Source organism: Polynucleobacter sp. JS-Safj-400b-B2 (genome assembly GCF_018881975.1).
Taxonomy (GTDB): Bacteria; Pseudomonadota; Gammaproteobacteria; order Burkholderiales; family Burkholderiaceae; genus Polynucleobacter.
Window position 1 is genome coordinate 1 of record NZ_JACVPJ010000001.1, and the last position, 55,261, is coordinate 55,261.

Below are 55,261 nucleotides of genomic sequence, written 5' to 3' on the forward strand. Positions count from 1 at the left end.
ACCCGCTTAAGACCACCTGACTTTAGAAACTCTTTAACTACCTTTAGCTTGAACTGCTTGCTGTACTTGCTCATAAAACAAAACCCCCTTGGTTGGACATAATGTCCAACTTTTGGGGGTCAGCTCAGAGGGTGGCTTTTGCTTTACTGCCATAGTTGAATGTACCTAAATGCTTAGTTCACACCGTGTAATTCAACATCGAATACCAAGGTGGCATTCGGAGGAATCACACCGCCAGCACCGCGAGGACCATAGCCCATTTCAGATGGAATAATCAGGGTGCGTTTACCGCCGATTTTCATACCGGCTACGCCTTCATCCCAACCCTTAATCACATGTCCAGCACCCAAAGGGAAGCTAAACAATTGACCGCGATCCAATGAGCTATCAAACTTTTGGCCTTTATGATCGGGTGCTTTCTCATCAAAGAGCCAACCGGTGTAATGCACATCCACATGGTTACCTGCGGCAGCTTCTTTGCCCTCTCCAACAACAGTGTCTATTTTTTTGAGTTCACTCATGATGTTTTCCTATTTCACACAAATTGAGCGGCTAGTATATTCTGAGCTCTATAAATTCTTACGGTAAGCTTGATTTAACTAAAACGCATGACAAATTATTGGCCAAATTCTGCATATAGCACCCTGACAATCAGTTCCGATGATCAGTTGTTGGTGACAGACGACTTTTTGCGTACTTATATGGAGAGGCCGGAGCTCAAGCTGGTTCCAGAATCTTGCCCTATCGAACTCTCACTTCATCAGCGGCTGACCGAAAACCCTCGAGCTGAAGTGCTCGAAAGTGACATTGCTGGAATGGCTGACGAGGATATTCAGGAGAACTATCGCGTTTGGTTGCGTTATCGGTCGCGTTTATTGGCTTCAAGCTCATTAGAAAGCTTTTATATGAGTTTATTTAAGGGTGAAGGGGTAGATGTCCCACCTTTATTTATTGCGCAGCTCGCACAGATTTTTATAAGACATATTCTGGGGGATCAAGCCCATCCATTAGAAGTGCGTATGAGCGAACTTTTTTTTAGAACTCAGAAAATCAGCGTTATCGAAGACGGTATTGTGATGGGCGCAGATGAAGAGGCTATTGCACGCAATGCACAGGCCAGTGATACGGGCAACATCATGGATTTACTGAAAGGTAAATCCATGACCATGCGCTCAGCTGATTTAGATGTCCTCCATGAGGACAACGCCGAAACCTACTGGACTCGAAATGAAGATTTTGATCTAGCGGTTCAGTTGAACTTCGGACATGAGCCTATTAATTATTTTTGCCGTGCTTTAGAGAAGTGGATAAAGCATTTTCTAGGTGTTAGCGTACGCATTACACCAATGCAGCAAATTACTGATCCTAAGTGGTCATGGCATGTCGGCTTGGATGCAGCTGCTACTGAAATACTGAATAAGCTATATAACAAAGAGCTGGTTGAAGCTGACGAGCTGCAAAAAGTGATTTGTTTATTCCGTTTGGACTTTATTGATGAGGCCGCTATTGCCAAGACTCAGGCCGGCAAGCCGGTGTATATGGCTATTGCCATGAACGATCAACAGCAGTTGAAGTTAAAGCCCCAAAATCTATTATTTAACTTGCCACTTGCAAAAACTTCTTAAGCTTTAACCCGCAACAGTTTGCGCTGTTGGGCGAGCCAGTAAATGGCTAGTCCGCTAACGACCACGGGAATGAGTGATCCCCAATTAAGGATGCTCCAGCCGTGAGAGGTGATCAGGGCTCCTGAACCAAAAGAAGTGAAGGCCATTGTGCCAAAGACGCAGAAGTTAATGGCAGCTTGCGCTTTGTCACGTTCATTGGGTTGATAAGCCGTCATTGCCAAAGATGTGGCGCCTGTAAATAAAAAGTTCCAGCCCACACCAAGTAAAAATAAAGCGATGAAGAATTGATGAAGATCGGTGCCGGTTAGGGCAATAGCAATACAGATAAAGTTCAGCGCTACTCCGACCCCCATAATTTTTAATACTCCAAATCTCTGGATGAGGGAGCCTGTAAAAAATCCAGGGGCAAACATGCCAATCACATGCCACTCCAAAACTAGTGCAGTGTCTGAAAATGGTAGCCCGCAAATTTGCATTGCCAAAGGGGTGGCAGCCATGAGTAGATTCATAACGCCGTAGCCCAATGCCGCACCGATGATGGCAACCATGAAAGCGGGTTGCTGGAGAATAATTTTTAGGGGGCGCCCATCAGTCAGCGCATGCTGGGTCTTAAATTCTTGAGGAAAGTGAATGAACTGCATCACGAAGATGCCAATAAATCCGGCGATGGATAGTGTTAGGTAAGCACCAAGAAAAGCAGTGTCAAACAGGTCCCTAGTCCAAGATGCCAGATTGGGCCCAATAACAGCCCCAAGAATACCGCCGGCTAACACCCATGAGACTGCTTTATCTCTTTGGCTGACATCAGTTAGCTCTGCAGCAGCAAAGCGATAGAGTTGGCCGTTAGCGCTGTAATAACCGGCAATAAAGGTGCCCAAGACCAAGAGCCAGAAGTTCTTGCTTAAGGCGGCATAAGCACATAGCAGGGCGGACAACATTGCCACCAGTAAGCCAAATTGGAATGAAAGCTTGCGCCCAAAGTAGTTTTGGGATTTAGCCACAATGGAGGTAGAAAATGCTCCGCCCACTACATATCCCATAACGGGCAGGGTGGCCATCCAGCTTACTGGCGCTAGGCTGAGACCCACCAAGCCATTAATAGCGATAAAAGTGACGTTATTTGTTAAGAATAGACCCTGACAAATAATCAGCAGCACCAAGTTTTTATTGAGTAAAGGATGTTTGCTGGTCATGGCTTGCAGTTTACGGTGAATTAACGGATCAGGTTGCCTTGGTGGATTCCCTTAAATTGCCCCATATCGGGGGTTTTCAGGTGCAAAACCGTCATTTATGCCAAGTCCGATGATTTAAAATGGAAGACTCGCCTCATTGGCAATAGGTGCGCTAAAAGCGACTTACTCGATGTGGATTTGAGGGCGACAGGGTAAAAACCTGACTCTGTAATTTTTTTCAATATTGAGGAAACATTCATGGCTTCAGAGAAATCAAAGATTATTTATACGCTGACAGATGAGGCGCCACTTTTGGCTACTTGTGCATTTCTGCCAATTATTCGTACTTTTACGGCACCTGCTGGCGTAGAGATTGTGACGAGCGACATTTCTGTTGCCGCCCGTATCTTGGCTGAGTTTTCTGATTGCCTTACCCCCGAACAACAAGTACCTGACAACTTAGGTGCGCTCGGTAAAATGACTTTATTGCCTGACACTAACATCATTAAGTTGCCAAACATTAGTGCATCTGTTCCTCAGTTGTTAGCAGCTATTAAAGAGTTGCAAACTAAGGGCTACAAGATCCCTAATTTCCCTGAAGATCCAAAAACAGACGAAGAGAAATCTATCCGCACCCGTTACTCCAAATGTTTGGGTAGCTCGGTTAATCCAGTATTGCGTGAAGGTAACTCTGACCGCCGTGCGCCTCCTGCAGTAAAACGTTACGCTCGTAAAAATCCACACTCCATGGGCGAGTGGAGCCAGGCTTCCCGTACACACGTATCTCATATGCACGGCGGCGACTTCTACTCAAGCGAGAAGTCAATGACGATGACTAAGGCATGTGATGTCAAGATGGACTTGGTTACCAAGAGTGGTAAGACCATTGTGCTTAAACCAAAAGTCTCTTTATTGGCCGGCGAAATTATCGACAGCATGAATATGAGCAAGAAAGCGCTCTGCGAGTTTTACGAAAAAGAAATCGAAGATGCTTATAAGACTGGCATGATGTTGTCATTGCACGTTAAGGCAACGATGATGAAAGTCTCTCATCCAATCGTATTCGGTCATGCGGTAAAGATTTTCTACAAAGACGCTTTTGAAAAGCATGCCAAGCTGTTTGAAGAGCTAGGCGTCAATGCCAACAATGGTATGAGTAGCCTGTATGAAAAGATCAAAACTTTGCCAGAGTCTAAGCGTGAAGAAATCATTCAAGATTTGCATGCTTGCCATGAACATCGCCCAGCATTAGCGATGGTGGACTCTGCTAAGGGTATTACTAACCTTCATTCTCCAAGCGACGTGATCGTGGATGCTTCTATGCCTGCGATGATTCGTGTTGGTGGCAAGATGTGGGGTGCGGATGGTCGCCTGCATGACACCAAGGCCGTGATTCCAGAAAGTACCTTTGCCCGTATCTATCAAGAAATGATTAATTTCTGTAAGACGCACGGTAACTTTGATCCAACGACGATGGGTACAGTGCCTAACGTGGGTTTGATGGCTCAACAGGCTGAAGAGTATGGTTCACACGACAAGACTTTTGAGATTCCTGAAGCCGGTGTAGCGCGTATTGTTGCTGACGATGGCACAGTGTTGCTTGAGCAAAATGTTGAAGAGGGTGACATCTGGCGTATGTGTCAGTGTAAAGATGCGCCAATTCGCGACTGGGTCAAGTTGGCTGTAAATCGTGCGCGCCTCTCAAATACTCCTGCCGTGTTTTGGCTCGATGAGTACCGCCCACACGAAGCCGAGTTGATCAAGAAGGTCAATACCTACCTCAAGGACTATGACCTCAAGGGTGTAGATATTCAGATCATGTCTCAGACTCGTGCAATGCGTTACACCTTAGAGCGCGTGATTCGTGGGAAGGACACTATTTCTGTGACTGGTAATATTTTGCGTGACTACCTCACTGACTTATTCCCAATTATGGAATTAGGTACTAGTGCGAAGATGTTGTCTATCGTGCCTTTAATGGCTGGTGGCGGCTTGTTTGAAACTGGTGCAGGCGGTTCTGCCCCTAAGCACGTTCAGCAGTTGGTTGAAGAGAACCACTTGCGCTGGGATTCACTGGGTGAGTTCTTGGCTTTGGCCGTTTCTCTCGAGGATATCGGCGATAAGACAGGTAATAACAAGGTAAAAATCTTGGCACGTACTTTGGATGAAGCGACTGGAAAGTTGTTAGACAACAATAAGTCACCTTCACCACGCACTGGTGAGTTGGATAACCGGGGCAGCCAGTTCTATTTATCAATGTATTGGGCCGAGGCATTGGCAGCTCAATCTGAAGATAAAGAATTGCAAGCTTACTTTGTGCCTTTAGCAAAATCGTTGATTGAAAATGAGAAAAAGATTGCCGACGAGTTTAAAGCAGTGCAGGGCAAGCCAGCAGATATCGGCGGTTACTTTGTTGCTGATTCGGAGAAGTGCAAAGCGATAATGCGTCCGAGCGCTACTTTCAACGCAGCTTTGAAGGCAGCAACAGCGTAATAGGTATAAGCGATAAGTACCTAATTTTATCAATTAGGTTTAGCATCAAAAGGCAAACTTTCGAGTTTGCCTTTTTTATTCATAACATCCCATTTACATTGTTTGAGCGATGCCAAAAGCAAAAGACCTGGTTGAATTGAGTTATCTGAGCGAAGCAGTCTCGGATATGTCTTTTTTGGGTCTGATGCGATTGTTAGAATCTGCGCGTGCCTTCAATCTAAAAAATGGGATTACTGGCATTCTCTTGTATGACAACCAGCAGTTTGGTCAAATCATAGAAGGTGAGCGTTCTAGTGTGATGAAGGCCTGGAAGCGAATTCAGGAAGATAAGCGCCATCACCGAGTTGAGCTCTTAGAAATTCGCGAGATTACTGAGCGTAACTTTCCAGATTGGTTATTGCGCTTTTATGGCGGTGAAACGCTTACTAGAGACTATCCAGATTTCTCTGAAATAGTGGGTGGTATGGATAAGCATAGCTTAACTCTGATGAATACAATGCGGGCGAGTCAGATTTAAGCAAGAAATTCTCATCGGTAGCAAAATAGGTCTATTACTTTTCTCAGGGGGCGCGGTATGCGTTTTATAGACAAAACAATTCTTGCAAGCGATATCACTCCAAAAGAGATTTTTGAAAACCGACGCACTATCATCAAGACGGCAGCTGCGGGGGGCTTCGGAATGGCTTTGGCCCCTTGGTTCTCTCGAGAGGCGCTTGCTTCTACTCCCGAAAAATTAGCTGCAGCGCTTAATCCCGCCTTTGCGGATAAAGATGGCCTAACCCCGTATAAATTCGTCACTAGCTACAATAACTTTTACGAATTCGGCACAGATAAGGCAGATCCAGCTGCGTATGCTGAGAGCTTACAAACTCGGCCCTGGACAATATCCATTGAAGGCTTAGTCAAAAAACCAATGACGCTGGATATTGATGCTCTGCTGAAGTTAGCCCCAATGGAAGAGCGCATTTATCGAATGCGTTGTGTTGAAGGTTGGTCTATGGTCATTCCTTGGGACGGTTATTCACTCTCTAAGTTGATTGCCAAAGTTGAGCCACTGGGATCAGCAAAGTATGTGGAATTTATTTCTCTTGCAGATCGTAAACAAATGCCAGGAGTCAAAAGCACCATCATCGATTGGCCTTATCGCGAGGGTCTGCGCATGGATGAGGCAATGAATCCATTGACCTTACTCACCTTTGGTTTGTATGGTGAAGTCTTGCCTAAGCAAAATGGAGCTCCAGTTCGCGTTGTGGTGCCTTGGAAGTATGGCTTTAAGAGCGCCAAGTCCATTGTCAAAATTCGCTTTACAGAAGAAATGCCTAAGACTAGCTGGAATCAATTTGATGCACGTGAATATGGGTTTTATTCCAATGTGAACCCTCAGGTAGATCACCCGCGCTGGAGTCAGGCGGTTGAACGTCGTATTGGCGATCCCAAAGGAATGTTTGCACCTAAGATCAAAACCCAAATGTTTAATGGTTATGGTGAGCAAGTAGCTAGTATGTACACGGGGATGGATCTGAAGAAGTACTATTAAGAATGAGCAAAATTTATTCTGTAGTTTTTAGCGCCTTCATTTTGTTATTTGGCTTTTCTGCTTACGGGCAGGGAAGTGATGTGCCGGTAAAGACAATTCCATCGTTAGATGTACAGCGTTACCTAGGAACTTGGTATGAGATTGCCAAATACCCAAACTGGTTTCAAAAGAAATGCGCTAGTAATACCAAGGCAGTTTATTCGGCTAGGGCCGATGGAACTTTGAAAGTATTAAATAGCTGCAAAACAGCTGATGGAGAGGTTTCGGAAGCAGAGGGAACGGCTCGTCAGATCGGGTCAAAGGACTCTCCAAAGCTAGAAGTTCGCTTTGCACCTGCTTGGCTAGCCTTTATCCCAATGGTATGGGGTGATTATTGGGTGATTGATTTGGATCCTCAGTATCAAGTGGCGGTTGTAAGTGACCCACGTCGTGAATACCTTTGGATTCTGTCTAGAACTCCGCAATTAGATAAAAAAGTTTACGAAGATACGTTACAGCGCTTGCAGGCACAGCAATTTGATACGCGTAAGCTAGAGATCACTTCTCAAGCAAAGTAAATTAGGCATGACAGCGCATTTATTACCACCTGGCATTGAAGTGTTTGAAAGGGGTTGGCTCTCAGCCAATAATATCCTGCACTTTAGTGATAATGATGTTTCCTTGGTGGACTCTGGATACTGTGCTCACAAAAACCTCACCGTAGATTTGGTTTGCAATGCCCTAAAAAAACATCAATTACCAAAGCTTAATAAGCTTGTGAATACTCATCTGCATTCGGATCATTGCGGTGGTAACGCGGCTTTAGCAACAGCATTCAATTGCGAAATATATATTCCTGCTGCTGAAGAGATTGCTGTCAAAAACTGGGATAGCACCTTATTAAGCTATGACAACCTGGGGCAAGAGTGTCCGCAGTTTGCTCATCACGCAGTATTAATTCCGGGCGAGGAGATCTTGCTGGGGAAATATGTTTGGAAGATATTGGCTGCACCGGGACACGATCCCCATTCGATCATGCTTTATGAGGCTGATCATCGCATCTTAATTTCTGCAGACGCTTTGTGGGAAGAAGGCTTTGGAGTCATTTTTCCTGAGTTATGGGGTGAAGCTGGGTTTGAAGAGGTGGCACAAACTTTGGATTTGATTGAAACAATCCCCGTGGACCTGGTAATTCCGGGGCATGGCGCACCATTTACTGATGTTGCAAGATCACTGAGTATTGCACGCTCAAGATTAGATTATTTAGCATCCGATCCAGGTCGCAATGCACGCCATGGCGCTAAAGTATTGCTGAAATATCGCTTATTGGAATGGCGTAGTCGTGACATTGCGCAAGTGAATGATTGGATCGCCAATACGCCCGCACTCATCAGTGCCGCAAAATTGCTTAACATGGATATTGATGAGTTTATTCAGTGGCTACCTAAAGCACTTGTGAAATCTGGCGCTGCAAAGCTAGAGGGTGAGACTTTAGTTGATCTTGCTTGATAGCTTGCCTTAAAAGCTTAGCGAAATCTTTCCGTAGACAGTCCAGTTATAGAGTTGATACGTTTGAATAACTTGCTTAGCACCACCAATTGCAATTAAAAGATTTTTATTGATGCGTTGGGTCACCATGGCATCAATTGGTACAAACCAGCCTCCACCCGCAGAGTTATAAACAGCGCCATTCTCATCCCAAAAGCGAAGCTGGGTACTTGGGCCTAGATTTAGGCCTACCGTTGGATAAAGCTCGAGGTGATTATCAAGCGGAGGTAGGCTTGAGCTAGTAGGCGCTTTTCGATTAAAGCCCATCATGTATCTGGCTAGAGGCGAAATATCCGAAAGAATATTTTGTCCGTCGTCTGCTGGCCTAAAGGATGTACTTACTTGAGGCCCTGCTAGCCACTGACCTGTATTACCTAGTGGCACAAAAACTCTCGCTCCAACATTTGCAAACCAGTCTGCTTGACCGCCCCAAATTGTGAGCATTGCATTGTTGGGTGAGAAGGTGCCGGTCGATTGTGCTGGTAGCTGCGGTCCATAGGTGGCGGTATAGGCTGTATCAAGTCTTATCATTCCATGCCAATTCCCAATATTTAAAGGGTTGTAATAGCGAAGCTTGAGAGTATCGGCATAGTTTTGTGAGCTATCTGACTCATGGTAGCCCCAGAACTCTAGTGTGTAATCCTGAGATCTTTCTTGAGATGCATTAATGAGACCTAAAATAGGCATAGCAGTATTCTGCTCTGTAGCGTCCACCAAAGCAGAGGAAATACATAACAAAGAAAATGTCAGAGTGCGCACAAATACCATATAGGTATTAATATTAGATTACAAACCACCGTTCACTAAAGATTTGAAGAGGAAGTATGAAACATACCGTATTAGTTACAGGCGCTACTGCAGGATTTGGTGAGGCAACTGCCCGCCGTTTTTTGGCTAATGGTCATCAAGTTGTTGCTGTTGGTAGAAGGGCGGAGCGTCTAGAGGCTTTGAAAAACTCCTTACCAGCTGAGCAGCAGATAAAACTATGCACCATGGTAGTGGATGTTTGCGATAGTGCTCTGGTTGATGCCTTGGCGAGTGCTCTGCCAGCAGACTTTTCTAAGGTGACTGTATTGGTGAACAATGCTGGCCTGGCTTTAGGGTTAGAGCCGGCTCATAAAGCCTTTCTGAGTGATTGGGATCAAATGATTGATACCAACATTAAAGGGCTTGTTCATATGAGCCGTGCATTTTTACCAGGCATGGTGGAGCGCAAGTGTGGTCATGTTATTAATTTAGGTTCTGTGGCTGCAAACTATCCTTACCCAGGCGGTAATGTCTATGGTGGTACCAAGGCATTTGTTAAGCAATTTAGTTTAAATTTGCGCGCCGATCTTATTGGGACTCCGGTGCGTGTAACTTGCATTGAGCCTGGTATGTGTGCGGGAACTGAGTTCTCGAATGTTCGCTTTAAAGGCGATGATGAGAAGGCGGAGAAGGTCTATACCGGCGTTCAGGCTTTAAGTGCTGATGACGTAGCTGAGACTATCTATTGGTCGGCTACATTACCAAGTCATATTAATATCAATGTCTTAGAGGTAATGCCAGTACAGCAAGCCTTTAATGCATTTAATGTGCACCGTGGAGAGTTTTAAGTTTTAGATTTATTCCACTGATAGAACTTGGGATACACACGCATAACTACGGGACCATCAAAGTCCCAGGATTTACAGGTACCTAAGTACAGCGGTGGTTTATCACTATCTGGATCAAAGAAGGCGCCTGGAACAGATTGATAAGCTGCCGTAGCAAGGCTGACGAGAAGCTCGCGCAAATGAGTGCAGCCCTTGATGCCGCCAAGGTGGGTATCTATTGTTTTGCGCCAGCCTTTGCCTATCTGTGACCCAATTAAAGCATCCATTGGTGGAATAGCGCTTGTGCATTCTGCATGAGGTTGGCCATCCATCACAGCTTCAATAGCTTTGATGACAAACTCTTTATCAAGTGTGACTCGCACCCACATGTCATGAAAAGCTTCACCCGGCTGCCAAGTTTTTGCACTCGTTTTAAAGGGATTCGTCTTGAAGTCTTTAAGGTGCCCCTCGATATCCCAAAGGCTATCGTCTCTTGCATACCCGTGAAAAGTAATTTCTCTAGTATGTAAAAGGGATCGGGGCTTTGGGGTAGAGAGCATCGTAATGGCATCTATAAATGGCTGGAATACCCAATCATAATGAATTGTAAGAAATGAACATTCAACTCATCGTAAACAGCCTCTGTAGTATCCTTTCCTGCATATGGCAAAACCGATCTCCCTAGAAAAAATACTCTTTAGCCAAGGCTTTGGTACACGTCGCTACTGCAGTGATTTGGTCTATGCTGAGCTCGTAAAGGTAAATGGCGTATTAGCTGAGGATCCAGAGGAAAGAATTTCAACTGAAAATCTGATGCTCAATATAGAGGGTAAAGACTGGGAGTATCACGAGAAGGCTTACCTTGCTTTTAATAAGCCAGCCAATTACGAGTGCTCACATAAAACAACGCATCACCCCAGTGTTTATAGTTTATTGCCAAGCCCATTTGTAGAAAGAGGTTTGCAATGCGTAGGTCGTCTTGACTATGACACTACTGGCTTACTTTTGATTTCGGATGATGGTCAGTTTATTCATAAAATGACTACTCCCAAGAAGAATATTGGCAAGGTTTATGAGATCACTACTCCCGAGCCCATTACTCAAAAACAAATCGATCACTTAATGAATGGCGTTGTGCTTGATGATGATCCTAAGCCTTGCTTTGCTTCGGCATGCAAGCAAATTTCTGATCATGTGCTAGCTATGACAATAGTCGAAGGTCGATATCATCAGGTGAAGCGAATGATGGCCGCTGTTGGCAATCATGTTGCCAAGTTGCATCGTACTAAGATTGGTGCTTATCAAATGCCTACTGATTTAGCTGAAGGTGAATGGCGTTGGCTCTATGTGGAAGATTTAAAACAACTCTCACAAAGCGTTTCTACTTAAAGGTAATTTGTCTTAATGGTTAATAACTTCAATTTAGAACAAGAAGTACCCCTCTGGTCATTAGATACGAGTGGCAAAAAGATTGCGCGTGAGTTTGTTTTTGCCGACTTCAAGCAAGCTTTTGGATTTATGACGCTCTGCGCACAATATGCTGAAGAGATTGGTCATCATCCCGATTGGTCAAACTCTTGGAATAGGGTGATGGTGGAATTGAGCACCCATTCGGCTGGGGCTTTGACTAAATTAGATATTCAGTTAGCAAAGGCAATGGATGCCTTTGCTTCTCAAGTGAAGCGCGACTAATTAGTGTTCTTCACCTTCGTGTTCTTCCTCATTCATACTCATGAGAATGGTAGCTAGCAGGCCATAAACTACTTCGGTGGAGATCATTCCATCTTCATCCAAATCATCAATTAAGTCGTTTAGACGGTCCTCAGTCGGATCGTTGAGCAAGGTCATTGCACACTCGCACCCATAGTCAAAATCTTCATCATTCTGGGTTTGGTTTTCTTCGGTCATATTTATCCTTAATTAAGTGCTCAGAATAACAAATTACAGCGCAATTCGATAGGGTTTTGCCTTAGGCCAAGACAATTATGTGCAAGCGCAAAAAATCCAGAATGATTTATAGTCTTTTGAAAAGAAAGCCATGGGAGACGGTATGCAATTAGATATTAATGGTCAGGTTCAGAATATTGATGTGGAGCCGAATATGCCCTTGTTGTGGGCTATTCGAGAGGTGGTAGGGCTCACTGGTACCAAGTATGGTTGTGGAGTGGCGCAATGTGGCGCTTGTACTGTCTACCTCAATGGTGAGCCAGTACGTTCTTGCTCTATTCCAGTATCCGCAGTTGGCAAAGCCAAAATTACAACTATTGAAGCCTTATCGAAAAATAATACCCATCCAGTGCAGCAGGCCTGGATTGCACTAGATGTGCCGCAATGTGGGTATTGCCAATCTGGTCAAGTAATGGCTGCGGCTGCCCTCTTAAAAAGAAATCCAAAACCAACTGATGCCGATATTGACAATGCAATGGGTAACCTTTGTCGTTGTGGAACCTATCAAAAGATCCGGGATGGAATTCATGTGGCTTCCGGTCAAAAGAAATTAGTAGATGTTTTGGCGGAGTACAACGCTACTCCTGCGACTCGAGGTTAAGGAGAAAAACATGACAACAAAAAAACTAAGCCCTCATTTAGAAAATTCTTCACGCCGTGATTTCATTATTAAGGGCACCTTGCTAGGTGGTGGGCTTATGCTGGGAATAGGGGCATTGCCCGATGTAGCATTTGCTCAGGCTGGCGCTAAATACGACCCAAACACGCCGCTACAAGTCGGTGAAGCTGAGGTAAATGCCTGGGTCAGCATTAAGCCAGACGATACCGTCTATATCAGAATTGCCCGATCAGAGATGGGCCAGGGTACACGTACTGGTCTTGCCCAATTGGTTACTGAAGAGCTCGAGTGCGATTGGAAAAAAGTCAAAACACAGTCAGCTACTCCGGGCCAAAGTTTAGCGCGTAAGCGCGTTTGGGGTGAGCATGGTACAGGCGGTAGTCGAGGTATTCGGATTTCTGAAGACTATGTGCGTCGAGGCGCAGCAGCAGCGCGCATTATGCTCATGCAGGCAGCCGCCAATCAATGGAATGTACCTGTTTCAGAATTGACTGTAGACAAGGGTGTGATCACCCATACACAAACCGGACGTAAAACAACTTACGGCAAGGTGGCTGAGTTAGCTTCAACCTTAACTCCACCGGATCCGAAATCAATCACCTTGAGAGACCCAAGAAATTGGAAAGTGGCTGGACAACCATACGCACGTATAGATACCGCCAATAAGGTCAATGGCTCAAAAGTCTATGGCGTTGATTTACAGCTTCCAGGGATGCTTTGTGCTTCTGTAAAAGCTTGCCCAGTCTTTGGTGGCAAATTGGTGAGCTATGACGAAGGCAAGATCAAAGATATGCGTGGGGTGAAGGGCGTAGTCAAGATTGATGACAGCACCCTTGCAGTAGTAGCTGATACTTGGTGGCATGCAAACACCGCACTGAATGCGTTACCAATCGTTTGGGATGAGGGTAAGGCTGCTAGCGTCTCACAAGAGGGTATTAACAAAATGCTGCGGGATGGTCTAGATGAGCAGGGAGACTTCTGGCAGCGTAAAGAAGGTGATGCACCTGCTGCTATCAATAGTGCCTCTAAAAAAGTTGAAGCTATTTATTACACGCCTTATCGTGCGCACGTCACGATGGAGCCTATGAATGCTACCGTCAAAATCACAGGTGATCGCGCGGAGGCTTGGGTACCAACACAAAATGGTGAAGGCTCACACGCAGCTTTATCTGAGGCGACTGGATTTCCACTTGCGAATTGCGAAGTATATAAATTGGATTCTGGTTGCGGTCTAGGCCGTCGTGGTTCTACACAAGACTTCACTACTTTTGCAGCAAAAGTGGCGCAAAAATTTCCAGGTGTGCCCGTGAAAGTCATTTGGAGTCGTGAAGAGGACATGACTCACGACTACTACCATCCAATAGCCATGGCAAAGATGACTGCCGGTGTAGACGGCTCTGGTAATTTGACAGGTATGCATATCAAGGTTGCGGGCCAATCAATTAATGCCACCTTAGCACCACAGGCTATTAAAAATGGCAAAGATGAACGTCAACTCCAGGGCTTCTATGAGAATGGTCCGGATGCCCAACTAGGCTATACCTTCCCAACGCTCCTAACGGAGTATGTGATGAAGAATACCCATGTGCCTGTTGGCCCATGGCGTGGTGTGAATACCAATCAAAATGGTATCTTCATGGAATGCTTTATGGATGAGTGCGCTAAGGCAGCTGGCAAGGATCCAGTCAAATTTAGACAAGCGCTCATGCAAAGCCATCCAAAGCATTTGGGTGTTTTGAATGCTGCCGCCAAGAAAGCAGATTGGGATAAGCCATTGCCAGCAGGAACGTATCGAGGTGTTGCTCAGTTCATGGGTTATGCCAGTTACTCTGCATGCGTAGCGGAAGTCACTGTGGAAAACAACGTGGTGAAAGTTACACGCTTGGTATTTGCCTTAAATTCTGGGCATGTTGTTAATCCCTATTTAACGCGTGAGCAAATTGAAGGTTCAGTAGCAATGGCATTAGGAGCAATCTTCTTGCCAGAGATCTCTGTAGAAAACGGCCGTATCAAACAACAGAATTTGGATACCTATCCGCTTCTGAAGCTGTCTGCAACTCCAAGAATTGAAACAGTCTTAGTCCCGAGTTTTGATTTTTGGGGTGGGGTAGGTGAGCCCACAATCTGCGTAGTGGGCCCAGCAGTTGCAAATGCAATCTCTGCTGCAATCGGCAGACCGGTGCGGAACTTCCCATTGAGCAAGGAAGGTTTGAGCTTGGCCTAAGTTTTAACCCGATTGAAAGCGATTAACGACCCTATTCATTTTGAATGAACAGGGTCGTTTAATATGTCTTATGAAGTCTATTAAGGCAACGGTCTTTCTCTTGTCCCTCGCTCCCTTAGCCCGCTTAATTTGGCTGGGCGCTCATGAGGGCTTGGGTGCCAATCCCATTGAATTCATCACCCGCTCAACGGGCACTTGGGCGCTGGTCTTTCTATGCATTACGCTTGCGATGACCCCATTGCGCTTGATTACGCGTTTAACTGCTTGGATCAAGCTGCGTCGAATGTTGGGGCTGTTTTGCTACTTCTATGCCGCCATTCATTTTTCAATCTGGTTTTGGTTGGATCAAAACCTAGATATTCAATCGATGTGGAGTGATGTTATCAAGCGACCCTTTATTACAATGGGATTTTTGAGTTTGGTGCTACTGACACCCTTAGCATTAACATCGAATCAGTGGGCAGTGCGTCAGCTCGGTCGGCGTTGGGCTTTATTGCATAAGCTTATTTACATAATCGCGTGCACTGTAATAGTTCACTATTGGTGGCACAAAGCCGGCAAGAATGATTTAGGTACAGTCTCTATTTATGGAGCCGTTATTTTCCTATTGCTGATTTTCCGCATTCCTGTAATCAGAAATTTTCTCCAGAGTTATCGAAGTAAGTTGAATTAGAGTTCGACGGTATAGCGCACAATAAAGCGGCGTGTTTCGACAAAGCCATTCTTGATTTCCATGTCGCGTCCATATTGAAGACTGATTCGTCCAAATGGGTAATACGCCAATGCGCTTAATAAGAAGCGTTGAGTATTCATGACATTATTTTGATAAGTATTGCCAATCGTGGTGGCGCCACCTGCTACATAAAAGTATGAGGCGCCTAGGGTATAAGTCTGATTGATCTTGTAGATTGGACCAAGTTGTGTAGTCGTTAGTGGCTTTTGATTGAGGGAGGTATTATTTGCAGAGAAGCACGCTGCAGCGCACTGACTATTACCCCCGAACCACATTGTATCGACAGCAATCATGCCATCCAGATTTTCAACAATGGGTTGTTGATAGCCCATCTGAACATCAGATCGATAACGGTTCTCGCTCACGTTAAATACTTGCTGGCTGTTGTAGCTACCAGTTGGTGCTGTGAAATAACCCGCTACGCCAAAATATCGCCTTTTTTCTCTATCGGCATATGGCCAGAATGCCGTTGCTAAAGTGAGATCTCCAATGCCAGAGCTTGAAGGGTAGGAGGCTAATGATCCTTCAGGCTTAATGGAGCCGTAAGGTAGCTGAAGATAAGAGATTGCCGGTAAATCTTTTACTGCGTAACTAGTGCTAACGCGAAGAATAGCGCTTTGAGTGCCAATATCTGGACTGCCAAATGGTTTAGTAGAAACGACTGCTCCATTCTTATAAAAAGTACCACTCTCTGTATTGAGATAGCTGATCATCGCGTGGCTCTTGCCTGGTAGTGGCGCGACAATATCGTTGGGCTGCAAATCAACTGCGAATGCGGCCGACGGTAGAGTCCATAAAGTAAATGCGATGAAACGACGTAAATTCATGCAAGTATTGTAATTAATATAAAAGGAAGTGGCATTGCGTACTAACCTACAATAGGCCTTATGAAAACATTCTTTTCAAAATTAAGTCCACTTCTCATATTGGTGGGTATTTCGGCTTGCACGCAAGCCCCTCCCCAGCCCCCTGGATCGACAACATATTCCCCGTATTCCCCTCAGCAGATCAAGGAGTTCAACAGTCAGACTATTTCCCCGGTTGAGGGACCATTTGGTCCAGTGGACCCAAGGGCAGAAGATCTTCGTATATCCAAAGCGCGCGCATCGGATTCAAAATTTTATAATCAACCACAGGGTGAAGAAGAGGCAGAGGCAATAGAGACTCAATCTGCCGACCCTTATCAAGCCACGAAACCTATTATTACATTCTAGGCGGGTGTTTAACCGATCCTTAGTTCTGGAATAGATCCCAGTTGTAGTAATGCTTGCGCTTCTTCTGGTGTGGCATTAAGCCATGCGTCAAAGAGTTCAGGGCGCAGTGGAACTACCGTACGTTTTTCATCCTCAGGTTTATGCATGCGTTGCATTACTGGATGATCGTTGGCATTGATGGTGAGCATAGAAAAAGAAACAATGAGTTCACCGGTTTCAGGTTCGGTCCAGGTATCCCATATTGATGCAATCGCCATAGGTTCTTGATTGGCTTGTTTGATAGCGGTACGTACTGCTTTGCCTGACTCATAACAAGGCTCATAAAAAGCATCAGCTAAAGCGAGGGCGTAATGCCGACTTTTCCAGGCGTGCTTATAAGAAGGTTTCTTGGCAACTGTCTCTACTCTGGCGTTATACGTTTTTCTGCCAAAGGTTTCCTCTTTGGCCCAAGATGGCAATAATCCAAAGCGAGCCAAACCAATGGCGGTACGTTCAGTATTGTGACTTTTGAGAACAATAGGCCCTGGGTAGGTCGGAAAGACATCATGGACATTGGATGCTGGTAAATCTAGATCAAAATGGGTTTTAACCCAATCAGGATTGACGGTAGTGAGGTATTGAACACACATGGCTAAATTTTACTGCTGGTTATCACTGTTTAGCCTTACCCTGCTGGTAACATTGAGGCTAAATTTTAGAAAGATACCTTCCTTATGAAACCTTTTGCTTCTGTATTCAATCCAATGGTGGTTCGCTTTATTGCTGCTGGCTTATTGGCGGGTGCGCTTGTAGGCGGCGCCTATGCGCAACAAAGTGGTTTACCAATTAATGCTGCAGCATCAGTTAATGGCGTCATCATTACTAATGACATGGTAGAGCAGGGTATTAAGGTTGCCATCTCTCAAGGGCAAAAAGATTCTCCAGAACTGCGCAAAGTAGTTATTGAAAAGTTCATTGAAGTGTTATTACTTTCACAGCAGGCCGAGAAAGATGGCTTGGCTAATTCTGAAAAAGCGAACACTCAACTCATGATGATTCGTCAAAACTATTTGGCAGACCTTGAGTTGTCTACTTATATGGCTAAAAACCCAATCACCGATGCAGATATTCAGGCTGAATACAACAAAGAGATTGCATCTTTGGGGCCGCAGGGCATGATTACAGAATATAAGGTGAGTGATATTGCAGTTGCTAGTGAGGCTGATGCTCAAGCAGCTTTAGCCCGCATCAAGAAAGGTGAGCCGTTTGATAAAGTTGCCAAGAGCGTATCTTTGGCTCCAAATAAGGTTCAGGGTGGCGCTGTTGGATGGGTTCAGGCTGCACAGGTAGGCCCTCAATTAGCCTCAGCATTGACTTCACTATCTAAGGGCCAAGTTACAGCCCCAATCCAGATGCAGCAAGGCTGGTACCTAATGAAGCTGGAAGATAAAAAATCGAGCAAGCCACCATCATTCGAACAAGCAAAGGCTGCCATTCGTGCTGGCATGACCCAAAGAAAACAATATGAGTTCGTAGGTCAAATTGCAAAAGATGCAAAGATTGTGGTTCAGTAAACAGTAACAGCAAAACTACGCATTAGAAAAAAAGGACTCCTTGGAGTCCTTTTTAGTTGCGCTCTAAAGTAATAAAGCTAAAAGTGATATCACCTTCGGAACCGGGGGTGCGCTCAATCTCTTTCCAAGAGGCTGCATTAGGCACCTCAAAGAAAGTATCGCCGCCTTCAATATCTAAATCGATTTCGGTGATGTAGAGACGATCCGCTTTTTCAAAGGCTTGCTTAAATAGTTGTTCGCCACCGATAACAAAAACACTTGGGAACTCGCTTAAGCTCTTCAATGCTTCATCTAAAGATCCTACCAATTCACCGCCTTTAGCCTCATAGCCTGGATTACGGCTTACTACGATATTGCGACGTCCAGGCAAGGGGCGCCCAATGGATTCCCAGGTCTTGCGACCCATGATGACGGGGAATCCCATGGTGACGCGCTTGAAAAACTGTAAATCAGCCGAAATTTTCCAGGGCATTTGGTTATCGCGACCGATAACGTGATTGCGCGAGCGCGCAACAATCATGGAAATAGCAGGTTGTGTCATAAGGGCTGAGATTCTTAAATAGCTACAGGAGCTTTAATGTGGGGGTGAGACTCGTAACCAACGATTTCGAAGTCTTCAAACTCGTAATCAAATATTGAATCCGGTTTGCGCAAAATATTGAGCTTTGGCAGTGGGAAAAAATCGCGCGACAACTGAAGCTCTACTTGTTCAAGATGATTGCTATATAAATGGCAGTCACCGCCAGTCCAAATAAAGTCGCCCACTTCTAAATTGCATTGTTGCGCCATCATATGCGTTAATAACGCATAGCTTGCAATATTGAATGGGACACCCAAGAAAATATCCGCGCTGCGTTGATAGAGTTGGCATGACAACTTGCCATCAGCAACGTAAAACTGGAAGAAGGCATGGCAAGGCGCTAAAGCCATGCGTGGAATATCTGCTACGTTCCATGCGGAAACAATGATGCGACGAGAGTCGGGATTCTTCTTGATGGTCTCGACTACTTCCGAGATTTGGTCGATGTGCTGACCATTGGGAGCGGGCCATGAGCGCCACTGATAGCCATAGATCGGCCCTAAATCACCATCTGGTGCAGCCCATTCATTCCAAATGGATACACCGCGCTCTTTAAGCCAGTTATTGTTGGTGCTCCCTTTGAGGAACCAGAGAAGTTCGTAAATAATCGACTTGAGATGCAGCTTTTTTGTAGTCACCATCGGAAAACCATCTGCCAAGTTAAAGCGCATCTGATGTCCAAATACGGATACCGTGCCAGTTCCAGTCCTATCGGACTTTTGAACTCCCTTGGCGAGGACTTCTTTCATGAGATCGTGATATTGATGCATATATATTGGCTAAAGGTGGTTATGTATTAACGAATTAGAGATAGCTTACTCGAATGTGGGCGACTTCACTCCCAAGACCTTGTGCAGCTTGGGGGAGGTAGTTGTATATTGCAGTTGAATCTGCTTTTCAGGGCTTAAGTACTCTGCGGCTGCAAAGGCGGCGAGGGCGGCCTCATGAAATCCAGACAAGATGAGTTTTTTCTTGCCTGGATAAACATTGATGTCACCAACTGCATAAATTCCGGAGATGCTAGTTTGGAATTTAGCGGTATCAACACAAATTTGTTTGCGATCGATATTCAGACCCCATTCGGCAATTGGCCCTAGCTTAGGGGAGAGTCCATAAAACACTAAAAGGTCATCCAAAGGAATTAGTTTGGATTGACCATCAATATTGGTGAAGACTATATCGCTCATTTGTTCATCTTTTACCTCGTAACCGGTAACTTGTCCGATCAGAAGTTCCATTTGATGATTAGTGCAAAGTTCGCGCATTCTGGCAATAGACTTTGGCGCTGCTTTGAATTCATCGCGACGATGAATCAAGGTAACGCTAGCTGCAATTTCAGAAAAATGAATCGCCCAATCCAGGGCTGCATCACCGCCACCGCAAATCACAATTCTTTTATTGGCAAATTGCTCTGGATTTTTTACATGGTAAAAGACTTGTTTGTTGACGAACGCATCAATGCCTTCAAGGTTGATAGTGCGCGGCTGAAATGCCCCAACACCACCAGCAATAAAGACGGCTCTACTTAAAAAGTGATTGTCTTGTGAGGTGCTAATCAGAAAGCGGCCATCGGCTTGTGACTCAAGCCTGCTAACCTCTTGACCAAGATGAAATTGAGCGCCAAAAGGCTCAATTTGCTTTAATAAGTTATTGGTGAGTTCACGCCCAGTACATACTGGGATCGCAGGAATATCGTAGATAGGTTTATCTGGATAAAGCTCAATGCATTGCCCGCCAACCTCTGGGAGTGAGTCGATCACATGCGCTTTGATTTCTAATAAGCCTAATTCAAAAATCTGAAAGAGGCCCACAGGACCGGCGCCAATAATTACGGCATCGGTTTCTATGGGTGAGTGCGACACAAATTTACTTAGCTAGAAATTACTTTACTAGCTGATCGAGTTTATTTTTAACGTCTTTCCACTCTTCAGCATCTGGAAGCGCTTCTTTAGACTTGGTAATTGAAGTCCATGAGGGGGATAGATCGGCATTCAATTTAATGAACGCTTGTTGGTCACCAGGTACGTCGTCTTCAGCATAAATTGCATTTACTGGGCACTCGGGTACGCAAACCGCACAGTCAATACACTCGTCTGGATCGATCACTAAAAAATTGGGGCCTTCGCGAAAGCAGTCAACTGGGCAAACATCAACGCAGTCGGTGTATTTGCAACGGATACAGGCTTCGGTAACAACGTAAGTCATGGTGGTTTTGTTTCATGAGCCCCAAAAAACCGGGTGCTTAGTTATAAAAGTTCAATTTTAGCCGAAATAGCCTATTTTTCAGGCAAAACCCTCTATTTACTTAAGGTAAAGTTCCCACTATGAATACACAGTCTAATACCCGGCTAGGGATGCAAAAACCCAGAATTTTGGTGGCGAGAGCCATTTTTCCAGAGGCTTTAGTCAAACTGGAGGAATCCTTTGATGTTCGATCCAATCAAGAGGATCGGATTTTTAGCCCCGAAGAGTTGCAAAAAGAACTCTCTGGCGTTGTAGGGGCCTTAGTTGCAGGGAGCGAAAGAATCGATGCCAATGCCTTAGCTCATGCCAAGGATTTGAAGGTAGTAGCCAATATCTCTGTTGGATACAACAATTTTGATGTGCCCACAATCACTGCTGCCGGTGTGATGGCAACCAATACGCCAGATGTTTTGACGGATACAACAGCGGACTTTGGCTTTGCCTTGCTCATGGCTACAGCAAGACGGATTACTGAATCTGAACATTGGGTGCGTGCGGGCCATTGGGATAAATGGTCGATTGTGAATAATCCCCTTGGGATGGATTTGCATCACAGCACTGTAGGCATTATTGGCATGGGACGTATCGGGCAAGGCATTGCTAAACGTGCTTTAGGTTTTGGTATGAGTGTGATTTATCACAACAGAAGTCGCTTATCTGATGCTGATGAAAAAGCGTGCGGTGCAAAGTATGTTTCTAAAGAAGAATTACTACGCACAGCTGATCATGTTGTCTTAGTGCTACCGTATAGTGCTGAGAGTCATCATACGATTGGCGCCAAAGAAATTGCCCTCATGAAACCGACGGCAACCCTGATAAACATTGCCCGCGGCGGCATTGTGGATGATGCAGCACTAGCGCAAGCTCTCAAAGATAAAAAGATCTTTGCTGCTGGCTTAGATGTCTTTGAGGGTGAGCCTAAGGTGCATCCTGAATTATTGAAATTGAGTAACGTAGTGCTTGCCCCGCACATTGCTAGCGCCACAGAAAAAACACGCAGAGCAATGGTAGATTTAGCAGTAGATAATTTACGTGCAGCACTTGATGGCAAAAAACCACCTAGTCTTATTAACGTAGAAGTTTATAAGGGTTAGTGGGTTACTGAATTCATTAAGCAATAAAAAATAAAGCCGAGGAATACTCGGCTTTATTACGTGGGGTAATACTGCGAACCAATAACGATTACTGATTTATCTATTCAGTATCAATTTCTTCTGGAAGTTCGCGTAAGGCTAACTCAATACCACCGAATTTACCTGCAACCCAGTTATACACTTTGCAGGCAATCCACAGCAATCCAAAGCCGAGTAGAGCATTGAGAACAAGCGCCGACAAAACTGTAAATCCGGGGATGGCGCCATCACGAATGAAGGCTACAAATAGCGCCAATAAAACGATCGGAAAGGAGAAGCAGAGGTAAACCAAAACTAAGGTTTTGGCGGTATGCATTGGGTCGAGAAAGACGAGTTCTTTTTTGCTAAGTTTCATGATGACGCAATCTTAAAGCAGTCCATCAAAAAGTGCTATATCTACCCAATCCCCTGCAGCAACATTTCCTTGTTCGTGACCCAGGATGACAAAGCAATTGGCCTCACTCATTGAGCGCAAAATTCCCGCGCCTTGGCTTCCAGTGAGTCTGACCGTTGGTTTGCCATCAGGTCTGCGTCCCAAGATAGCGCGTTGAAATTCTGTGCGACCTGGCTTTTTCCGGATAGGTGCTGCGGCAATAGCCTGGGTAAGAGGCGGTTCAGTTTGGTTGGCGCCATTCAGCTGCAGAAGGGCTGCTCGGACAAATTGGTAAAAAGTCACCATGACTGCCACTGGGTTTCCTGGTAAACCAAAGAAAAGGGTTTTGCGATTGGATGACTTTCCGGCAACAGGCTTAAGAACTCCAAAGGCCATGGGGCGACCTGGACGCATGGCAATTTTCCAAAAGCCGACATCGCCTAACTCTTGCATGATCTGTTTTGTGAAATCCGCTTCACCAACAGATACACCTCCAGAAGAAATTAATACATCCGCCTTATTTGCTGCTTCAATAAATGCCTGCTTCAACGAGGTGGGATTATCGCGCACAATGCCGCAGTCAATGATGTCCAGATTTAAGCGATTCAGTAAACCAGTCAGGCTATAGCGATTACTGTCATAAATGCTACCTGCATCCAAAGTTTGGCCTAACGCACGCAACTCATCGCCTGAGGACAGAATAGCAACCTTGAGCTTGCGTTTGACGGGTAATAAGGCAATACCAAGTGAAGCAGCTAAACCGAGATCAGAGGGGCGCAGTAAACGACCAGCCGCTATTGCGGGTCTGCTATTTTGTAGATCTTCGCCACGTAAACGTCTATTCTCACCAGGCTTTAATTGGTCCTGCTTGAATGCAATGGTGAATTCATCTTTTGCAGTTGTAAATTCTTGCGGGATAACGGTATCGCAGCCAGCAGGCATCAGTGCGCCAGTCATGATTTTGAGGCATTCTCCTGCACCAACACTGCCTTCATAAGGTTTGCCAGCGAGCGCAGTACCGGTAACTCGTAATTCAATTGTTGCGCTCTTGGTATTGAGACATTCGCCGTTAAATGCAAAGCCATCCATTGCAGAATTGTCTGCAGCTGGGACATCGATTGGTGAAAGTAGATCTGCTGCCAGAATTCGATTGATCGCCTGATCTAGCGCAACAGTTTCAAAATCAGCAGGATCATTGACAGCAGTCGCTTCTGCAATGAGATCATTCACTAATACAGCAATTGCCTTACGCGCATCATCCACGTGAAGCGATGAGGTCAATAGAATGGGTTGATTTGGGGAATGACTCATGCTGATACTTCTTCTAAAGATTTTAATTCTTCAGGAGTGTTTACATTGGCGAAAGCTTGCGGGTCTTCAAAAATCACAGTGCTGCTGCGTAACTCTTTAAACCAGCGATCAATTTTGAGGTCACCCTTCAGTAAAAAATTAGTGAGAGAGTCTTGCATGTTAGTGCGCATTAAGCAAAACACCGGTTGCGCCCATACCTTGCCATCGGCTTCTCTGCTGGAGGCATAAACCAATTCAAAATCACCTCGCTCCATCTCCGCGCCCAATACTTCAGCAAGATTATTGGGCAGTAAAGGCGAGTCACATGGTGAGGTAAGGAGGTAAGGAGTTTTACATGCCTTTAGGCCTACAGAGAATCCAGCTAAGGGACCTGAAAAATCTGGCGTCTCATCCATGATGACGGGGTATCCATAGCCCGCATACTTTGTAATGTTGCGGTTGGCATTAATGATGATGGTTTGTGTCTGGGTCTTTAGCTTGGCAATTGCCGATTCAATCAGGGGCTTGTTATGAAAAGGAATTAAGCCTTTATCGATGCCACCCATACGCTGGGCGCGACCGCCAGCAAGTATTAGTCCAGTAATGTCTTTAGTCAAAATCATTAGCCACCAATATAGGACATTTCAACCTTGCGATTGCCGGAAGAAAGGTTGGCGGTATGAGAGCCGCGAATTTCTGAATAGTGATCATCGCGGATTGACCAAGTATTCATGACGGCATTGGCAATTTCTAAATCACTTTTCCCTGAACGCAACAAAGTTTTGAAATCAAAACCTTCATTTGCAAAAAGGCAGAGATACATTTGCCCATCAGTCGATATACGTGCTCTAGAGCATTCGTGACAGAAGGTTTGGGTAACGCTGGAGATCACGCCAATCTCACCTGAGCCATCGACATAACGCCAGCGCTGGGCAACTTCGCCAGCATAGTTAGCCTCAACTGGCTCCAGTGGACATACTTCATTAATGCGGGCAATGACTTCTTTGGAAGGTAGGACTTGCTCCATATTCCAGCCATTCGAACTGCCGACATCCATAAATTCAATAAAACGAAGAATGATGCCGCTACCTTTGAAGTGTTTGGCCATCGAAACAATCTCATGATCGTTGGTGCCTTTTTTAACCACCATATTGACTTTAATATTCTCAAAGCCAACCTCTTGCGCTGCTTTAATTCCATCGAGCACATCGACTACTGGGAAGTCGACATCATTCATTTTTTTAAAGATAGCGTCGTCTAGGCCATCAAGGCTGACTGTTAAGCGATTCAGGCCAGCGGCTTTTAATGCAGAAGCTTTTTTCCGTAAGATGCTGCCGTTGGTAGTTAGCGTGAGGTCTAGTGGTTTGCCTGCAGCCGTCTTAATTTTTGCCAACATCTCAATCAGCACTTCTAAGTTCTTGCGCAGCAAAGGCTCGCCACCAGTGAGTCTAATTTTTTCAACGCCTAATGTAGCGAAGATTGAAGTGAGACGAGTAATTTCTTCAAAGCTCAATAATTCTTTGTGAGCCAAGTAAGGATAGTTTTGGTCGAATACTTCCTTAGGCATGCAATAGTTGCAGCGGAAGTTGCAGCGATCCGTTACGGAGATGCGAAGATCTCTTAGAGTGCGTCCGCGGGTATCTTTGGTATGACCATGAGGCGTAGTTAGCTGCGCGCCAATAGAAGGCGACAGGCCTTTGCCTTCGTCAATACGGATGGGGATTACCTTAGACACTATAGGGATTGCTTTTTCAACCATGATCGCAATTATGGCTGTGAAACGGGGTTTCTGCCAAACCGCCAAATATCCTTTTGAGATAAATGGCGGTCTGGAGAAAAAGCTTAAATAAGTGTTAAACCGTTTTTTCTTGGCCGCCGGTTTCAACTAAAACCATTGGACCATCATGAAGGCTAGCGGCCGGTTTAGGTGCTCTACCCAATTTATGGGTAATAGGCTCTGCCTGAATTTGGCTTTGCGCTTCAGCATGCTTTGAAGAGTCGGTAGCGACCCAGATCATGCCGGCTGATTGCACAACGCTATGCAAAGGGGTTTCCTCAAGCGCCTGGAAGGCAACCTTAGGAAGCTCTGGTGCAGGCTTAGCAATCACTTCTAACTTCGGGGCCGCTACAGCAACAGGTGCTGGAGTGGTTGAAGATGCAGAAGTTGATGCAGGAGCAGAATTTTGCGCAGGGCGATTTGATTGACGTGGAGGGCGTGGAGTACGTGGAGCATGCTCTTGCTTTTCTTGTTTCTCTGCAACAGGCTTTGCATTGCCAAAACTATTGACGATGTTCTGAATTGGCATTGAAGAAGATGCGCCACCCATTCCAACTGGAGGGCCTGCAAATGGACTTGCAGACACTGCAGTTGCTGGTGCATTGGTTGATGTACCAGCTGCGTCATTGCCGCCTTCGGTACGCTCGCCACGTTGACCACGACCACGACGGTTGCGACCACGACCACGACCACGCTCTTCACCATCCGCTGCTGGAGTAGCTTCACTACCAGGAGCTGCTTCAGTTGCAGGTGTTACTGCTGCCGGGTTAGCTTGGCGCTCTGGTTTAGGGCCGTTTTGATTGCCCTGATTGCGATTGCCGTTACGGTTGTTGCGGCTGCGATTATTGCCATTAGCTTCTGCTGGAGTTCCTTCAGCTGCAGCTGCTGCTGGGCGCTCGGTGCGCTCAGTACGCTCACCACGACGGTTGCGGCCACGATTGCGGTCGTTGCTGCCACCGTTGCGGCCTTGATTGCGTCCACGGGGATTGCTTGGCGCAGGCTTCTCTTCAACTGCTGGTGCTGAACCAAAGAGGCTCTTAATAAACCCAAAGAAACCACCAGTACTTTCTACTTTCGCAACTTTTTCAGTGCGTGCAGGGCGTGGTTGGCTAATTGGCGCCGGTTGTGTTGGCGTAATTCCTTTAACCGCTGCCTCTGGACGTACTTTTACGTCAGCATCTTTTTTGCTAACTGTTGTGTCTGTTTCAAGTTCACGAGCAGCCTCTTCGGCCATCACGTAGCTAGCTTTTTGGTCATCAAGACGGGGGTCGTCATGACGCAAGCGCTCTAGTTTGTAATGTGGAGTTTCTAAATGCTTGTTTGGAACCATCAAGACATTTACTTTGAAGCGAGTTTCAATCTTAATCACTTCAGCACGTTTTTCATTCAAAAGGAATGCAGCCACTTCGACCGGTACCTGAGTATGAATCGCCGCTGTGTTTTCCTTCATTGCCTCTTCTTGGATGATGCGCAGAACTTGCAATGCAGAAGATTCGGTGTCACGAATGTGGCCTGTGCCGTTACAACGTGGGCAGGTTACATGACTACCTTCAGATAATGCAGGGCGTAAGCGCTGACGAGACATTTCCATCAAGCCAAACTTAGAGATCTTGCCCATCTGAACACGAGCGCGGTCATGACGCAGAGCGTCACGTAAGCGATTCTCAACATCTTTTTGCGCTTTGCTCGATTCCATATCAATGAAGTCGATCACAATCAAGCCACCCAAGTCACGTAAACGTGCTTGACGGGCGATTTCATCAGCGGCTTCTAAGTTAGTACGAGTAGCCGTCTCTTCAATATCAGAGCCACGGGTTGCACGTGCTGAGTTGACGTCTACAGAAACCAAAGCTTCAGTGTGGTCGATCACGATTGCGCCGCCAGATGGCAATGGCACAGTACGTGAGTAAGCAGTTTCGATTTGATGCTCAATTTGGAAACGAGAGAACAAAGGCACATCGTCTTGATAGCGCTTTACTCTTGGCAAATTGTCGGGCATCACTACGGACATAAATGCTGCAGCTTGTTCGTAGATGTCATCGGTATCAATGAGAATCTCGCCAATATCAGGCTGGAAGTAATCACGGATCGCGCGAATCACTAAGCTGGACTCAAGGTAAATCAGTAAAGGAGCAGAGTTGCCTTTAGCAGCTTCATCAATCGCTTTCCATAACTGCATGAGGTAACTTAAGTCCCACTGCAATTCAGTAGCATCACGACCAATACCAGCGGTACGAGCAATGATGCTCATGCCATCTGCTACTTCTAATTGAGACATGGCTTCGCGGAGCTCTTGACGGTCTTCACCTTCAATACGGCGGGAAATGCCGCCTCCACGTGGGTTATTTGGCATCAAAACCAAATAACGGCCTGCCAAGGAGATAAAGGATGTGAGGGCAGCGCCTTTTTGGCCGCGCTCTTCTTTTTCTACTTGAACAATGATTTCTTGACCTTCACGCAAAGCATCCTTGATGGAAGCATTGCGAACGTCTGTACCCTCTTTAAAGTAGCTACGGGCAACTTCCTTAAATGGCAAGAAGCCATGACGCTCTTCGCCGTAATTGACAAAGCAGGCCTCGAGGGAAGGTTCAATACGGGTAATGACACCTTTGTAGATATTGCCTTTGCGTTGTTCACGACCGGCAGCTTCGATATCGATATCAATGAGTTTTTGACCATCAACGATGGCAACTCGCAACTCTTCTTGTTGAGTTGCATTAAACAACATGCGTTTCATAACACTCTCCTATGGGGGAGGGCGTCGTTGCGCGCTGCGTTAGGGGACAAGTTAGATACCGCTAGGGACTAAGCCCAAGGCGGTATATGAGTGTGGATCATGCAAATCTAAGCATTTTTTGCCTAGTTCACCCAGTTAACGGTTGGTTAAATCGGTGCCACACTTGACGATCGCCGCAGAGACCTCCTTTAGGTCATCAATGCAGGCGCGCGCCTGAAAACTGTCTTCTAATCGCGGGTCGCGGCATACGGCACACCAACCCTGCGCCTCATTACAACGGGGGAGGGGCAACCCCGAGAGTCTTTTAAAGGGCGACTCCAAGCTCCACGATTCAAACCTGACTTCAGGTCAGTCTCGGGCCAATAAATTGGCTAGAGCGTTGATTATACGGCACAAGTTGCGTGACAATGGGGTATTGTTGAGTCCCTTGTCATCCCTCGCCGGGGTCGCAAGAGAGATAAATCATGAAATCCGAACCTATTTCTATGCCTTTGCAGGTAAAAACGCCCAATACTTCAGCCCCTGCTGCAGTGCATCTTCAGACCATTGGTCCGGAAGAGGCTGGCCAACGCTTGGATAACTACTTGTTACGCTGGGCCAAAGGGGTTCCTAAGAGCCACGTTTACCGAATCATTCGGTCTGGCGAAGTCCGGGTAAATAAAAAGCGGGCAGAGCCAACCACACGCCTCATCGAGGGTGATGTGGTGCGCCTTCCCCCAGTCCGAATTGCCGAGCCCGCCCAAATGGCAGCAGTTAATTCCGCTCAAACCAAATCCCGAGCTCACGGCTATTCAGACAAGATGCCTATTCTTTTTGAGGATGAAGCACTCTTAATCGTAAATAAGCCAGCAGGTTTGGCTGTCCATGGTGGATCAGGTATTGCTCTTGGGGTAATTGAAGCTTTGCGCATTACTCGTCCCGAACTCAAGTTTCTGGAGTTAGTACATCGCCTGGACCGAGATACCTCAGGAGTTTTGCTTTTGGCTAAAAAGCGTAGCGCTTTGGTGGAGTTGCATCGTCAAATCCGTGAAGGTCAAACCGATAAGCGCTATTTCTTGCTTGCACATGGTGAAATTATCCAGGGCGCGCAAACTATGCAGCTTAAATATCCGCTGCATAAGTATCTTCTTCCGAATGGTGAACGTCGTGTGAAAGTGGATCCAGATGGGTTACCAAGTCATACTGCATTAAGAGTAATCAAAACACTTAAGCGTGAAGATGTCACTATTACCTTGGCTGAAGCGCAACTGAAGACGGGGCGCACTCATCAGATTCGAGTGCATTTACTAAAGTTGGGTCACGCAATTTTGGGCGACGATAAGTATGGCTTTGAAGATTTGGATAAGCAGATTAAATCCAAACGCTTATATCTACACGCTCATCTGGCTGGCTTTACCCATCCACGCACTGGTGAAAAGATGCGGATTGAGTCGCCAATGCCGCCAGAATTTACCGCCATGATGAAAAACTTTGAACATTAAAAAGAAGAATGCCGCAAACAAATAAATCAAATCGACCATACGACATGATTGTTTGGGATTGGGATGGAACCATCCTGGATTCCACGCCAACCATCGTGCATTGCATTCAGCAAGCATGCCGTGATTTAGGCTTTAAAGCGCCGGACGATACTCTGGCGAGCTCGGTCATTGGCTTGGGGATTCAGGATTCATTGCGTAGGGCGGTACCTTGGGTTGAGCCAATTCATTTTCAAAAACTCACCGAGCGCTTTCGTTATCACTACTTAGCCAAAGATCATGAACTCGATTTATTTGTCGGGATAAGAGAGCTCTTGCAAGAACTACATGATCAACAATTTTTATTAGGTGTTGCTACAGGTAAATCTCGCGTGGGCTTGGATCGTTCACTCAAGCATCATCAAATTGGCCATCTCTTTCATGAGACTCGTACGGCAGATGAGTCTTTCTCCAAGCCGCATCCCGGTATGTTGCTGGAGTTATCGGATGTGACCCAAGTGCCAACTCGCCGCATGCTCATGATTGGCGATACAACACACGATTTAGATATGGCCGCAAATGCTGGTGTGGATGCAGTAGCGGTAACTTATGGTGCCCATCCCCCGAGCACCCTGAAGGAGTCGCCATCATTGGTCCATGTGGATGATGTTGCGCAACTTTCGCAATGGCTTAAGAGTAATTTGTAATCTGATTAGTAACGCTAAGGAATTGATAGATGGAAAATAATCCAAACTCCAATTGGGAGCGCCAAGCTCTTGAGCATCTTCTCTTGGAGAATTTGAAAGAGACTCGCAAAGCGCGTCGCTGGAAAGCCATATTACGCGTACTTACCCTGCTGGTATTGGTAGGCGCTCTGTTATCGATATTTGATTTTCATTTGCCAGGTAAAGGCATGGGAGTTGAAAAACATACTGCCTTGGTAACTCTCGAGGGAGAAATTTCTTCAAGCTCGATGGCTAATGCGATGGATATCAATTCTTCTTTGCTCTCTGCATTTGAGAATGAGAATAGTGCTGGCGTTGTATTGCGCATCAACAGCCCTGGAGGATCTCCTGTGCAGGCTGGCATGATTAATGATGAGATTCATCGCTTGCGTACGCTCTATCCAAAAAAACCCTTCTATGTCGTAGTAGAAGATATTTGTGCCTCAGGCGGTTACTACGTTGCGGTGGCTGCGGATCAAATCTTGGTTGATAAAGCCAGCTTAGTGGGATCCATTGGCGTGATCATGGAAGGCTTTGGTTTTACGGGCTTAATGGATAAGCTAGGGGTTACGCGTCGCATGATTACCTCAGGCTCTAACAAGGGCATGATGGATCCGTTCAGCAAAGAAAACCCAAAGCAAGTAGAAATGGTCAAGACCATGATCGATGAGATACATCAGCAATTTATTGCTGTGGTGAAAGAGGGTCGTGGCGATCGCTTAAAAGATGTGCCGGATTTATTTTCTGGGCGTATCTGGAATGGCGAGCAAGCCGTCAAGATTGGTTTGGCTGATGGTTATGGAACGGTTGACACTGTCGCGCGCGATATCTTTAAGGCACCCGATATTCTGGATTACACCATGAAGGAAAACTTTGCCGAGCGGGTCGCTAAGCGCTTTGGTGCAGAGGCTGGTGCTGCTGCTGGTAAAGCTTTAGTGAAGACGCCTGATCTCAAGTAAATAAAAAACAAAACTAGAGCGGTAACAAATTTAGGCCAATAGTAGAAATACTGTTGGCCTATTTTGTAATGGGGCACAAGCAGATTCATTCGGGTAACGTTTGCGCCAATCCCCAATCGAAAGGGTAGCAATCATTTCTGACGGCAGACTAAGGTCTACTCCAAGACACAACAGGCTTTGCGGTGCTAGCGAATTCATGCAGGCCATGAGCATGGCGGTATTGCGATAGGGTGTCTCAATCCAAATTTGAGTCTGTTGTAATTTTCTGGACTCTACCTCTAACTGTTTTAGTCTTACCGTACGCTCATGAGTGTCATGAGGAAGGTAGCCCTGAAATGCAAAGCGTTGACCATTCAGTCCACTTGCCATCAAGCCCAGCAAAATGGAGCTGGGGCCAACCAGCGGCTTTACTTTGGCGCCTAGCTTATGTGCTGCTAATACCAACTCTGCACCAGGATCCGCAACTCCGGGTACACCTGCCTCAGACATTAAGCCCATATCATTTCCAGCAAGCAAAGGCTTAAGTAAATCAGCGGGTTTCACGGCATCGCCGTATTTGGCATTACGCGCTGCGCCACGCCATTCGCCCATCTGCATTTCTTGAATGGTGCATGCTAATGGCGAAACAGAATCGATGGCTTTTAATAGTGCCCGCGCCGTCTTGGCATCTTCAACAATCCAGTGTTTTAACTTGGCTGTTTGCTTAATCGTTTCTGATGGAAGCACCCAAGGTAATTGCTCAACACGAGCATCATCACCCAAAGTATTGGGAACTAAATATAGAGTGCCGAGTTTGCTCATGGAGAACTTTTTTTATTTTTTATTGCTTAGTTTTTAATGGGATTGCAAACCCGGCATCACGTAGTAAGCCAGTTAATGCAATCAGCGGTAAACCAATTAAAGCTGTTGGGTCATCACTCTTGATTGACTCTAGTAGACTGATGCCAAGCCCTTCTGACTTAGCGCTGCCGGCACAATCATAAGGCTCTTCAGCAAGTAGATAAGCCTCTAGCACGCTATCTGGAAGTTTGCGAAAAGCTACTTCAGTCGGAATGCAAACAGTCGTTTGGATTTCGCCCTTCATCAAACACAGCGCTGTTTGAAAAGTCACTATTTGACCGCGCATGAGTTGTAGCTGAGCTAATGCTCTTTCAAAATTTCCAGGTTTACCAATCGCTGCGCCACACAAATCGGCAACTTGATCGGAGCCAATCACCCAGGCATCTGGAAACTGTTTGGCAACCGCAGCTGCTTTTGCATGTGCAAGTCGCAGGGCTAAATCAAGAGTACTTTCACCGGTGAGTGGCGTCTCATCTACTTTTGGTGAAACGACTTCAAAAGGAATGCGTAGACGCTCCAAAAGCTCGCGGCGATATTTGGATGTAGACCCCAGGATAAGGGTTGGATTTTGAAAACTACTCATCGTGTTCTGTGCTTTCTTCTGTGCTTACTGCCGCGGCTTCATTTAGACTGATGCCATGAATCGTAATCAAGTTTTACCTCAAGTCGAGCTATCTGCGGAGCCTAGTGCCTTAAAGAGGGTGGATTTTTGTGCACCCCAGTCTTACAGGGGTGCTGGTTTTTTAAGTATTTCAGATATGCCAAGGCTGGCCGAAGAGGCTTCAATCATCAATTCTGGTGATGGCTTTGATTGGGTTGTTCAGACTCATTTTGAAGACTCGCCGGGAAGTGAGCCCCACCAAATTCTGGAATTGGGTCTAAAAGGCCGCCTACACCTGGTCTGCCAGCGTTGTTTGCAGGATTGCGCAGTAGATTTGGACGAAAAGCGTCGATTTATTCTGGTTTTGACAGATTCTGAAGCTGATGAGTACCCTGTTGAGGATGAGGAACAGGAACCCCTGGTTGTAAATCAGCATTTCAACCTCCTGGAGACCATTGAGGATGAGGTTTTACTGTCATTGCCCTTGATTCCAAAGCATCCAGATGGGTTTTGTGAGCCCCATGCCTCCACCTTTGGGGAGGGGAGTGAGAAAGAGACGTCAAATGAGCGTGAAAATCCCTTTAACATATTGAAAAATATGAAGAAAAACTGAATTGAGGGGTCTTGTATCAGGTGTTGTTTTGAGTATCATTTGTCAATAAATCAAGCATTTAGACGCTTTTCCATGTTAGAATATCGCCTTGCTTAGGAGTTCAATATGGCCGTTCAACAAAACAAAAAATCACCTTCCAAACGTGGCATGCATCGTGCGCACGACTTCTTGACCGCACCTGCTACGGCTGTTGAAGCCACAACTGGTGAGGCTCATTTGCGCCACCACATCTCACCTAACGGCTACTATCGTGGCCGTAAAGTTGTTAAAACTAAAAACGACTAATTTTTTAGTCTAAACAGATAGAAGCGGCTCCAGTAAAAGCCGCTTTTTTCTTGGATAAATCACTTGCAGCAATCAATGAGCTTATGAGCGTTACTCTTGCTATTGATGCCATGGGCGGAGATCATGGAGTCGTCGTGACGGTTCCTGCTGCCTGCGATTTTTTAGAAAAACACGCAGATGTGAAGATTACCCTTGTGGGTGATCCCGATTTAATCAAGCAAGTCTTGAGTAAATCTCCCAAAGCGCCGATGGACCGCATTCAAATTATTTCTGCTAGTGAAGTTGTCTTGATGGATGACCCCATTGAGATTGCTCTGCGTCGCAAAAAAGATTCTTCTATGCGCGTTGCCATCATGCAAGTGAAGGAGGGCGCTGCCGATGCGGTGATTTCTTCAGGCAACACTGGCGCACTCATGGCGATCTCTCGTTACATTCTAAAGACGCTCGATGGTGTTGATCGTCCCGCAATAGCTACCGCAATCCCCAATGAATTAGGGCGCGGTACAACGATGCTCGATCTAGGCGCGAACGCTGACTGCGAACCAATGCACTTAGTACAGTTTGCCCAGATGGCAAATGTGATGGTGCAAGTGGTAGATGGCAAACAAAATCCTTCAATTGGTCTTCTCAATATTGGCGAGGAAGTGATTAAAGGTAATGAAGTAGTTAAACAAACTAGTGAACTACTTCGTCAAACTTCTTTAAACTTTTATGGCAACGTAGAAGGTAACGATATTTTTAAAGGCACAACCGATATTGTGGTCTGCGATGGTTTTGTGGGCAACGTCGTTCTCAAAGCGAGCGAAGGTTTAGCCAAAATGATGAGTGGTTTGATTCGCCAAGAATTTAATCGCTCGTTGCTTACAAAATTAATGGCAATCTGCGCGATGGTGCCATTGCTAAGAGTGCGTAAGCGCGTTGATCATCGTCGTTATAACGGTGCAGTATTGTTAGGTTTACGTGGTTGTGTGATTAAAAGCCATGGATCCGCTGATCGCTTTGCATTTGGCTTTGCCTTGGATCGCGCCTATGAAGCAGCTAAGAACCGCATGGTGGAGCGCATTGCTGCAGCCTTTGTGGTGGAGGCAAATGTATGAGTATTTTTGCAAGAGTAGCTGGTACTGGAAGTTATCTTCCAGAGTTGCGCTTAACCAATCAAGATTTAGTCGAGCGTCTCGCCAAAACTGGCTTAGAGACTAGTGATGAATGGATTAAAACGCGTAGCGGTATTTCTGCACGCCATTTTGCGGCTGAGAATGAACTTACCAGCGATCTAGCGGTGAAGGCAGCACAAGCTGCACTTGCTAGCGCGGGCATAACCTCTGAAGATTTAGACCTCATTATTTTGGCTACTTCTACACCCGACCATTTAGGCGGCTTTCCAAGTACGGCTTGTGTAGTGCAAGATAAATTGGGCGCACATACTTCCTGCGCAGCCTTTGATGTACAGGCAGTTTGCGCTGGCTTTACTTATGCACTTGCCATTGCGGATGCGTTTATTCGTTCTGCCACTTACAAAAAAGTATTGGTGATTGGTGCTGAGACCTTCTCACGCATTCTCAATTTCGAAGACCGTGGAACTTGCGTCTTGTTTGGTGATGGCGCTGGAGCTGTTGTACTCGAGGCTTCTAAAGAGGCGGGTATTTTGTCTACAGCGCTGCATGCCGATGGTAGTCAACGCGATATTTTGTGTGTGCCTGGGCGTGCTGGTAATGGCGAAGTACACGGCTCTCCATTTATGACAATGGATGGTCCGGCAGTATTTAAGTTGGCCGTAAAGGTCTTGGAACAAGTTGCTCACGAAGCGCTTGATAAAGCCAATCTCAAGGCCGAACAAATTGATTGGCTAGTGCCTCATCAAGCAAACATTCGCATCATGGAAGGTACCGCCAAGAAGATGGGTATGTCGATGGATAAGGTGATTGTTACCGTGCATGAGCATGGCAATACCTCGGCTGCATCCATTCCATTGGCATTAGATTTTGGTGTACGCTCAGGGCAGATTAAGCGTGGCCAACATCTTTTATTAGAGGGTGTTGGTGGCGGCTTTGCTTGGGGCGCGGTTGCCATTAAATACTAAGAACAGTTCACTTTTTATTTATCTCTTTAATTTCTTTTGCTAGCGAATTAATCACATGACATTTGCATTCGTATTCCCAGGCCAAGGTTCTCAATCTGTAGGCATGCTCAATTCTATTGCGCAGCGTCCAGAAGTACGCTTAACATTGCAAGAGGCTTCTGAAGCCTTGGGTGAGGATGTTGCAAAGTTAATTGCCGAAGGTCCCGCTGAGGCATTGTCATTAACAACCAATACACAGCCTGTGATGTTGACGGCTGGTGTGGCCCTTTACCGCGCCTGGTTGGCTGCTGGAGGCCCCGCTTCTCAGGTGATGGCCGGCCATAGTCTTGGTGAATACTCCGCCCTAGTGGCGTCAGGCGTCATTTCATTTAAAGATGCTGTTCCATTGGTGCGTTTTCGTGCTGAAGCAATGCAAAGTGCAGTACCTGTTGGTACTGGTGGCATGGCCGCTATTTTGGGTTTAGATGATGCAACAGTAATTCAGGTTTGTGCTGAAGCGAGTGCAGCATCTGGTGGTGTTGTCGAGGCTGTTAATTTCAATGCCCCTGGTCAGGTAGTGATTGCGGGCGCAAGTGACGCTGTTACTAAAGCATGTGAGTTGTTGAAGGCGGCCGGCGCAAAGCGTGCTTTGCCATTGCCAGTATCTGCACCATTCCACTCTTCTTTATTGCAGCCTGCTTCTGAAAAACTCAAAGCTTACTTGGCGAATATTGAATTTAAAGTCCCCACCATTTCTGTTATCAATAACGTAGATGTTGAAATCTTGAATGACCCAGCGGCTATTAAAGACGCATTGGTGCGTCAAGCTGCTAAACCTGTGCGTTGGCAGGAAACGATTCAGGCTATGGCCTCTCAGGGTATTACTCAAGTGGTGGAGTGTGGACCTGGCAAAGTATTAGCAGGCCTTACTAAGCGTATTAATGATCAAGTCACTGGTGTGCCAGTATTTGATGAAGCCAGCTTAAATGAAGTTTTGGCTAGCTTCAAATAAAATCAAGATGCATAAATATAGAAAATAGCGGAAGACAAATATGAATCTCGACTTAAGCGGACAAATTGCCTTAGTGACTGGTGCCTCGCGCGGCATCGGTCAAGCGATTGCGGATGAATTGGTGAAGTGTGGTGCCAAGGTGATTGGTACTGCCACCTCAGAGAGTGGCGCAAAAGCCATTGATGAGCGTTTGAAAGCTTCTGGTGGTGCGGGCAAAGTATTAAATGTCACCGCACCAAATGCTTGTGAAGAAATCATTGACTTGATTGTGAAAGAATATGGCGGCATCAATATTTTGGTGAATAACGCTGGGATTACTCGCGACAACTTGTCTATACGCATGAAGTCTGAAGAGTGGACTGATGTGATTGATACCAACTTAAGCTCTGTATTCCGTCTTTCTCAAGCGGTAATGCGTCCAATGATGAAGACTCGCTGTGGCCGGATTATCAATATCACTTCTATTGTTGGTCATATGGGTAATCCTGGCCAAGCAAATTACGCTGCTGCTAAAGCAGGCGTTTCAGGGATGACTCGTGCCTTGGCCCGTGAAATCGGTAGCCGTAATATCACCGTGAATTGCGTTGCTCCTGGATTTATTGATACTGATATGACCCGCGCTTTGAGCGAAGAGCAGCAAAATGCCCTAAAAGTGAACATTCCTTTGGCTCGTCTAGGTAGTCCTGAGGATGTAGCCCAGGCGGTGGCATTTTTGGCCTCTCCAGCAGCTGGTTACATTACGGGTAATACCCTACATGTCAATGGCGGACTCTATTTAGTCTAACGGCAAAGCAAGGATTTAGTCATTTTTAGGCGAATTTGCTGATTCGGTCCGCCGAACTGATAAAATCCTCTCATCGTTTTTTACAACCCCTGGGGAAATTAATGGACAACATCGAACAACGCGTTAAGAAAATCGTCGCTGAGCAATTGGGCGTCGCAGAAGGAGATATCAAAAATGAATCTTCTTTCGTGAACGACCTGGGCGCTGACTCTCTTGACACTGTTGAACTGGTTATGGCTTTGGAAGATGAATTCGGCATCGAAATTTCTGATGAGGAAGCTGAAAAGATCACTACAGTTCAGCTCGCAATCGACTTCGCTACATCAAAAGCTCAGGGTTAATTCCCTAGCCTAGGCATTACTGTGTCAGCATCAAATGGCCGACGCCGGGTTGTAGTCACCGGCCTTGGCCTCATCTCACCTGTTGGTAATTCAGTTGATTTAGCTTGGTCTAATTTGCTCGCGGGCAAATCAGGCATCGCTACCATCACGAAGTTTGACCACACTCCGCTTAGCGTTCATTTCGCTGGAGAGGTGAAAGATTTCAATGTCGAGGAATATGTTTCTGCCAAAGAGGCTCGCCATATGGATACGTTTATCCATTACGGTATTGCTGCTGGTTCCCAGGCTATTCGAGACAGCGGTTTAGAGATCACAGAGCAAAACGCTGAGCGCGTTGGTGTCATGGTTGGCTCCGGTATTGGCGGCTTGCCCATGATTGAGGAAACAGGCGCTGAACTATTGGCTCGCGGTCCTCGTCGTATCTCACCTTTCTTTGTTCCAGGATCAATCATCAATATGATTTCTGGTCACCTCAGCATCTTGTTTGGTCTTAAAGGTCCAAACGTTGCTGCAGTAACTGCCTGCACTACTGGTTTGCATAGCATCGGTTTAGCTGCGCGCTTAATCCAGTATGGCGATGCTGATGTCATGGTTGCCGGTGGTGCTGAGTCAACTATTTCTGCCTTAGGTGTTGGCGGCTTTGCGTCAGCGAGAGCGCTTTCTACTCGCAATGATGATCCTGCAACTGCATCACGTCCATGGGACAGAGACCGCGATGGTTTTGTCCTTGGCGAGGGAGCTGGCGTCATAGTGATTGAAGAATATGAGCACGCCAAAGCTCGCGGCGCAAAAATCTACTGCGAATTACTTGGCTTTGGTATGAGTGGTGATGCGTATCACATGACCGCTCCAAGTATGGATGGCCCACGTCGTTGCATGGTCAATGCAATGCGCGATGCAGGTCTCAATGCTGACCAGATTCAATATATCAATGCTCACGGCACTTCTACACCGTTGGGTGACAAGAACGAAACTGGTGCTATCAAGGCTGCTCTTGGCGACCACGCTAAGAAGACTTTGATTAATTCCACCAAGTCCATGACTGGCCACCTTTTGGGCGGTGCCGGTGGTCTAGAGTCTGTTTTCACGATTTTGGCTCTTCATAACCAAAAATCGCCACCTACTATCAATATCTTCAATCAAGATCCTGAGTGTGACTTGGACTACTGCGCCAATACCGCTAGGGATGTGAAGATCGACCATGCAGTCAAAAACAATTTTGGCTTTGGGGGTACTAACGGTACCTTGATTTTTGGCAAACTGACCTAATATTCTTAATATCTTTATTGTTGGTTTTCACCAAGTAGGTCTATAGCATTATGAAAAAGTATTTAATTACGCTCCTGGCTATTTTTAGTTTGGGTCAACTTGCGTTCACTTCTTCTGCATTAGCACAAGCTCCTCGAGTCACTATTCCTGACTTCGCAGATTTGGTTGAACGTGCGAGTCCAGCTGTTGTAAATATTCGAATTACTGAAAAGGTACCGGTGCAGCAAACTCAAGGCGGCATTCCTGGAATGCCTGAAGATCAGGCTGAATTCTTCCGCCGTTTCTTTGGTGTACCTATTCCTGGAATGCCAAGTGGTCCTAAGCAGCCACAACCAAATCCGAGTAAGCCACAAGAGGCGGATCGTGGTGTGGGCTCTGGTTTCATAATTGAATCCAATGGATTAATTTTGACCAATGCTCACGTTGTTGAAGGTGCTACCACTATCTACGTGACTCTGACTGATAAGCGCGAGTTCAAGGCAAAGTTACTCGGTATGGATAAGCGTACCGATGTTGCGGTCGTCAAAATTGAAGCACGTGATTTACCAAAGCTGCCTTTGGGTGATTCATCCAGGGTGCGAGTAGGTGAATGGGTGCTTGCGATTGGCTCCCCGTTCGGCCTTGAGAACACGGTGACTGCCGGTATTGTGTCGGCGAAGAGCCGCGATACGGGCGACTACTTACCTTTCATTCAGACTGATGTTGCAGTAAACCCAGGTAACTCTGGAGGGCCGCTCTTAAATACTGCTGGTCAAGTGATCGGCATTAATTCGCAAATCTTTAGTCGCTCTGGCGGCTACATGGGAATTTCATTTGCAATTCCGATCGACGAAGCAATGCGTGTTGCCGATCAATTGCGTACCAATGGCAAGATGACTCGTGGTCGTATTGGTGTTGCTTTGGGTGACATGACAAAAGAAGTGGCTGAGAGTTTAGGTTTAGGAAAGCCTCGTGGCGCATATGTGCGTAATGTTGAACCAGGCGGTCCTGCAGCGGCTGGCGGTATTGAAGCGGGTGATGTGATTCTCAGTTTCAATGGCCGCGATATTTCTAAATCAACCGACTTACCAAGGGTGGTTGGGGAAACTAAGCCAGGCAGCTCAGTGCCAGTGCAAGTTTGGCGTAAGGGTGGTACCCGTGACTTAACTGTTGCTGTCATTGATGCGGAATCTACTCAAACAGCCAATAAGAAGTCAGAGGCACCTGCAGCAAACGGTAACGGTGCAAATGCCTTGGGAGTTGCTATTGGTGAGCTCTCAGATGCCAAAAAGAGGGATTTAAACATCAAGGGCGGGGTTGAGGTTACCGGTTTAGGGGATGGCCCCCTGGCTAAAGCTGGAATTAGACCTGGAGACGTCATTATTCGAGTTGCAGACGCTGATATTACAAGTGTTAAGCAGTTTGAGGCCTTGGTGAAGGGCTTGGACGCTAATAAGGCTGTCCCGGTCTTTATTCGCCGTGCTGACAGCACTTTGGTAGTCCCTGTAAGGCCTAAATAACCCTATTTTGGCCCTGAAAGTGGGGTTTGGCGCCATTTAGGCGCCATCCCATTACAATCACTTTAAGACGACTTTTTGCAGCGCATCATCGTGGTGCGTTCTGACAAGGCGTTTTTTGAATGACCTATTAAGACGCTATGGATTTAATCCGCAATTTTTCTATCATCGCCCATATTGATCACGGCAAATCGACGCTTGCTGATCGCATTATTCAGCTGTGCGGTGGACTCTCCGATCGCGAAATGGAAGCCCAAGTTCTCGACTCAATGGATATTGAGCGTGAGCGCGGCATTACCATTAAGGCTCAAACCGCAGCTTTAAATTACAAAGCTAAAGATGGCAAGATTTACAACATCAATCTCATTGATACCCCGGGGCACGTTGACTTCTCTTATGAGGTAAGTCGTTCCTTGTCTGCCTGTGAAGGTGCACTCTTAGTGGTGGATGCTAGTCAAGGTGTTGAGGCGCAAACGGTTGCTAACTGTTACATGGCCTTGGAGTTGGGTGTTGAGGTTGTGCCTGTACTCAATAAGATAGATTTACCTCAAGCCGACCCTGAGCGCGCTAAAAAAGAAATTGAAGATGTTATTGGCATTGATGCATCTGAATCCGTAACCTGTTCTGCTAAAACAGGTTTGGGTGTCACGGATGTAATTGAGGAGATGATTGCAAGGGTGCCTCCGCCAAAGGGTAATGCGACAGACCCGTTACAAGCCTTGATTATTGACTCCTGGTTTGATAACTACGTTGGCGTTGTTATGCTGGTTCGCGTTGTGAACGGCACCTTGAAGCCAAAAGAAAAAATTACTTTAATGGCCAATGGCTCAAGCCATTTAGTCGAGCATGTAGGCGTCTTTAGTCCGAAGTCAGTAGATCGCCCAGAGTTATCTGCTGGTCAGGTGGGCTTTGTGATTGCTGGTATTAAAGAGTTAAAGGCTGCCAAGGTGGGTGACACCGTCACACACACCCCTGGACAGCAAGGCAGAGTTCCCGCCTCTGAACCACTTCCTGGTTTCAAAGAGGTCAAACCTCAGGTTTTTGCTGGCTTATATCCAGTTGAAGCTAGTGAATATGATCAATTACGTGAGTCCCTTGAGAAGCTCAAGCTAAATGATGCTTCGCTCTTGTATGAGCCAGAGGTATCTCAGGCTCTTGGATTTGGATTCCGTTGTGGCTTCTTAGGTTTACTCCATATGGAGATCGTGCAAGAGCGTTTAGAACGCCAGTACGGCATGAATCTCATCACGACTGCTCCAACTGTGGTGTATCAAGTGGAGCAGTCTGACGGCACGCTCATGATGGTCGATAACCCATCCAAGATGCCTGAGGCCAGCAAGATCAATACCATTCTTGAGCCGATTGTGACGGTCAATTTATACATGCCACAAGAGTATGTAGGAGCGATGATTACCTTGTGCGTTGGTAAGCGCGGTATTCAGATGGATATGAACTATCTAGGCCGTCAAGTTAAGCTGACTTATGAGTTGCCGATGGCTGAGATTGTTTTGGACTTCTTCGACAAAATGAAATCGATCTCACGCGGTTATGCCTCCATGGACTACGAGTTCAAAGAATATCGCCCAGCAGACGTAGTTAAGGTCGACATCCTCATTAATAGTGAGCGGGTTGACGCTCTCTCAGTAATTGTTCATAGAAGTAATAGTCAGCATCGTGGGCGCGAAGTGGTTGCCAAGATGCGCGGCATTATTCCCCGTCAAATGTTTGATGTAGCTATTCAGGCGGCGATTGGTAGCAATATCGTTGCGCGTGAAAACGTCAAAGCTTTGCGTAAAAACGTTTTGGCTAAATGCTATGGCGGCGACATTTCTCGTAAGCGTAAGTTATTAGAGAAGCAAAAAGAAGGTAAGAAACGTATGAAGCAGGTGGGTAACGTCGAGATTCCACAAGAAGCCTTCTTGGCTATTCTGCAGGTGGAGGATTAATGAACTTTGCTTTAGTCCTCTTCATCTTAGTGATTGTTTCTGGAATCGCTTGGGTTGCTGACAAATTACACTTTGCCCCACAAAGACGTTTGGCCGGTAATGACCGCATGCCTTTGTGGCTTGAGTACACGGCTGGCTTCTTTCCTGTGATTTGTGCGGTATTTGTATTACGCTCCTTTATTGCTGAGCCTTTCAAGATTCCTTCTGGCTCAATGATTCCAACATTACAAATTGGCGATTTCATTTTGGTAAATAAGTTTACCTACGGAATTCGTTTGCCAGTACTGAATCAAAAGGTAGTTGATTTGGGTTCACCTAAGCGTGGCGATGTGGTGGTATTCCGCTATCCGCGTGATGAATCGGTGGATTACATTAAGCGCGTAGTCGCATTGCCGGGCGATGTAATCACTTATGAAAATAAGCGCCTAACCATTAATGATCAACCATTGCAATATAGCGGTGGCGAGCCTTACCTTGATCCTGAGAATATGCGTTATGCCAAGCGTTTCACGGAAACTTTCCCGGCAGACTTGGGCGGCAATCGCCATGACATCCTCAATGATCCTGATCGTCCGGCTAGCGTATTCCCGACTGAGCGTTTTCCGGGTTCTGAATTCTGTCAGTACCAACAGTCCGGCGTCACTTGTAAGGTACCACCAGGGCATTACTTTGCGATGGGTGATAACCGTGACAACAGTGCAGACTCACGTTACTGGGGTTTTGTGCCGGATAAAAACATTGTTGGTAAAGCTTTTTTTGTTTGGTTAAACCTGGGTAATCTTGGCCGCATAGGCGGATTCGAGTAAATATCATGAATGCGCGCGCCGTTATCGAAACTGGACCGCTGCAAGAGCGCCTCGGCTATACCTTTAAGAAGCCAGAGCTACTAAATCAAGCCTTGACTCATCGTAGTCACAGTAAAAAAAATAATGAGCGTCTTGAATTTCTAGGCGACTCTATTTTGAATTGCGTAGTTGCTGAAATGCTCTATGAGCGTTATTCCGATTTAGATGAGGGTGATCTCTCCCGTGTACGCGCGAACTTAGTAAAGCAACAGGCTTTATACGAAATCGCCCAAACTTTATCTTTATCAGACTACTTGCGCTTAGGTGAAGGTGAGTTGAAGAGTGGCGGATTTCGTCGCCCCTCCATTCTGGCAGATACCTTAGAGGCAGTAACAGGCGCTATCTTTATGGATGGTGGTTTTGAGGCGGCTAAGGCAAGCTTGCGTAAGCTCTATTCCATTATCTTGGCACACGTTGATCCCAAAACCTTGGGTAAAGACGACAAAACTTTATTGCAAGAGTGCTTGCAGGGCTATCAATTGCCGTTGCCTACCTATAACGTTACCGGCACTACTGGCGCTGCTCATAACCAGCAGTTTGAGGTTGAGTGCCTAATACCTAGCCACAAGGTGGCAGTTAAAGGTGAGGGCGCTTCACGTCGCGCTGCTGAACAGGCGGCAGCTAAGTTAGCCTTGATTGCTATGCTCAAGGCTTTACCGCAAGAATCTCGCAAACCCAAGAAGACTCGGTCGGCCAAAAAGAAAGCGGCTAAAAAAGAAGTAACCGAAGAGCAGTTCAATCTTAAGCTGAAGGGCTAATCGTGTTTAGATGCGGCACCATCGCCATTGTTGGGCGTCCTAATATGGGTAAATCAACTCTTCTGAATGCCTTGGTGGGTCAGAAGATCAGCATTACTTCTCGCAAAGCGCAAACGACACGCCATCGTATTTTGGGTATTCAGAATCGCGAAGAAGCCCAGTTCATTTTTATCGATACACCAGGCTTTCAAACGCGTTTAATGAATACATTAAACAAAGCCTTAAATCGTACGGTTACTACTGCCTTACAAGATGTGAATGTGGCTTGCTTCGTGGTTGAAGCTGGTTACTTTGGTGAAGATGACAAGAAAGTATTAAAGCTACTGCCAGATGACTTACCAGTTATTTTGGTTCTAAATAAATTAGACCTGTTTAACAGTCGCTTTCAGACTCCATCAGAGCGTGACCAAGCACTCCTTAGCTTCATTAAAGACATGGCTCGCCCTTGGTGTGAATTGGGTGGACACGAAGATCAGAAGTGTGAGTTTGCTGAAATCGTACCAATGAGCGCCAAGAGTCCTGGCGATATCGAAAGATTGCTCGATGTGCTAGAAGGTTATCTGCCTGAGGCTGAGGCTGTCTATGATGGCGACACGATCACCGATCGTAGCGAGCGTTTCTTAGCAGCTGAGATTCTGCGTGAAAAAGTATTCCGCTTCACTGGTGAGGAATTGCCTTACACCAGTACAGTAGTGATTGATCAATTTAAGATGGATGGCAAGATGCGTCGCATTGCGGCAACTATTTTGGTGGATCGCGATAGTCATAAGGCGATGATCATTGGACAAAAGGGTGAGCGTCTTAAAAAGATTTCGACGGATGCCCGTATCGATATGGAAAAACTCTTTGATGGCAAAGTCTTCTTAGAGACTTGGGTGAAGGTCAAGCGTGGCTGGGCAGACGATCGTGCCGAACTTCGGGCACAAGGGTTGGAATAAGTTCCGATGGCCTCGATTCGCATTGCTGACGAGCCTGCTTTTGTATTGCATAGCATTCCCTATAAAGAGACCAGCTTAATTCTGGATGTGTTTACTCGGCAATATGGCCGAATGGCTTTGATTGCTAAGGGTGCTAAGCGTCCACACTCGATATTACGCCCTGTTCTGCAGCGCTTTCAGCCATTGTTGGTTTCCTGGAGCGGTAAATCAGAATTACGAACCCTCACAAAGTCTGAGTGGGTTGGTGGCATGCCTTCTTTGGTAGGTGATGCGCTTCTTTGTGGTTTCTATCTCAATGAGTTACTTGTGAAGTTTTTAGCGCGTGAGGATGATTACGAGAGGCTCTACGATCGCTATTCCGAGACTATTAATGCTTTATCGAATCTGGAGTTCGAGTCCAAAGGCTTAGAAGAGATTCTGCGGCCATTTGAGTTATCACTCTTGCAGGAGACGGGGTATGCAGCCGCCTTGGATCGCTGCGTTGAAACGAATGAGGCACCCAAAGCTCAAGAACAATATGTCTATCAACCAGAACGAGGAGTACGCCCTGTTCAGGTCGATGATCCTGGGCACTGGCCTGTTCTTACTGGCAAATCTCTTTTGGCGATTGCAGCAGGAGATTTTTCAGATCCAGAGACACTTTCTGAAAGTAAGCAATTGATGCGTTTTCTGCTAGGCTTGCATCTGCAGGACCAAGTATTGACTACCCGCCAGATTTTGATTGATTTGAAGAAAATCTAGTAATCTACATAGATGAGCAATCCCCAAGTCCTTGAATTAGGCATCAATATTGACCACGTTGCCACTTTGCGTAATGCGCGGGGCACTGTCTATCCTGATCCACTGCGGGCAGCAGCCTTGGCTGAGGAAGCTGGGGCTGATTTAATCACGCTACATTTGCGGGAAGATCGTCGGCATATTAAAGATGCAGATTTGCTAGCATTGCGCCCGCTGATCAAAACACGTATGAATTTAGAGTGTGCAGTGACGCCTGAGATGATTGATATTGCATGCAAGGTCAAGCCACACGATGTGTGTCTAGTTCCTGAGAAGCGTGAAGAGGTGACGACTGAGGGTGGCTTAGATGTTTTGGGGCACTTTGATGCAGTAAAGGTTGCAACCAAGAAATTAATTGATTCCGGCATTCGGGTATCTCTATTTATTGATCCAGAAGAAAAACAAATTCAGGCAGCTAAAGAGGTTGGTGCAACCGTAGTGGAATTGCATACAGGTCGTTACGCCGATTTATCTGGCGTTGAGCAAGTAAAAGAGTTGGAGCGTATTCGAAAGGCTGCCATATTTGGAAAAAGTATCGGCTTAAGAGTGAATGCTGGCCACGGTTTGCACGAAGGCAATGTGAAACCTATTGCCGCAATAGCTGAATTATCTGAACTCAATATTGGTCATGCCATTGTTGCTGAGGCCTTATTTAAGGGTTGGCTAAAAGCAATTATCGACATGAAAGCCTTGATGGCTCAGGGTAGAGCCAGCGCTTAGGTATTAATAACAGCAAATAACAAAAAGCCATTACAGTAAATATGATCATCGGCATCGGCACAGACATTCTGCAGATTGAGCGCTTACAAGCGGCGTACGATCGCACTAATGGCCGCCTAGCTGAAAAAATTCTAGGGCCAGACGAGATGTTGGTATTTAAACATCGCCTTGCCAGAAATCATAAACGCGGAATTGCATTTTTAGCCACGCGTTTCGCAGTTAAGGAGGCCTTCTCAAAAGCGATTGGCTTGGGAATGAGAATGCCTATGACTTGGCGTTCACTCCAAACTTTAAATGAGCCTAGCGGTAAGCCCGTTACTTCATACTTGGGTGCCTTGGCGCAATTCATGCAAGAAAAAAATTGGGAAGCGCACGTCACTGTGAGTGATGAACAAGATATGGCAATTGCACATGTCATCGTTACTCAAAAGTAAATTACAAATAAAGTTGAAACAGAGGAAGAAATGAGTAAGTCCGCGATGGCCCCAGGCCCAATCACCTTAGATGTAGTTGGCTTTGAATTAAATGCTGAGGATCGTCGACGCATTTTGCATCCCCTGACTGGTGGCGTTATTTTGTTTGGCAGAAACTTCGCCAATCGTCAGCAACTCACCAAGTTAACTGCCGCCATTAAGAAGCTGCGCCCTGATGTGCTTATATCCATTGATCATGAGGGTGGTCGAGTACAACGCGCAAGAACAGACGGTTTTACCCATTTACCAGCTATGCGTAAATTGGGTGAATTGTGGAGTGCTAAAAATAAATCAACTCATGCTGCAGAATCTGCTGCTATCGCAATGGCTGCTGCAACAGCCTGTGGATATGTACTTGCTACTGAGCTGCGTGCTTGTGGAGTTGACTTCAGTTTTACTCCGGTACTGGATTTAGATTTTGGCCGAAGCGGCGTGATTGGCGATCGATCTTTTAGTCGTGATCCACAAATAGTCTTTGCTTTGTCGAAGAGCTTGAATGAAGGTTTGCGTCTTGCTGGCATGGCCAACTGTGGTAAGCATTTCCCTGGGCATGGCTGGACTGAGGCTGATTCGCACGTAGCTATTCCAGTAGATGAGCGTTCTTTAAAAGAAATCTTGAATGATGATGCTAAGCCGTATGAATGGCTCGATTTGAGCTTGGCATCGGTGATGCCTGCACATGTGATCTATCCAAAGGTAGACAAGAACCCAGCAGGATTTTCAAAGGTTTGGCTTCATTCCATTCTGCGTCAAGAATTGGGCTTTGAAGGCGTGATCTTTAGTGACGATCTATCAATGGAAGGTGCTAGTGTTGCTGGCTCTGTAGTGAAGGGCGCTGAGATGGCTCTAGATGCTGGTTGCGATGCGGTATTAATCTGCAATCGCCCAGACCTGGCTGACCAGCTATTGAGTAAGCTAAAGGTATCAAAAGCTAAGCAGAAAGATTCCATAGCGCGTTTAAATAAGTTAATGCCGACAGCGCTTGCGTTGGGTTGGAATGAATTGCAAAATGAAGCTCAGTACCAGCATGCCAAGGGGTTGCTTGAGCAGTTAAAGCTGATTGCATAAAAAATATTGCGACAATAAAAAAGCCCGGCATGCCGGGCTTTTTAACTACTGTAGTTTGCTAATTACAAATTAGTTAGCGCGGCTACGGTATTCACCAGTGCGAGTATCGATCTCGATCTTGTCACCAGTATTACAGAACAATGGAACTTGCAATTCATAGCCTGTAGCCAATTTTGCAGTCTTCAATACCTTGCCTGAGCTGGTATCACCCTTAACTGCTGGCTCTGTGTAGATGATTTCGCGAACCAATGAGTTTGGCATTGCTACTGAGAGTGCTTTACCTTCGTAGAACACCACTTCACATGGCATGCTTTCTTCGAGGTAGTTCAATGCATCACCCATGAACTCAGCTTCAACTTCATACTGGTTATATTCGGTATCCATGAACACGTACATCGGATCAGCGAAATAAGAGTAAGTACATTCTTTCTTATCAAGAATCACAACATCAAACTTGTCATCCGCTTTGTAAACGCCTTCGTTTGGCGCGCCAGTTAACAAATTCTTAAATTTCATTTTCACAACGGAGGAGTTGCGGCCAGAGCGGCTATATTCGGCCTTTAAAACGACTTGGGCATCAGTACCAATCATGACTACGTTACCAACGCGGAGTTCTTGTGCTGTTTTCATCTTGCTATTCCTGGGGGCAGAGCTAATTTTCTGCGGTTTTTATCAAAAACAAGATTGTACCCGCCCGCAAGCCTTTATTGCTTGGGATTAGGCGACAAAGCGGATTAAACGCGCTGGCAAGCCGCCATCTGCTTGTTTTTCAAGTAAATGGGTACGCCAATGCTTGGCATGGGCATCCCAGACGTTTAGGTCTTTAAACCATTCACCGGGCATTGCCCAGGTCATGGCGGCAATGGTAGCTAACCTTAATTCTTGGCTAGCCTTTTCCAGATATAAATCCAGAAACGCTGCTAATTTCACTTCATGGGCGCGATCTTCTTGTGGATAGATGTGCCAAATAAATGGTTTGCCCGCAAGCTGCGCTCGCACAAAAGAATCCTCTCCTCGCACAATGTTGAAGTCGCATTGAGATAACACCCAGTCATATTCATCCTGAGATACGAATGGCATGGAAAGTAATTGCAGATTTGCCGACACTGCGATGGGCTGCTCGCCGTAGATCTTTAACTGTTCGGCGTGACCGTATGCCAGTAAGACATCGATATCTTCACCAAGACGCCCTAAGTCAGCTAGCCATTTTTTGAGAGGTGCCCCTGGGTAGCAAAAAACACTGATCCTTTTTGCTCCTGGTCGTAATTGAGGCCAGATAGCTTTTAGATCTTTTGGAATAGTGTTTTCAACGAGATAACCTTCTGCTGGAATGGGGTCGAGTAATAGTCCGCCCACCTCATCTTGAAAACCAGGGAAGAAGAAATATTTCGGAATGCCGTGTGACTGAGGTGACGCCTTGCCATGAAATTCAGCCACCCAAGGCTCCGCACTGAGATACTCCAAATTGAGAATGATGGGCTTGATGGGTGCAATAAAGAGACCAGCCAAATAGCGCTCAGGTAATTCGCAGCCAAAAGCTTCAATCACAACATCGGGTATTTGTACTGGATGGCGGGCATTCGCATGGCTAGCCTCCCATGACTGCATGTCGATTTTTTGCTTAATTACTGGATCTACTCCTGATGCGAGTAAATTAAGGATTGGCAGGTCATCGCAAAAAATACGGACCTCTTGCCCATGAATGCTTGATAAGCTTCGGGCTAGACGCCAGCAAACACCGGCATCACCATAGTTATCAACGATTTGGCAGAAAATATCCCAACGCATGAGTAATTCGCTTTTCGAAACCCTTCAGCAAGATGTTAAACGGCTACCCGGATTGCCGGGGGTATATCGCTTTTTTGATGAAGCGGGGCATATTCTGTACGTAGGCAAAGCGCGCAACCTTAAAAAGCGTGTCTCTAGTTACTTTCAGCGGACCCAGTTATCGCCTCGCATCGAACTGATGGTGGGCAAAATTGCCCGCTATGAGACAACGGTAACACGGACTGAAACTGAAGCCCTCATTCTAGAGAACAATCTCATTAAAGAGTTGGCTCCGCCATTTAATATTTTGTTTCGTGATGACAAGTCTTATCCCTACGTGATGTTAACGGGGCACCAATTTCCTAGGTTGGCCTCATATCGAGGAAAAGTGGATAAGCGCAATCACTACTTTGGGCCATTTCCGAATAGTTGGGCAGTACGTAATTCAGTGCAGATCTTGCAGAAGGTATTTCGTCTGAGGACATGTGAGGATTCTGTATTCAAGAATCGTAGTCGCCCCTGTCTCTTGCATCAGATTCATCGTTGTAGCGCCCCTTGTGTCGGCCGCTTGAGTGTTGAGCAGTATGGGCAAGACGTAGCTCAGGCTACTCGATTTTTAAAAGGTGATCACAGCCAAGTGTTATCCGAGCTTGAAAAAGAAATGCACAAGCATAGTGAGGCGATGGAGTTTGAGATGGCGGCGGTATTGCGGGATCGCATCGCAGATCTATCTAGCGTCTTGCAACAGCAGTCGATGGATACCGTGGCTGAAGGTGAGGGTGATGTAGATGTTATCGCTGTAGAGCAAATGGAGGGTATGGTTTGCGTTAATTTGGCGATGATCCGTGGTGGGCGTCATTTAGGCGATAGGGCCTATTTCCCTAAAGGATTGCGCTCCACCTCCGGTGAGTTGCCATCTCCCGCAGAAATACTGGAAGCTTTTATTACTCAGCATTACTTGGAAGAGCATGCGGATGAAACTGCAGCCAACTTAATACCGCCAGTATTAGTTTTAAATCATGCCTTACAGTCAGCGAGCGATGATCTTACCCAGTTGAATGAATCTCCACCCGAAGATTTGCATGAATTACTTAATGCACAAGCTGGAAGGAAAATTACCTTCTTGCATCAGCCCCAAGGGCAAAGACGTCATTGGCTTGCAATGGCAGAAGGTAATGCGAAGATTGCTTTAACAAGACGCCTAGTAGAGACGGGTGGACAGCTGGCAAGAGCGCGTGCATTAGCTGATGTATTGAGTCTTGAATTAGAAAGTCTTGAGCAGTTACGTATTGAGTGTTTTGATATTAGCCATACTTCTGGCGAGGCAACCCAAGCTTCTTGCGTGGTCTATACCAAAAATGCGATGCAATCGAGTGAGTATCGACGCTTCAATATCAATGACATTACGCCGGGCGATGATTACGCAGCAATGCGTCAAGTATTGCAAAGACGTTATGCTAACTTTCAAGAGCTACCAGTCGAAAAAATTCCTCAAGTGATTTTGATTGATGGTGGTAAAGGCCAGGTAGAAATGGCTCGTCAGGTCTTATCTGAATTTGGCATGGACATCGGGTTAATTGTGGGTGTGGCTAAGGGCGAAGGTCGTAAGGTGGGACTGGAGACACTCATTTTTGCAGATGGACGTGAACCATTAGAACTAGGTATTGATAGCGCAGCTTTGCTATTGGTAGCTCAGATAAGAGATGAGGCACATCGCTTTGCTATTACTGGTATGCGCGCTAAACGCGCCAAGGCAAGGACCATCTCTCGCTTAGAGGAAATCGAGGGCATTGGCGCTAAGCGTCGACAAAAGTTGCTTGCTCGCTTTGGTGGCTTAAAAGGCGTCTCTAATGCCAGTATTGAAGAGATTGCTAGTGTGGAGGGTGTCTCATTAACGCTCGCCGAGCAGATATATCGCCAGCTTCACTAGGAGCATTGACCGTTCTTGGTTTATGCTTATCGTATGCCTTTCAATCTACCGATCGCCTTAACCTGGTTGCGTGTTGCCGCGATTCCGCTCTTGGTAGCTGTTTTTTATCTTCCTAACTCCTGGCTTACTCCGTTTGAGAAGAATCTGATTGCAGCAATCATCTTTATCTCAGCCGCAATTACCGATTGGTTAGATGGTTTTTTAGCGCGTCGCCTAAAACAAGAATCTGCATTTGGTCAGTTTTTGGATCCAGTAGCAGATAAGCTGATTGTTGCTGCCGCTTTGTTAGTGCTCTTAAATATGGATCGCGTTCAGGTTTGGGTTGCACTAATCATCATTGGTCGAGAAATTACGATTTCCGCATTACGGGAGTGGATGGCTTTATTAGGGGCCGGCAAAAGTGTGGCAGTACATATGGTTGGCAAGCTCAAAACGACTGCTCAGTTGGTAGCTATTCCGTTTTTGCTGCTCAATGACACCTTATTTGGCTGGCTAAATTGTGCACAAGTGGGTACCTGGTTAATTTGGATTGCATCATTTTTAACACTTTGGTCGATGTTCTATTACATGAAAAAGGCCTTGCCCCAGCTCGCTGGAAAAATCGACTAAGCGTCATAAACCCCAGCCAGTTAAGACTTATGGGGCAGTTCAATTCTTTTGCATCAGAGGTTTTACAAGGAATAATGCTTTCCTTGGGAATGTTTGTTAAACTACTGCCCTGTTATGCGGGAATAGCTCAGCTGGTAGAGCGATACCTTGCCAAGGTATAGGTCGGGAGTTCGAACCTCCTTTCCCGCTCCAAGTTCGATGGGAAGCCCTCAAAAGCTTCCCATTTTTGATTTGGGTATATGGCGCGTTGGCCGAGTGGTTAGGCAGGAGCCTGCAAAGCTTCGTACGGGGGTTCGATTCCCTCACGCGCCTCCAGTAATTTGTCTTGACGAATTAGGTGCATCACCTAAAATACTTTTAACTATCGTAAGTAAAAAGCGTCAACCACCTTAATCAAATACAACCCACATGATCACAATTCAAACTTTGAAAATCAGTGCCCTCGCATTATTTTTATCAGCACTCTTGGGTGCATGCGCTAGTTCGGGAGATTCTCCTACTGGTACGGCTGAAGAGATTCAGGAAGTTCAGAATCAGTTATTGGGTGATATGCCTTTGCCGCAAGGCGCACGACTGTCTGGTGGTGATTCCATCATTATTGGCCGTGGCAACGAATGGGTTGGTAGAGCAGTAGTCAATGCGCTTCAAGGTGCAACTGATGTATACGCTTTCTTCCAATCAGAGTATCCAAAGGGCGGCTGGACAACGGTTACTGCTGTAAAAGCAAAAACCAGCATTTTAGTTTTCACAAAAGGCGATAGAACTGCAACTGTAGAAATCGTAGATGGATCTATTGGCGGCCCTAAGTCAGTCATCATTGTGACCTCTTCACCGAAGAATGCGAACGTGGTGGCGCCAACTCGTAAGTAAGTAAACCAGCAACTTACTAATTGATATTAATAAAAAAGGCCTCTAATAAGAGGCCTTTTGCTTAAGAGGCAACAGCTTAAAGCCCTTCAGCCCTGATTAGGCCAACCGCCTGGCCTTCAATGGCAAAGTTAGGTTGACGATCATCTACCAAAATGTTTTTGAAGTCTGGGTTCTCTGCTTGTAATTCGATGACCATACCGTTCGCAGTTTTCTTTTGTTGCCAACGCTTCACAGTCACTTCATCATCAAGGCGAGCAACAACAATGTCACCATTGCGAACTTCAGTCGTTTTTCTAACAGCTAAATAATCGCCGTCCAAAATTCCGGCATCGCGCATGCTCATACCTTTTACTTTGAGCAAGTAATCGGCACCCTTGCTAAACAAGCTTGGATCAATCGGCACATGCTTTTCAATATGCTCCACCGCCATGATTGGAGATCCAGCGGCAACACGACCAATTAATGGCAAAGTGAGTTGTTGTAATGCGCCTGATGGTAGGGACAGTTGGCGGTATTTATTGCTATTGTGCGATTGATTAAATCGTTGCGGAATGCGAATGCCGCGTGAAGTTCCTGGCGTTAATTCGATATAGCCTTTTTTGGCTAATGCGCGAAGATGTTCTTCGGCCGCATTGGCGGAAGCAAATCCCAATTGCGTTGCAATCTCAGCGCGAGTAGGCGGTAGCCCACTCTCATCGATGGCCTTGGTAATCAACTCCAAAATCTCATTCTGACGCGGAGTGAGCTTGGGGAGGGCAGTCAGCTCCTCCGGAAAATCGACTGTGTTTATGTCCATACTGGGATTGTATACAGCAGTATTTGATAGATCAAGCTATTTAAGGGGGATAATGAGGTATGAGCTCACTACAAGACACTCCTGAAAATTCACCCCATATCTTGGTTTTGGGTATGGGCGGCACGATTGCTGGCTTGGCATCGAGTCCAGATCAAAATCCGATGCAATATGAGGCTGGCCAGGTTGAGGTGGCCTCATTGCTTGCTCATATTCAGTCCGCTATTCCTGAAGATATTAGCTTGGTTTCAAGGCAGGTTGCCAATATCAATAGCCGTAATCTGACGGAGTCCTTATTAACACTTTTGGGCGAGGCTGTGAGAGAGGCTCTAGGCAATACCTTGGTTAAAGGGGTAGTGGTCACTCACGGAACTGACACAATTGAAGAAACTGGTGTTTTTTTGCAGTTGACTTCCGGAAAATATGCCCAAAACTTAGGCAAAAGAGTCATCCTGACTGGTGCTATGTTGCCAGCAAATGCTCCCAGGGCAGATGGCCCGTCCAACTTGCTTGATGCCATTCGTTGGGCCTCTACCCCTATTGATAACTGCCCTGGTGGTATTTATGCCGTTATGGATGGTAGGGCTTGTTTGGCTATGGATCTCGCTAAACGCCACGGTAGCGCCCTCAATGCGCCCATCCAAGCAACTCCAAGTAGCTCGGCTGGACTAATTAATCCATCTTGGTTATCGGGTGTGAAGGCGGTTCAGGCTCTTTGGGCTGAGGATTTGCCCATTCCCAAGGAGGCCGAATGGCCTTGGGTGGAAATATTGACCAGTCATGCAGGCGCTCGTTCAGAAACCATTACCCACTGGTTGAACTCTAAGGTGAAGGGTCTGGTCATTGCGGGTTCTGGCATGGGAGGCTTCCATGACGCCTGGAAGGATTCGCTGGTTGCAGCGGTAAAGCATGGAATTGCCTTAGTCAGAACCACTAGAACCGGTGCGGGTGAAACCTTGCTCGATTTGCCTGAA

Annotated in this window: 60 protein-coding genes and 2 tRNA genes (1 of these 62 cut by a window edge); 41 read left to right on the plus strand and 21 right to left on the minus strand. The window is 46.1% G+C overall.

The features are described from left to right. Positions 1-173: 173 nt before the first annotated feature. The gene (locus ICN48_RS00005; protein WP_216151725.1) at positions 174-521 is read right to left on the minus strand and encodes an FKBP-type peptidyl-prolyl cis-trans isomerase; all 348 of its coding nucleotides are present in this window, start codon (positions 519-521) and stop codon (positions 174-176) included. Positions 522-608: 87 nt separating this feature from the next. Between ICN48_RS00005 and ICN48_RS00010 the strand changes: the two genes are divergently transcribed. After that, positions 609-1,625: a DUF6352 family protein gene (locus ICN48_RS00010; protein ID WP_216151726.1), complete on the plus strand. Its 1,017-nt coding sequence runs from the start codon at positions 609-611 to the stop codon at positions 1,623-1,625. On the opposite strand, the gene ICN48_RS00015 is transcribed toward ICN48_RS00010, so the two are convergent. Continuing rightward, positions 1,622-2,818 carry an MFS transporter gene (locus ICN48_RS00015; RefSeq protein ID WP_216151727.1) on the minus strand — a complete coding sequence of 399 codons (1,197 nt, stop codon included), beginning with the start codon at positions 2,816-2,818 and terminating at the stop codon, positions 1,622-1,624. The genes ICN48_RS00010 and ICN48_RS00015 overlap by 4 nt on opposite strands. A gap of 237 nt (positions 2,819-3,055) precedes the next feature. On the opposite strand from ICN48_RS00015, the gene ICN48_RS00020 reads away from it, so the two are divergent. The 5 genes from ICN48_RS00020 to ICN48_RS00040 all read left to right on the plus strand — a co-directional run bounded on the left by ICN48_RS00020 (position 3,056) and on the right by ICN48_RS00040 (position 8,315). Then, on the plus strand, positions 3,056-5,290 hold the full coding sequence (locus tag ICN48_RS00020) for an NADP-dependent isocitrate dehydrogenase (protein WP_216151728.1): 2,235 nt from the start codon (positions 3,056-3,058) through the stop codon (positions 5,288-5,290). Positions 5,291-5,399: 109 nt separating this feature from the next. Then, complete coding sequence (locus ICN48_RS00025) at positions 5,400-5,807, plus strand: BLUF domain-containing protein (protein ID WP_216151729.1); 408 nt, start codon at positions 5,400-5,402, stop codon at positions 5,805-5,807. Between the two features lie 57 nt (positions 5,808-5,864). Then, complete coding sequence (gene msrP, locus ICN48_RS00030) at positions 5,865-6,827, plus strand: protein-methionine-sulfoxide reductase catalytic subunit MsrP (protein ID WP_216151730.1); 963 nt, start codon at positions 5,865-5,867, stop codon at positions 6,825-6,827. Positions 6,828-6,829: 2 nt separating this feature from the next. Beyond that, positions 6,830-7,384 (plus strand): lipocalin family protein, encoded by a 555-nt coding sequence (locus ICN48_RS00035; protein ID WP_216151731.1) that lies wholly within the window; start codon positions 6,830-6,832, stop codon positions 7,382-7,384. 7 nt (positions 7,385-7,391) lie between these two features. Then, positions 7,392-8,315, plus strand: coding sequence for an MBL fold metallo-hydrolase (locus ICN48_RS00040; RefSeq protein ID WP_216151732.1), 924 nt, complete (start codon positions 7,392-7,394; stop codon positions 8,313-8,315). A 9-nt stretch (positions 8,316-8,324) separates the two neighbouring features. On the opposite strand, the gene ICN48_RS00045 is transcribed toward ICN48_RS00040, so the two are convergent. Continuing rightward, positions 8,325-9,113: a hypothetical protein gene (locus tag ICN48_RS00045; RefSeq protein ID WP_255539389.1), complete on the minus strand. Its 789-nt coding sequence runs from the start codon at positions 9,111-9,113 to the stop codon at positions 8,325-8,327. 65 nt (positions 9,114-9,178) lie between these two features. Here ICN48_RS00045 and ICN48_RS00050 point away from each other — a divergent pair, with 65 nt between their 5' ends. Then, a complete protein-coding gene (locus ICN48_RS00050; protein ID WP_216151733.1) occupies positions 9,179-9,949 on the plus strand; it encodes an SDR family oxidoreductase in 771 nt (256 codons plus the stop codon). Here ICN48_RS00050 and ICN48_RS00055 read toward each other — a convergent pair. After that, complete coding sequence (locus ICN48_RS00055) at positions 9,946-10,488, minus strand: DUF2889 domain-containing protein (RefSeq protein ID WP_216151734.1); 543 nt, start codon at positions 10,486-10,488, stop codon at positions 9,946-9,948. The genes ICN48_RS00050 and ICN48_RS00055 overlap by 4 nt on opposite strands. A gap of 103 nt (positions 10,489-10,591) precedes the next feature. On the opposite strand from ICN48_RS00055, the gene ICN48_RS00060 reads away from it, so the two are divergent. Further along, positions 10,592-11,317 (plus strand): pseudouridine synthase, encoded by a 726-nt coding sequence (locus tag ICN48_RS00060; protein WP_216151735.1) that lies wholly within the window; start codon positions 10,592-10,594, stop codon positions 11,315-11,317. 15 nt (positions 11,318-11,332) lie between these two features. Then, complete coding sequence (locus tag ICN48_RS00065; RefSeq protein WP_216151736.1) at positions 11,333-11,620, plus strand: 4a-hydroxytetrahydrobiopterin dehydratase; 288 nt, start codon at positions 11,333-11,335, stop codon at positions 11,618-11,620. On the opposite strand, the gene ICN48_RS00070 is transcribed toward ICN48_RS00065, so the two are convergent. Further along, complete coding sequence (locus ICN48_RS00070) at positions 11,621-11,836, minus strand: hypothetical protein (protein WP_216151737.1); 216 nt, start codon at positions 11,834-11,836, stop codon at positions 11,621-11,623. 142 nt (positions 11,837-11,978) lie between these two features. On the opposite strand from ICN48_RS00070, the gene ICN48_RS00075 reads away from it, so the two are divergent. From ICN48_RS00075 to ICN48_RS00085, 3 genes are all read left to right on the plus strand, one after another. After that, positions 11,979-12,476 carry a (2Fe-2S)-binding protein gene (locus tag ICN48_RS00075; protein ID WP_216151738.1) on the plus strand — a complete coding sequence of 166 codons (498 nt, stop codon included), beginning with the start codon at positions 11,979-11,981 and terminating at the stop codon, positions 12,474-12,476. Positions 12,477-12,486: 10 nt separating this feature from the next. Next, positions 12,487-14,718, plus strand: a complete 2,232-nt coding sequence (locus ICN48_RS00080) for a xanthine dehydrogenase family protein molybdopterin-binding subunit (protein WP_216151739.1) — start codon at positions 12,487-12,489, stop codon at positions 14,716-14,718. A gap of 70 nt (positions 14,719-14,788) precedes the next feature. Next, positions 14,789-15,391 (plus strand): sulfite oxidase heme-binding subunit YedZ, encoded by a 603-nt coding sequence (locus ICN48_RS00085; RefSeq protein ID WP_216151740.1) that lies wholly within the window; start codon positions 14,789-14,791, stop codon positions 15,389-15,391. On the opposite strand, the gene ICN48_RS00090 is transcribed toward ICN48_RS00085, so the two are convergent. Beyond that, positions 15,388-16,278 (minus strand): transporter, encoded by an 891-nt coding sequence (locus tag ICN48_RS00090; RefSeq protein ID WP_216151741.1) that lies wholly within the window; start codon positions 16,276-16,278, stop codon positions 15,388-15,390. The genes ICN48_RS00085 and ICN48_RS00090 overlap by 4 nt on opposite strands. 60 nt (positions 16,279-16,338) lie before the next feature. Here ICN48_RS00090 and ICN48_RS00095 point away from each other — a divergent pair, with 60 nt between their 5' ends. Further along, the gene (locus ICN48_RS00095) at positions 16,339-16,665 is read left to right on the plus strand and encodes a hypothetical protein (protein ID WP_255539390.1); all 327 of its coding nucleotides are present in this window, start codon (positions 16,339-16,341) and stop codon (positions 16,663-16,665) included. Positions 16,666-16,673: 8 nt separating this feature from the next. Here ICN48_RS00095 and ICN48_RS00100 read toward each other — a convergent pair whose 3' ends face one another. Continuing rightward, on the minus strand, positions 16,674-17,294 hold the full coding sequence (locus ICN48_RS00100) for an SOS response-associated peptidase (protein WP_216151742.1): 621 nt from the start codon (positions 17,292-17,294) through the stop codon (positions 16,674-16,676). A gap of 84 nt (positions 17,295-17,378) precedes the next feature. Between ICN48_RS00100 and ICN48_RS00105 the strand changes: the two genes are divergently transcribed. Then, positions 17,379-18,218, plus strand: a complete 840-nt coding sequence (locus ICN48_RS00105) for a peptidyl-prolyl cis-trans isomerase (RefSeq protein ID WP_255539391.1) — start codon at positions 17,379-17,381, stop codon at positions 18,216-18,218. A gap of 52 nt (positions 18,219-18,270) precedes the next feature. On the opposite strand, the gene ICN48_RS00110 is transcribed toward ICN48_RS00105, so the two are convergent. From ICN48_RS00110 to fdxA, 4 genes are read right to left on the minus strand one after another with little or no spacing between them, the layout of a single operon-like run. Continuing rightward, positions 18,271-18,759 carry a dihydrofolate reductase gene (locus tag ICN48_RS00110; RefSeq protein WP_216151743.1) on the minus strand — a complete coding sequence of 163 codons (489 nt, stop codon included), beginning with the start codon at positions 18,757-18,759 and terminating at the stop codon, positions 18,271-18,273. Between the two features lie 14 nt (positions 18,760-18,773). Continuing rightward, positions 18,774-19,568, minus strand: a complete 795-nt coding sequence (locus ICN48_RS00115) for a thymidylate synthase (protein ID WP_215348509.1) — start codon at positions 19,566-19,568, stop codon at positions 18,774-18,776. A 45-nt stretch (positions 19,569-19,613) separates the two neighbouring features. Further along, positions 19,614-20,660, minus strand: coding sequence for an FAD-dependent oxidoreductase (locus ICN48_RS00120; protein ID WP_216151744.1), 1,047 nt, complete (start codon positions 20,658-20,660; stop codon positions 19,614-19,616). 19 nt (positions 20,661-20,679) lie between these two features. Next, complete coding sequence (gene fdxA / locus ICN48_RS00125) at positions 20,680-21,003, minus strand: ferredoxin FdxA (protein ID WP_215392159.1); 324 nt, start codon at positions 21,001-21,003, stop codon at positions 20,680-20,682. A gap of 149 nt (positions 21,004-21,152) precedes the next feature. Here fdxA and ICN48_RS00130 point away from each other — a divergent pair, with 149 nt between their 5' ends. After that, entirely contained in the window at positions 21,153-22,136 is a 984-nt protein-coding gene (locus ICN48_RS00130) for a D-glycerate dehydrogenase (protein WP_216152053.1), read from the plus strand. Positions 22,137-22,236: 100 nt separating this feature from the next. Here the strand turns inward: ICN48_RS00130 and ICN48_RS00135 are convergent, their stop codons facing one another. From ICN48_RS00135 to ICN48_RS00155, 5 genes are all read right to left on the minus strand, one after another. Next, positions 22,237-22,530 (minus strand): hypothetical protein, encoded by a 294-nt coding sequence (locus ICN48_RS00135; RefSeq protein ID WP_216151745.1) that lies wholly within the window; start codon positions 22,528-22,530, stop codon positions 22,237-22,239. A gap of 12 nt (positions 22,531-22,542) precedes the next feature. After that, positions 22,543-23,859, minus strand: a complete 1,317-nt coding sequence (gene glp, locus ICN48_RS00140) for a gephyrin-like molybdotransferase Glp (protein WP_216151746.1) — start codon at positions 23,857-23,859, stop codon at positions 22,543-22,545. Further along, the gene (mobA, locus tag ICN48_RS00145; RefSeq protein WP_216151747.1) at positions 23,856-24,461 is read right to left on the minus strand and encodes a molybdenum cofactor guanylyltransferase MobA; all 606 of its coding nucleotides are present in this window, start codon (positions 24,459-24,461) and stop codon (positions 23,856-23,858) included. Before mobA ends, glp begins: the two co-directional genes overlap by 4 nt. After that, a complete protein-coding gene (gene moaA / locus ICN48_RS00150) occupies positions 24,461-25,597 on the minus strand; it encodes a GTP 3',8-cyclase MoaA (protein WP_216151748.1) in 1,137 nt (378 codons plus the stop codon). Before moaA ends, mobA begins: the two co-directional genes overlap by 1 nt. 94 nt (positions 25,598-25,691) lie before the next feature. Further along, on the minus strand, positions 25,692-28,352 hold the full coding sequence (locus ICN48_RS00155) for an Rne/Rng family ribonuclease (RefSeq protein ID WP_216151749.1): 2,661 nt from the start codon (positions 28,350-28,352) through the stop codon (positions 25,692-25,694). A gap of 464 nt (positions 28,353-28,816) precedes the next feature. On the opposite strand from ICN48_RS00155, the gene ICN48_RS00160 reads away from it, so the two are divergent. Genes ICN48_RS00160 through sppA form a run of 3 tightly spaced genes read left to right on the plus strand, consistent with a single transcriptional unit; the run spans position 28,817 to position 31,493 of the window. Further along, the gene (locus ICN48_RS00160) at positions 28,817-29,833 is read left to right on the plus strand and encodes an RluA family pseudouridine synthase (protein ID WP_216151750.1); all 1,017 of its coding nucleotides are present in this window, start codon (positions 28,817-28,819) and stop codon (positions 29,831-29,833) included. Between the two features lie 8 nt (positions 29,834-29,841). After that, positions 29,842-30,516 (plus strand): HAD-IA family hydrolase, encoded by a 675-nt coding sequence (locus ICN48_RS00165; protein WP_216151751.1) that lies wholly within the window; start codon positions 29,842-29,844, stop codon positions 30,514-30,516. Between the two features lie 29 nt (positions 30,517-30,545). Then, a complete protein-coding gene (sppA, locus tag ICN48_RS00170; RefSeq protein ID WP_216151752.1) occupies positions 30,546-31,493 on the plus strand; it encodes a signal peptide peptidase SppA in 948 nt (315 codons plus the stop codon). Between the two features lie 30 nt (positions 31,494-31,523). On the opposite strand, the gene ICN48_RS00175 is transcribed toward sppA, so the two are convergent. Both ICN48_RS00175 and ICN48_RS00180 read right to left on the minus strand, forming a co-directional pair. After that, positions 31,524-32,294: an SAM-dependent methyltransferase gene (locus ICN48_RS00175; protein ID WP_216151753.1), complete on the minus strand. Its 771-nt coding sequence runs from the start codon at positions 32,292-32,294 to the stop codon at positions 31,524-31,526. A gap of 19 nt (positions 32,295-32,313) precedes the next feature. Further along, complete coding sequence (locus ICN48_RS00180; RefSeq protein ID WP_216151754.1) at positions 32,314-32,916, minus strand: Maf family nucleotide pyrophosphatase; 603 nt, start codon at positions 32,914-32,916, stop codon at positions 32,314-32,316. 55 nt (positions 32,917-32,971) lie between these two features. Here ICN48_RS00180 and ICN48_RS00185 point away from each other — a divergent pair, with 55 nt between their 5' ends. The 17 genes from ICN48_RS00185 to nagZ all read left to right on the plus strand — a co-directional run bounded on the left by ICN48_RS00185 (position 32,972) and on the right by nagZ (position 48,318). Then, positions 32,972-33,547 carry a YceD family protein gene (locus ICN48_RS00185; RefSeq protein WP_216151755.1) on the plus strand — a complete coding sequence of 192 codons (576 nt, stop codon included), beginning with the start codon at positions 32,972-32,974 and terminating at the stop codon, positions 33,545-33,547. Between the two features lie 105 nt (positions 33,548-33,652). Beyond that, complete coding sequence (rpmF, locus tag ICN48_RS00190) at positions 33,653-33,832, plus strand: 50S ribosomal protein L32 (protein WP_011902241.1); 180 nt, start codon at positions 33,653-33,655, stop codon at positions 33,830-33,832. Positions 33,833-33,915: 83 nt separating this feature from the next. Then, entirely contained in the window at positions 33,916-34,929 is a 1,014-nt protein-coding gene (gene plsX, locus ICN48_RS00195) for a phosphate acyltransferase PlsX (RefSeq protein ID WP_216151756.1), read from the plus strand. Then, entirely contained in the window at positions 34,926-35,912 is a 987-nt protein-coding gene (locus tag ICN48_RS00200; RefSeq protein WP_216151757.1) for a beta-ketoacyl-ACP synthase III, read from the plus strand. Before plsX ends, ICN48_RS00200 begins: the two co-directional genes overlap by 4 nt. A 55-nt stretch (positions 35,913-35,967) precedes the next feature. After that, positions 35,968-36,903, plus strand: coding sequence for an ACP S-malonyltransferase (gene fabD, locus ICN48_RS00205; RefSeq protein ID WP_216151758.1), 936 nt, complete (start codon positions 35,968-35,970; stop codon positions 36,901-36,903). Positions 36,904-36,943: 40 nt separating this feature from the next. Beyond that, positions 36,944-37,687: a 3-oxoacyl-ACP reductase FabG gene (gene fabG, locus ICN48_RS00210; protein WP_216151759.1), complete on the plus strand. Its 744-nt coding sequence runs from the start codon at positions 36,944-36,946 to the stop codon at positions 37,685-37,687. A gap of 101 nt (positions 37,688-37,788) precedes the next feature. Next, the gene (acpP, locus tag ICN48_RS00215; protein WP_216151760.1) at positions 37,789-38,028 is read left to right on the plus strand and encodes an acyl carrier protein; all 240 of its coding nucleotides are present in this window, start codon (positions 37,789-37,791) and stop codon (positions 38,026-38,028) included. A 21-nt stretch (positions 38,029-38,049) separates the two neighbouring features. Next, positions 38,050-39,297, plus strand: a complete 1,248-nt coding sequence (fabF, locus tag ICN48_RS00220; protein WP_216151761.1) for a beta-ketoacyl-ACP synthase II — start codon at positions 38,050-38,052, stop codon at positions 39,295-39,297. 50 nt (positions 39,298-39,347) lie between these two features. Further along, complete coding sequence (locus ICN48_RS00225) at positions 39,348-40,796, plus strand: DegQ family serine endoprotease (protein ID WP_216151762.1); 1,449 nt, start codon at positions 39,348-39,350, stop codon at positions 40,794-40,796. Positions 40,797-40,933: 137 nt separating this feature from the next. Next, complete coding sequence (gene lepA, locus ICN48_RS00230; RefSeq protein WP_216151763.1) at positions 40,934-42,739, plus strand: translation elongation factor 4; 1,806 nt, start codon at positions 40,934-40,936, stop codon at positions 42,737-42,739. Further along, positions 42,739-43,545 carry a signal peptidase I gene (gene lepB, locus ICN48_RS00235; RefSeq protein WP_216151764.1) on the plus strand — a complete coding sequence of 269 codons (807 nt, stop codon included), beginning with the start codon at positions 42,739-42,741 and terminating at the stop codon, positions 43,543-43,545. Before lepA ends, lepB begins: the two co-directional genes overlap by 1 nt. A 5-nt stretch (positions 43,546-43,550) precedes the next feature. After that, positions 43,551-44,342, plus strand: a complete 792-nt coding sequence (rnc, locus tag ICN48_RS00240) for a ribonuclease III (protein WP_216151765.1) — start codon at positions 43,551-43,553, stop codon at positions 44,340-44,342. 44 nt (positions 44,343-44,386) lie between these two features. Then, positions 44,387-45,280, plus strand: coding sequence for a GTPase Era (gene era / locus ICN48_RS00245; RefSeq protein WP_216863722.1), 894 nt, complete (start codon positions 44,387-44,389; stop codon positions 45,278-45,280). A 6-nt stretch (positions 45,281-45,286) separates the two neighbouring features. Continuing rightward, positions 45,287-46,021, plus strand: a complete 735-nt coding sequence (gene recO, locus ICN48_RS00250; protein WP_216151767.1) for a DNA repair protein RecO — start codon at positions 45,287-45,289, stop codon at positions 46,019-46,021. Positions 46,022-46,033: 12 nt separating this feature from the next. Next, complete coding sequence (gene pdxJ / locus ICN48_RS00255) at positions 46,034-46,777, plus strand: pyridoxine 5'-phosphate synthase (protein WP_216151768.1); 744 nt, start codon at positions 46,034-46,036, stop codon at positions 46,775-46,777. A 41-nt stretch (positions 46,778-46,818) separates the two neighbouring features. Beyond that, positions 46,819-47,211, plus strand: coding sequence for a holo-ACP synthase (gene acpS, locus ICN48_RS00260; RefSeq protein ID WP_216151769.1), 393 nt, complete (start codon positions 46,819-46,821; stop codon positions 47,209-47,211). 30 nt (positions 47,212-47,241) lie between these two features. Continuing rightward, positions 47,242-48,318, plus strand: a complete 1,077-nt coding sequence (gene nagZ, locus ICN48_RS00265; protein WP_216151770.1) for a beta-N-acetylhexosaminidase — start codon at positions 47,242-47,244, stop codon at positions 48,316-48,318. A gap of 69 nt (positions 48,319-48,387) precedes the next feature. Here nagZ and efp read toward each other — a convergent pair whose 3' ends face one another. Both efp and earP read right to left on the minus strand, forming a co-directional pair. Further along, positions 48,388-48,948 carry an elongation factor P gene (gene efp / locus ICN48_RS00270; RefSeq protein ID WP_215392183.1) on the minus strand — a complete coding sequence of 187 codons (561 nt, stop codon included), beginning with the start codon at positions 48,946-48,948 and terminating at the stop codon, positions 48,388-48,390. An 87-nt stretch (positions 48,949-49,035) separates the two neighbouring features. Next, entirely contained in the window at positions 49,036-50,106 is a 1,071-nt protein-coding gene (earP, locus tag ICN48_RS00275; protein WP_216151771.1) for an elongation factor P maturation arginine rhamnosyltransferase EarP, read from the minus strand. On the opposite strand from earP, the gene uvrC reads away from it, so the two are divergent. The 5 genes from uvrC to ICN48_RS00300 all read left to right on the plus strand — a co-directional run bounded on the left by uvrC (position 50,105) and on the right by ICN48_RS00300 (position 53,494). Further along, the gene (gene uvrC, locus ICN48_RS00280) at positions 50,105-52,015 is read left to right on the plus strand and encodes an excinuclease ABC subunit UvrC (protein WP_216151772.1); all 1,911 of its coding nucleotides are present in this window, start codon (positions 50,105-50,107) and stop codon (positions 52,013-52,015) included. The two genes, earP and uvrC, sit on opposite strands and share 2 nt — an antisense overlap. 33 nt (positions 52,016-52,048) lie before the next feature. Next, entirely contained in the window at positions 52,049-52,624 is a 576-nt protein-coding gene (pgsA, locus tag ICN48_RS00285) for a CDP-diacylglycerol--glycerol-3-phosphate 3-phosphatidyltransferase (protein ID WP_216151773.1), read from the plus strand. Positions 52,625-52,740: 116 nt separating this feature from the next. Next, positions 52,741-52,816: transfer RNA gene (locus ICN48_RS00290), tRNA-Gly, on the plus strand. A gap of 49 nt (positions 52,817-52,865) precedes the next feature. After that, a tRNA-Cys gene (locus ICN48_RS00295) sits at positions 52,866-52,939 on the plus strand. 93 nt (positions 52,940-53,032) lie between these two features. Further along, positions 53,033-53,494, plus strand: a complete 462-nt coding sequence (locus tag ICN48_RS00300; RefSeq protein ID WP_216151774.1) for a hypothetical protein — start codon at positions 53,033-53,035, stop codon at positions 53,492-53,494. Between the two features lie 76 nt (positions 53,495-53,570). On the opposite strand, the gene lexA is transcribed toward ICN48_RS00300, so the two are convergent. Next, positions 53,571-54,290 (minus strand): transcriptional repressor LexA, encoded by a 720-nt coding sequence (gene lexA, locus ICN48_RS00305; protein ID WP_216151775.1) that lies wholly within the window; start codon positions 54,288-54,290, stop codon positions 53,571-53,573. 59 nt (positions 54,291-54,349) lie between these two features. Between lexA and ICN48_RS00310 the strand changes: the two genes are divergently transcribed. Continuing rightward, positions 54,350-55,261: the 5' portion of an asparaginase gene (locus ICN48_RS00310; protein WP_216151776.1), read on the plus strand. Its footprint extends 165 nt past the window's final position; the window shows 912 of its 1,077 coding nt (coding positions 1-912); its start codon is at positions 54,350-54,352; its stop codon lies beyond the right edge, outside the window.

Excerpts from the sequence above, each read along its gene's own strand:
- earP (WP_216151771.1), bottom strand. The coding sequence starts at position 50,106 with ATGCGTTGGGATATTTTCTGCCAAATCGTTGATAACTATGGTGATGCC.
- rnc (WP_216151765.1), top strand. The coding sequence starts at position 43,551 with ATGAATGCGCGCGCCGTTATCGAAACTGGACCGCTGCAAGAGCGCCTC.
- glp (WP_216151746.1), bottom strand. The coding sequence starts at position 23,859 with ATGAGTCATTCCCCAAATCAACCCATTCTATTGACCTCATCGCTTCAC.
- nagZ (WP_216151770.1), top strand. The coding sequence starts at position 47,242 with ATGAGTAAGTCCGCGATGGCCCCAGGCCCAATCACCTTAGATGTAGTT.
- pgsA (WP_216151773.1), top strand. The coding sequence starts at position 52,049 with ATGCCTTTCAATCTACCGATCGCCTTAACCTGGTTGCGTGTTGCCGCG.
- ICN48_RS00105 (WP_255539391.1), top strand. The coding sequence starts at position 17,379 with ATGAAACCTTTTGCTTCTGTATTCAATCCAATGGTGGTTCGCTTTATT.
- ICN48_RS00055 (WP_216151734.1), bottom strand. The coding sequence starts at position 10,488 with ATGCTCTCTACCCCAAAGCCCCGATCCCTTTTACATACTAGAGAAATT.
- ICN48_RS00130 (WP_216152053.1), top strand. The coding sequence starts at position 21,153 with ATGCAAAAACCCAGAATTTTGGTGGCGAGAGCCATTTTTCCAGAGGCT.
- recO (WP_216151767.1), top strand. The coding sequence starts at position 45,287 with ATGGCCTCGATTCGCATTGCTGACGAGCCTGCTTTTGTATTGCATAGC.
- ICN48_RS00185 (WP_216151755.1), top strand. The coding sequence starts at position 32,972 with ATGAATCGTAATCAAGTTTTACCTCAAGTCGAGCTATCTGCGGAGCCT.
- ICN48_RS00065 (WP_216151736.1), top strand. The coding sequence starts at position 11,333 with ATGGTTAATAACTTCAATTTAGAACAAGAAGTACCCCTCTGGTCATTA.
- ICN48_RS00020 (WP_216151728.1), top strand. The coding sequence starts at position 3,056 with ATGGCTTCAGAGAAATCAAAGATTATTTATACGCTGACAGATGAGGCG.
- ICN48_RS00110 (WP_216151743.1), bottom strand. The coding sequence starts at position 18,759 with ATGACACAACCTGCTATTTCCATGATTGTTGCGCGCTCGCGCAATCAC.
- sppA (WP_216151752.1), top strand. The coding sequence starts at position 30,546 with ATGGAAAATAATCCAAACTCCAATTGGGAGCGCCAAGCTCTTGAGCAT.
- fabD (WP_216151758.1), top strand. The coding sequence starts at position 35,968 with ATGACATTTGCATTCGTATTCCCAGGCCAAGGTTCTCAATCTGTAGGC.
- ICN48_RS00200 (WP_216151757.1), top strand. The coding sequence starts at position 34,926 with ATGAGTATTTTTGCAAGAGTAGCTGGTACTGGAAGTTATCTTCCAGAG.
- ICN48_RS00225 (WP_216151762.1), top strand. The coding sequence starts at position 39,348 with ATGAAAAAGTATTTAATTACGCTCCTGGCTATTTTTAGTTTGGGTCAA.
- moaA (WP_216151748.1), bottom strand. The coding sequence starts at position 25,597 with ATGGTTGAAAAAGCAATCCCTATAGTGTCTAAGGTAATCCCCATCCGT.
- era (WP_216863722.1), top strand. The coding sequence starts at position 44,387 with ATGGGTAAATCAACTCTTCTGAATGCCTTGGTGGGTCAGAAGATCAGC.
- lepA (WP_216151763.1), top strand. The coding sequence starts at position 40,934 with ATGGATTTAATCCGCAATTTTTCTATCATCGCCCATATTGATCACGGC.
- ICN48_RS00075 (WP_216151738.1), top strand. The coding sequence starts at position 11,979 with ATGCAATTAGATATTAATGGTCAGGTTCAGAATATTGATGTGGAGCCG.
- ICN48_RS00060 (WP_216151735.1), top strand. The coding sequence starts at position 10,592 with ATGGCAAAACCGATCTCCCTAGAAAAAATACTCTTTAGCCAAGGCTTT.
- ICN48_RS00015 (WP_216151727.1), bottom strand. The coding sequence starts at position 2,818 with ATGACCAGCAAACATCCTTTACTCAATAAAAACTTGGTGCTGCTGATT.
- fabG (WP_216151759.1), top strand. The coding sequence starts at position 36,944 with ATGAATCTCGACTTAAGCGGACAAATTGCCTTAGTGACTGGTGCCTCG.
- ICN48_RS00035 (WP_216151731.1), top strand. The coding sequence starts at position 6,830 with ATGAGCAAAATTTATTCTGTAGTTTTTAGCGCCTTCATTTTGTTATTT.
- ICN48_RS00175 (WP_216151753.1), bottom strand. The coding sequence starts at position 32,294 with ATGAGCAAACTCGGCACTCTATATTTAGTTCCCAATACTTTGGGTGAT.
- ICN48_RS00040 (WP_216151732.1), top strand. The coding sequence starts at position 7,392 with ATGACAGCGCATTTATTACCACCTGGCATTGAAGTGTTTGAAAGGGGT.
- ICN48_RS00095 (WP_255539390.1), top strand. The coding sequence starts at position 16,339 with ATGAAAACATTCTTTTCAAAATTAAGTCCACTTCTCATATTGGTGGGT.
- acpS (WP_216151769.1), top strand. The coding sequence starts at position 46,819 with ATGATCATCGGCATCGGCACAGACATTCTGCAGATTGAGCGCTTACAA.
- ICN48_RS00115 (WP_215348509.1), bottom strand. The coding sequence starts at position 19,568 with ATGCATCAATATCACGATCTCATGAAAGAAGTCCTCGCCAAGGGAGTT.
- ICN48_RS00165 (WP_216151751.1), top strand. The coding sequence starts at position 29,842 with ATGCCGCAAACAAATAAATCAAATCGACCATACGACATGATTGTTTGG.
- ICN48_RS00180 (WP_216151754.1), bottom strand. The coding sequence starts at position 32,916 with ATGAGTAGTTTTCAAAATCCAACCCTTATCCTGGGGTCTACATCCAAA.
- pdxJ (WP_216151768.1), top strand. The coding sequence starts at position 46,034 with ATGAGCAATCCCCAAGTCCTTGAATTAGGCATCAATATTGACCACGTT.
- ICN48_RS00010 (WP_216151726.1), top strand. The coding sequence starts at position 609 with ATGACAAATTATTGGCCAAATTCTGCATATAGCACCCTGACAATCAGT.
- ICN48_RS00100 (WP_216151742.1), bottom strand. The coding sequence starts at position 17,294 with ATGTGTGTTCAATACCTCACTACCGTCAATCCTGATTGGGTTAAAACC.
- mobA (WP_216151747.1), bottom strand. The coding sequence starts at position 24,461 with ATGATTTTGACTAAAGACATTACTGGACTAATACTTGCTGGCGGTCGC.
- acpP (WP_216151760.1), top strand. The coding sequence starts at position 37,789 with ATGGACAACATCGAACAACGCGTTAAGAAAATCGTCGCTGAGCAATTG.
- ICN48_RS00160 (WP_216151750.1), top strand. The coding sequence starts at position 28,817 with ATGAAATCCGAACCTATTTCTATGCCTTTGCAGGTAAAAACGCCCAAT.
- ICN48_RS00155 (WP_216151749.1), bottom strand. The coding sequence starts at position 28,352 with ATGAAACGCATGTTGTTTAATGCAACTCAACAAGAAGAGTTGCGAGTT.
- fdxA (WP_215392159.1), bottom strand. The coding sequence starts at position 21,003 with ATGACTTACGTTGTTACCGAAGCCTGTATCCGTTGCAAATACACCGAC.
- msrP (WP_216151730.1), top strand. The coding sequence starts at position 5,865 with ATGCGTTTTATAGACAAAACAATTCTTGCAAGCGATATCACTCCAAAA.
- ICN48_RS00070 (WP_216151737.1), bottom strand. The coding sequence starts at position 11,836 with ATGACCGAAGAAAACCAAACCCAGAATGATGAAGATTTTGACTATGGG.
- ICN48_RS00080 (WP_216151739.1), top strand. The coding sequence starts at position 12,487 with ATGACAACAAAAAAACTAAGCCCTCATTTAGAAAATTCTTCACGCCGT.
- lepB (WP_216151764.1), top strand. The coding sequence starts at position 42,739 with ATGAACTTTGCTTTAGTCCTCTTCATCTTAGTGATTGTTTCTGGAATC.
- ICN48_RS00085 (WP_216151740.1), top strand. The coding sequence starts at position 14,789 with ATGAAGTCTATTAAGGCAACGGTCTTTCTCTTGTCCCTCGCTCCCTTA.
- efp (WP_215392183.1), bottom strand. The coding sequence starts at position 48,948 with ATGAAAACAGCACAAGAACTCCGCGTTGGTAACGTAGTCATGATTGGT.
- plsX (WP_216151756.1), top strand. The coding sequence starts at position 33,916 with ATGAGCGTTACTCTTGCTATTGATGCCATGGGCGGAGATCATGGAGTC.
- lexA (WP_216151775.1), bottom strand. The coding sequence starts at position 54,290 with ATGGACATAAACACAGTCGATTTTCCGGAGGAGCTGACTGCCCTCCCC.
- ICN48_RS00135 (WP_216151745.1), bottom strand. The coding sequence starts at position 22,530 with ATGAAACTTAGCAAAAAAGAACTCGTCTTTCTCGACCCAATGCATACC.
- ICN48_RS00050 (WP_216151733.1), top strand. The coding sequence starts at position 9,179 with ATGAAACATACCGTATTAGTTACAGGCGCTACTGCAGGATTTGGTGAG.
- ICN48_RS00005 (WP_216151725.1), bottom strand. The coding sequence starts at position 521 with ATGAGTGAACTCAAAAAAATAGACACTGTTGTTGGAGAGGGCAAAGAA.
- ICN48_RS00090 (WP_216151741.1), bottom strand. The coding sequence starts at position 16,278 with ATGAATTTACGTCGTTTCATCGCATTTACTTTATGGACTCTACCGTCG.
- rpmF (WP_011902241.1), top strand. The coding sequence starts at position 33,653 with ATGGCCGTTCAACAAAACAAAAAATCACCTTCCAAACGTGGCATGCAT.
- uvrC (WP_216151772.1), top strand. The coding sequence starts at position 50,105 with ATGAGTAATTCGCTTTTCGAAACCCTTCAGCAAGATGTTAAACGGCTA.
- ICN48_RS00025 (WP_216151729.1), top strand. The coding sequence starts at position 5,400 with ATGCCAAAAGCAAAAGACCTGGTTGAATTGAGTTATCTGAGCGAAGCA.
- ICN48_RS00300 (WP_216151774.1), top strand. The coding sequence starts at position 53,033 with ATGATCACAATTCAAACTTTGAAAATCAGTGCCCTCGCATTATTTTTA.